The organism is Sedimentitalea xiamensis, from assembly GCF_030164465.1.
GTDB lineage: Bacteria > Pseudomonadota > Alphaproteobacteria > Rhodobacterales > Rhodobacteraceae > Sedimentitalea > Sedimentitalea xiamensis.
This window is the reverse complement of record NZ_JASNJE010000003.1, coordinates 54,925-110,397: the sequence shown is the minus strand read 5'-3', so window position 1 is coordinate 110,397 and position 55,473 is coordinate 54,925. Positions and strand designations below refer to the sequence as shown.

The following is a 55,473-nucleotide window of genomic DNA, read 5'->3' as shown; positions in this document are numbered from 1 at the left end:
TGGTCGGCGTGCCGCTTCCCATGGTCAGCTACGGCGGCTCCGCCATGCTCGTCCTGATGGTCGCCTTCGGGATCGTGCACAGCGCCCATATCCACCGCCCCCGCCAGCAAACGCGATAGGTTCCATGACGGCCAATATTCTCTTCGCCGCCCAGTCCGAAAGCTGGGACCGCTACCAGACCCCGCTGACGCGCGCCCTGGACCGCACCGGTCTCGCCTACGATCTGCGCCTGGATTTCGCCCCGGATCAGGTCGATTACATCGTCTATGCGCCCAACAGCAGCGTGCAGGATTTCTCTGCCTACAGCCGCCTGAAAGCGGTGCTGAACCTCTGGGCCGGGGTCGAAGACGTGGTCGGCAATCCGACGCTCAGGGTTCCGCTGGCCCGCATGGTCGATCACGGGCTGACCCGGGGCATGGTCGAATGGGTCGCGGGGCATGTCCTGCGCCATCATCTCGGGATGGATGCGCATATCACCGGCCAGGACGGGGTCTGGCGCACCCAAGTGCCGCCTCTGGCGCAGGACCGCCGCGTCACCGTTCTTGGCCTGGGCGAACTGGGCCGCGCCTGCGCCGCCAGTCTGGCCATACTGGGATTCGCCGTTTCCGGCTGGAGCCGCAGCCCGAAGACCATCGCGCAGGTCACGACCCATCACGGCGACGCGGGACTGGCCGCCGCCCTGGCGGCCGCCGAAATCCTCGTGCTGCTGCTGCCGGACACGCCGGCGACCGCAAACATCCTGAACGCCCGAAGGCTGGCCGGGCTGCCGCGCGGGGCGATCGTCATCAACCCCGGACGCGGCGCCCTGATCGACGACGCGGCGCTGCTTGCGGCGCTGGACAGCGGCCAGGTCAGTCATGCGACGCTCGACGTGTTCCGGACCGAACCGCTGCCCGCTGATCATCCGTTCTGGGCCCATCCCCGGGTGACGGTGACGCCGCATATCGCCTCCGCCACCCGCGAATCCTCCGCAAGCGAGGTGATCGCCGAAAACATCTGGCGCGGCGAAACCGGCGCGCCCTTCCTGCACCTGGTGGACCGGGCGCTTGGATACTGATCGCCCCCGGTCTTCCTCTTGCCTGAAATACTCCCGCCGGAGGCTTGCGCCAAAGGCGCAATCCCGTCACGCCGCCGCCAGGCCCCGGCCTTTCAGCAGCGCCTCCACGCCGGGCAGCCGTCCGCGGAACGCCTTGTAAAGAACCTCCGGTTCCCGCGACCCGCCCGCCGACAGGATATGCATCTCCAGGGCCTTCGCCCGCTCCGCATCGAACGCGCCGCCGTTCTCCTCGAAGGCGGCAAAGGCATCGGCGTCCATGACCTCGGACCACATGTAGCTGTAATAGCCGCTGGAATAGCCGTCGCCGGAAAAGACATGGGCGAATTGCGGCGTCGCATGGCGCATCCCGATCGCATGCGGCATCCCGAGCCCGGCCAGCACCTCGGCCTGCTTCGCCATCGGATCCTCCGGCGCCTCTCCCTCGTGAAACGCCAGGTCGACCAGTGCCGAGGCGACATATTCCACCGTCTGAAACCCCATGTCGAAATTCGCGGCCCTCAGAACCTTGTCCAGCATGGCGCTTGGCATCGGCTCGCCGGTCTCGGCATGGGTCGCGAATGCGCGCAGCACCTCGGGCACTTCCAGCCAGTGTTCGTAAAGCTGGCTCGGCAGTTCGACGAAGTCGCGCGCCACCGAGGTGCCCGATATGCTTTCATAGGTCACGTCGGACAGCATCTGGTGCAGCGCATGGCCGAATTCGTGAAACAGGGTGCGCGCGTCGTCCCAGGACAGAAGCGCCGGATCGCCCTTGGCGAAGTTGCACACGTTGATGGCCACCGGCGCCTGCACCTCAGGGAACTTCGCCTGGCTGCGCATCGCACTGCACCAGGCGCCCGACCGCTTGCTGCCGCGGGCGAAATAGTCGCCGATGAAGACCGCCACATGCGCGCCGTTGCGCGTGACCTCCCAGGCGCGGCAATCGGGATGGTAGAGCGGGATGTCCAGCGGCGCGAACTCCAGCCCGAACAGCCGCGTCGCGCAGGAAAAGGCCGCTTCAATCATCCGGTCCAGTTGCAGGTAGGGCTTGAGCGCCGCCTCATCCAGATCGTGTTCCGCCCGCCGCCGCTTTTCCGCGTAATACCGCCAGTCCCAGGGTTCCAGCGGCCCGTTGATCCCGTCCGCCTGCATCATCGCGGTCAGCACCTCCGCGTCGGCCTCCGCCCGCGCCCTGGCCGGACCCCAGACCGCCATCAGCAGATCGCGGACCTGCGCGGGCGCGCGTGCCATCTCGGTTTCCAGCTTGTAGGCGGCGAAACTGTCATAGCCCAGCAGGGCCGCGCGCTCCTGGCGCAGCTTCAGGGTTTCGGCGGCAATCGCGCGGTTGTCGGTCTCGCCGCCATTGGCGCCGCGGGCCGCCCAGGCGCGATAGGCGGTTTCGCGCAGGTCGCGCCGTGGTGAAAATTGCAGAAACGGCACGATGAGCGAGCGCGACAGCGTCACCGCCGGCCCGTCCAGCCCCTTTTCGCGCCCGGCCTCCCGCGCGGCATCGACCACGAAACCCGGCAGCCCGGCAAGATCGGCTTCGCTCAGGTCCAGATGCCAGTCCCGTTCATCCGCCAGGAGGTTCTGCGTGAACCGGGTGCCCAGCGTCGCAAGGCGCGACTTGATCTCCTTCATGCGCTCTTCCTCGGCCCCCTCCAGAGCGGCCCCGGCCCGGACGAAACCGCGATGGGTGAGCATCAGGACCCGCGCCTGTTCCTCTGTCAGGTCCAGGTCGTCCTTGCGCGCCCAAAGGTCGGCGAGCCGCCGGAACAGCGCCTTGTTCGCCGAAATCTCGGAATAATGCGCCGCCAGCCGCGGCGAGAAATCCCGCTGCAAGGCTTCCCGCGTCGGGTTGCTGTCGGCCCCCGCGACGGTGAAGAACACCGACAGGACCTTGTCCAGCGCCGCGCCCGCAGCCTCCAGCGCCTCGACCGTGTTGGCGAAACTCGCGGGGTCGGGATCGGCCGCGATGGCGTCGATCTCGGCCCGATGTTCCGCCAGCGCCCGGTCCAGCGCCGGCGCGAAATCGTCATCGGAAATCGAGTCAAACGGCGCAATCTCGAACGGCGTCGTCCAGTCAGACAGGATCGGGTTGGTCATGGGGATCTCCTTTGGTCCGCAAGCTAGGGGCGGCGCGGGTCCGGGTCCAGTGCCGGGACGCGGTTTTGCGCAATGATCCCTGAAAACCGGGTTGCAAGCGCTGGACCGCCCCGTCACGGTGCGCCGGACCGCAAGAGAGGGGAGCATACCGATGAACCGCCGCAATACGACATACGGGCCGATGACCACCGCCATCCATGCCGGCGAGGATCCGGATCCAACGACCGGCGCCTCTGCCCCCGCGATTCACATGTCGTCCACCTTCGTGTCGCAGGATGTTTCGGGGTTCTCGGCCCATGACCTGACCCCCGACAGCCCCTATGCCTATGCCCGCTGGGCCAACCCGACCACAACGATGCTCGAAGCCAAGATCGCCGCGATGCAGGGCACCGAGGATTGTCTCGCCACCGCCTCGGGGATGGCCGCAGCCAGCGCGATCTTCTTCACCTTCCTGTCGGCGGGCGACCACGCGGTGATTTCCGACGTGTCCTATGCCGGGGTCGGCGAACTGGCCCGCGACACGCTGCCCCGGCTCGGGATCGAGGTCAGCATGGTCAACATGTCCGATCTGAACGCCGTCGCCGCCGCGATCCGCCCCAACACCAGGCTGGTGCACAGCGAAAGCCCGGTGAACCCGATCATCCGCCTCACCGATCTGGCGGCGGTGTCGAAACTGGCCCATGACGGCGGCGCGATCCATTCGACCGACGCGACCTTTGCCTCGCCATTGGGCATGGACACCGGCGTGCTCGGCATCGACCTCGTGATGCACTCGACCACCAAATATGTCGGCGGGCATGGCGACGCGGTCGGCGGGGCCGTCGCCGGACGCTCCGACCTGATCCGCCGGATGCGGCTCGAAGCCTCGATCCATCACGGCGGCATCCTGTCGCCCTTCAACGCCTGGCTGATCGCGCGGGGCGCATCGACCCTGCCGCTGCGGATGAAGGCCCATGCCGCCGGCGCGCAGGCGGTGGCGGAATGGCTGGAAACCCACCCCGCCGTGACCCGCGTCATCTACCCCGGCCTGAAATCGCACCCGCAACACGACCTGGCCCAGCGCCAGATGACCAATTGCTCGGGCATGCTCAGCTTCCAGGTGGGCGACGCGGCGACCGGGCAGCGCATCGCGCAGCAGATGATCGACCGGTTCGAGGTCATCCACTACGCCGTGTCGCTCGGACATCACCGGAGCCTGATGTTCTGGATGGAAACCGAAGGGCTGATGCAAACCTCGTTCCGCCTGACCGGAGCCGCGGCCGAAGATTACCGCGCCTATGCCGGGGACGGCATTTTCCGCCTGTCCGTCGGGCTGGAAGACGCCGACGACCTGATCACCGATCTGGACCGCGCGCTGTAGCGCCGCACACCGGACAGTCGGCGCGCGCCTTCAGCCGGATGGTGCGGGTCTCGCCGTAGAGCGCGTCATAGATCAGCATCTGCCCGCGCAGCGGCGTCCCGGCGTCGGTCACGACCTTGATCGCCTCCACCGCCATCATCGCGCCGATGACGCCCGGCAGCGGGCCGATGACGCCGGCCTCGGCACAGGACGGCGCGAGCCCCGGCGCCGGCGCCTCGGGAAAGATGCACTGGTAGCAGGGGCCGGAACGGGCCGGGTCGAACACGCTCAGCTGGCCTTCCCACTGCGACAGCGCCCCTGAAATCAGCGGCTTGCCCGCCGCCACGGCGGTCGCGTTGGACAGGTAGCGGGTGGCGAAATTGTCGGTGCCATCGAGGATCACGTCATAGTCGGCGAACAGATCGGCGGCGATCTCGGCGGTCAGGCGGCGATGATAGGGCCGCACCGTCACCGCCGGGTTCTGCGCCTGCATCGCGGCCTGGGCGGAAAACACCTTGGGCATGCCGATGTCCCGGTCCCGGTGAATGACCTGCCGTTGCAGATTGGCGTTTTCCACCACGTCGTCGTCGATCACGCCGATGGTGCCCACGCCCGCCGCCGCCAGGTATTGCAGCGCCGGCGCGCCCAGCCCCCCGGCGCCAATGACCAGGACCCGCGCCTGCTTCAGGCGTTTCTGCCCCGGTCCGCCGATCTCGCGCAGCACGATATGGCGGGCATAGCGATCCAGTTCGCTATCGCTGAACGCTGCTTTCGGCGGCGCCTGCTCGGAGGACGCCTGCCGCACCCCGGCCCTTCGCCGCAATGCGCCGACCATGCGGCCATAGACCACCGCCAGCGCGGCCGCCGCCGCCAGCATCAGCCAGAGCGCCGGGGATTTGCCGGTCGCCTGCCGGATCGGATGGCCGTCCGGGAGCGCCAGTTGCGCCAGCAGCACGACGCCGAACAGAACGGCGATCAGGATGAAGCGCGGCCGGCGCGGCGTTCCCATCAGAACGCCCAGCCCCCAGATCAGGGCGGCGAGAAGCAGGACCAGACCCATCAGCCGCGCCCGGTGGACCCGAATCCGCCCGCGCCGCGCCGGGACTCCGTCAGGCGGTCCACCGGCTCGAACCGGGCCCGCACCACCGGCGCGATCACGATCTGCGCGATCCGGTCGCCATGGGCGATGACGAAGACGGTGTCGCCCGCGTTCATCAGGATCACCCCCAGGGGACCGCGATAATCGCTGTCGATGGTTCCGGGCGCGTTCGGCAGGGTGATCCCGTGTTTCAGCGCCAGACCCGAGCGAGGCCGGATCTGCGCCTCGAACCCTTCGGGGATCTCGATCCGCAGTCCGGTCGGCACCAGCGCCCGCGCCCCCGGCTCCAGGGTCAGGCTTCCCCGGTCCGGCAGGTTGGCCCGCAGGTCCGCCCCCGCCGCGCCCGCGGTCTCATAGCTCGGCAGGGCGACGCTCTCATCCGCCCCTTCTTCACGTGTCACCCGGATCGAAACCATGTCCTGAACCTGCTTCATCTTTGCGAAAATACTCTCGCCGAAGGCGACATCACCCGCTCAGGGCGCCCGCGATCCGCTCGGCCAACCGGCGCGCCACCGCGTCCTTGCCCATGCGCGGCCAGGTCTCCGCCCCCTCTGCCGAGATCAGCACGACAGCGTTCTCGGTCCCGCCCATGATTCCCGTGGCCGGGCTCACGTCGTTGGCCACGATCCAGTCGCATTGCTTGCGCGCGCGCTTGGCGGCCGCGTTCTCGATCACGTCATCGGTTTCCGCCGCGAAACCGACCACGAGGCCGGGCCGGCCTTCGGTCATATGCGCCACCCGCGCCAGGATATCCGGGTTCTCGGCGAATTCCAGCACCGGCAAACCGTCGCGGCTTTTCTTCAACTTCCGGTCCGACGCCTGCGCCATGCGCCAGTCCGCGACGGCGGCGGCGAACACCGCCGCATCGGCCGGCAGGGCGGCATCCACCGCATCCGACATCTGCTGCGCCGTCTGGACCCGCACGACCTGCACGCCATCGGGCGCGGGCACGTCGGCGGGGCCGGTCACGAACACCACCTCCGCCCCAAGCGCCGCCAGCGCCCGCGCAATCGCGGTGCCCTGCGCGCCGGAGGACCGGTTGGCGATGTAGCGCACGGGGTCTATCGGTTCGTGCGTCGGGCCGGAGGTGACGAGAATCCGCTTGCCGCGCAGCGGACCGTCCGTCAACGCCGCCTCTATCGCGGCCAGGATCTCCGCCGGCTCCGCCATGCGTCCGGGTCCGAACTCGCCGCAGGCCATGCTGCCGTCGTTCGGCCCGACGACACGAATGCCATCGGCCAGCAACCGCGCGTGATTGCGCCGGGTGGCCACATGCTCCCACATCCGCACGTTCATCGCCGGCGCGATCAGCACCGGCTTGTCGGTGGCCAGCAGCAGGGTCGAGGCGAGATCGTTCGCCAGCCCCTGCGCCATCCTGGCCATCAGGTCCGCCGTCGCCGGGGCGACCACGATCAGGTCGGCGCTGCGCGACAGCTGGATGTGGCCCATCTCCGTCTCGTCCCCGAGATCGAACAGGTCGCGATAGACCTTCTGCCCCGCCAGCCCGGCCAGGGACAGCGGCGTCACGAATTCCGCGCCGGCGCTTGTCAGGACCGGGGTGACGGTCGCCCCGCGGTCCTGAAGCCGCCGGATCAGTTCCAGCGACTTGTAGGCGGCGATGCCTCCCCCGACGATCAGCAATATGCGTTTGGAGGCCAGCATTCGACGCATCCTTCAGTCAGACCGTCCCGACCATAGGCGGGGCCTCGCGGTTCTGCCAGTGCCTATCGGCACAAAGTCAATCGCCCGCCCTGCTGAAAGCGTCGCAGGGATCGCCCCGATCCACCGGCGCGGCATCGATCACCGCATCGAACGCGCCGCCGATCTGCCCGCCTTCGGACTGCCCGAGCGCAAAGATGTCGAGCCCCGGCCTGACCCGGTCCAGGAAAACCGGCACACCCCAGTCCCGCCGCGCATGGCCATTTCCGGTAATCACGGCCACCGGCCCGCCCGTGTCATCCAGCGCCGCGATGACTTCACGGGCGAGAACCGCATCGCGCAACCGCTGGATATCGACCATCGCCGCCAGCCTGTCTTCCGGGATCGCATTGCAATGCGCCTCGCGCTGCAGGGATTCGCGCTCGGCGGATTCGGCGGCGGGCAGGTCGGCAGTCAATCCATAGAGCTCCGCATCCGCCCCGAACGCGACGGCGGGGCCGCTCTGGATCGCCGCCAGGGCCGCAGCGCGCGGAACCTCCCCGCCATAGATCCGGGCGTCCGGCGCCGCCTGGAATATCGGATGATACATCGCAAAGGGCGGCCAGCCCGATTCGGCCCATTCCAGGACCTCCTCCAGACGTTCCGGTTCCCGGATCAGCGCGGCATTGATCCGTCCCGCCTCGACGCCGGTCAGCATCTCCCAGACCACGGCCCTTGGCTGCAACGCCGACAGGGCCTGGGCCTGCGCCGCGTGGTGCGCCGGGTTGTCGTGAACTTCCCCGAGGATCACCACGTCGGCGGCCTTCATCCGGGCCAAGAGGTCCGGCGACGGATCGGCCGCCCCAAGAGGAGCGGCCAGCAAGGCGGTCACGCCGCAAATCAGCAAAGCAAGGTTTCTCATCAGAGAAAATGTTGCACTTCCCGCGACTGGGACTCAAGGCTCTTGCGCATTTTCTGGAACGCCACGGCTTCCAGTTGCCGCACCCGTTCCTTGGACAGGCCCAGTTCGCCGCCAAGGCTCTCCAGCGTCCTGGGCTGGTCGCGCAGCTTGCGTTCGCGCACGATGAACCGTTCGCGGTCGCTCAGACCCTGCATGGCGGCCAGAAGCCAGGCGCGCAATTGCTCGCGATCGTGGGTCTCTTCGACCAGGTCCGCCGCCTGCGCGGACTCGTCTTCCAGCGCATCGATCCATTCGCGCCCCTCGTCATCCACCGACTGCGTCGCGTTCAGCGAGAAATCGGACCCGGACAAACGCCCTTCCATCATCTCGACATCGCGCAGCGGCACACCGATCTCGGTCGAGATCAACTGGTGCAACTGGTGCCGGTCCAGCTTTTCGCCCTGCGCCGCCGCTTCCCGTTCCAGACGCGCCTGAACGCGGCGCATGTTGAAGAACAGCGATTTCTGCGAAGAGGTCGATCCGGTGCGCACCATCGACCAGTTGCGCATCACGTAGTCCTGGATGGACGCCTTGATCCACCACACCGCATAGGTGGAAAACCGCACCCCTCGGTCCGGATCGAACTTGTCAGCGGCCTTCATCAGGCCAAGCCCCGCCTCCTGCACCAGATCGTTCATCGGGGCGCCGTAGCGGCGGAACTTGGCGGCCATCGAAATGGCCAGCCGCATGTAGGCGGTAATCAGCCTGTGCAGGGCCGCTTCATCCCGATCGTCGCGCCACGCATAGGCGAGCTTCAGTTCGGTTTCCGCGTCCAGCAACTCCGCCTTCATCGCCGTGCGCGACAACGAAAACTCTCTAGAAGCGTCCAGTGCCATGATAACCCCCGCTTTGTCTGACATCGTCGGTTGCTTGTGCTACGTTATTGTGACGATTACGTGGGGTCACGGCAAACGGATCAATCACAGGTAAATTAAACGTGTATCCCAGATTCACTTTGGTGCTCGGCGGGGCGGCTTCGGGAAAATCCGATTTCGCCGAGGCATTCGCGGTCCGGAATGGCAAGGCAAGGGTCTATCTGGCGACCGCACAGGCGCTGGACGGCGAAATGCGCCGCAAGATCGACGAGCACATCGCCCGGCGCGGCGACGGCTGGACCACCGTCGAAGCGCCGGACGACCTGTCGCATCCCCTGGCTGCGCTGACCTCCGGGCAGGTCTGCCTGCTGGACTGCGCGACCATGTGGCTCAGCAACCGGATGCTGTCCGGGGACGGCGACACCGGCACGGCGCGTTCCGTGCTCCTGCGGGATCTTTCGCGCTGCGCCGCCGACCTTGTCGTCGTCTCCAACGAGACCGGCCAGGGGATCGTGCCGGACACCGCGCTTGCCCGCCGGTTCCGCGAGGCGCAGGGGCGGCTGAACATCGCGCTTGCCGCGCAGGCCGATCTCGTGATCCAGGTGATCGCGGGGCTGCCGCAGGTTCTGAAGGGACAGATGCCGTGACGCGGCTGCATCTCGTCCGCCACGGCCCCACCCATGCCAAGTCGATGGTCGGCTGGTCCGACCTGCCCGCGGATCTCAGCGACACGGCGCAGCTGGACCGGCTGTCGTTGCTCCTGCCACGGCCCGCGCTGGTCGTCTCATCGGACCTGCGCCGCGCCGCGGCCACCGCCGATGCGATCGCCGGAAACCGGAGGCGGCTGCCGAATGACCCGGCCCTGCGCGAGATCAACTTCGGGGCCTGGGAACTGCGCCGCTTCGCCGAGATCGAAGCCGAAGATCCCGAGCGCATCCGCGCCTACTGGGACACGCCCGGCGACGTTCGCCCGCCGGGCGGAGAAAGCTGGAACGAGGTCTGCGCCCGCGTCGATGCGGCGGTCGACCGGCTGATCGCCGCCCATGACGGTCAGGACATCGTCATCGTCGCCCATTTCGGCGCGATCCTGACACAGGTGCAGCGGGCGCTTCGCCTGCCTGCGGCCGACGCGTTCTCGCACCGCATCGACAACCTGTCCGTGACCGAACTGTCGCTGTATCCGGACGGATGGCGGGTGGCGGGGATCAATCGCCTTCCGTGATGGGCGGGCGCACAGAAGACCGGTTTACCGGCCCATCGGCATGGGAATAGTCTGCCTCCATGACATATGATCTCTTCATCGGCGACAGGATGTTTTCAAGCTGGTCCCTGCGGGGCTGGCTGCTGTTGCGGAAATTCGGCATCCCGCACCGCCTGCACATGATCGGTCTCTATTCCGGCACGATGGCCAGGGACATGGCCGCCCTCGCCCCGGCGCGGCTGGTGCCGGTCCTGCGCACGCCCGAAGGCACCGTGATCGGCGAAAGCCTGGCCATTGCCGAAACCCTGCATGAACGCCACCCCGCCGCCGGGCTCTGGCCCAGCGATCCCGCAGGCCGCGCCACGGCCCGCTGGCTCTGCGCCGAAATGGCCTCCGGATTCGCGGCGCTGCGGTCGGAATGCCCGATGCAGCTGCAATACCGCCACGTCGGATTTGCGGCCTCGGACGCGGTTCTGGCAGACCTCGGCCGGCTGCAGACCCTCTGGGATCATGCGCGGTCGGTCTCGGGATCGACGACGCAATGGCTGTTTGGCGACTATTGCGCGGCGGATGTCTTTTTCACGCCGGTCGCCGCGCGGATCGTCGGATACGGGCTGCCCGTGACCGAACGTGCGAACGCCTATTGCACGGCCCTTCTCGGCGATGGCGCGTTCCGGGACTGGCGCCGCGCCGCGTTCGACGTGAGCTACGATCCCGATCCCTATGCGCGCGACCTGCCCAACGAACCCTGGCCGGTTTTCACCTGAGCCGCGGCGAAGGACCGGCACCGGCGTTAACCATTCCTAAACCACGGTTCCGCTAGCCGTTAACCTGCGCAAGCGGGGGTTCGGGGTCTTATGGTCGCACATGCCTATACGGTCGCCTTTCAGGGGGTGGACGCCCGCCTGGTCGAGGTGCAATGCGCCGTCACCCCCGGCCTGCCCGCGTTCTCCGTCGTCGGCCTGCCCGACAAGGCCGTGTCCGAAGCCCGCGACCGGGTGCGCACCGCGCTGAATTCGATGGCCATCGCCCTGCCGTCCCGCCGGATCACCATCAACCTGTCCCCGGCGGACCTGCCCAAGGAAGGCAGCCATTTCGACCTTCCCATCGCGCTGGCGCTGCTGGCGGCGCTGGAGATCGTGCCCGCCGATGCGGTCGAAGGCGTCGTCGCCCTTGGCGAACTGTCGCTGGACGGATCACTGGTGCCGGTGCTGGGCGCCCTGCCCGCCGCGATGACCGCCGCCGAGGAAGACCGCGGCCTGCTGTGCCCCGCCGCCTCCGGCGCGGAAGCGGCCTGGGTCGGCGCGACCCAGGTCATCGGGGCCGCCAGCCTCAGCGACGTGGTGCGCCATTTCACCGGCCAGGCCCCGATCGCCCCCGCCGAGCCGGGCGAGATTTCCACCCGGCCGCCGGACCGGGACCTGCGCGACGTCAAGGGACAGGAACGGGCGAAACGCGCGCTGGAAATCGCCGCCGCCGGGCGGCATCACCTGATGCTCGTCGGCTCTCCCGGATCGGGCAAGTCCATGCTCGCGGCCCGCATCCCCGGCATCCTGCCGCAACTGACCGCCGCCGAAGCTCTGGAAACCTCGATGATCCAGTCGCTCTGCGGCCTGCTCGACGAAGGCGGCATCAACCGCACCCGCCCGTTCCGCGAACCGCATCATACCGCCTCCATGGCGGCCATCGTCGGCGGCGGGCGCAACGCCAAACCCGGAGAAATCAGCCTTGCGCACAACGGCGTGCTGTTCATGGACGAGTTCCCGGAATTCGCCCGCGCCGTGCTGGAAACCCTGCGCCAGCCCATCGAAACCGGCGAAATCATGATCGCGCGGGCCAATGCGCATGTGAAATACCCCTGCAGGTTCATGCTCGTCGCCGCCGCCAACCCCTGCAAATGCGGCTACATGGCCGATCCGGGCCGCGCCTGCGCGCGGGTGCCGGTATGCGGTGAAGACTACATGGGGCGCATTTCCGGGCCGCTGATGGACCGGTTCGACCTGCGGCTCGAAGTGCCGCCGGTCGCGTTCACCGACCTGGACCTGCCGGCTTCCGGGGACGATTCCGCCACGGTCGCCGCCCGCGTCGCGATGGCCCGGCGGGTGCAGGCCGACCGATTCGCCGGGCAGGAGGGGCTGCGCCAGAACGCGGATGCGGAAGGGGCCCGGCTCGAGGAGATCGCCACCCCGGACACCGAAGGCCGCGAGCTCCTGTCCCGCGTCGCCGAACGCTTCGGCCTGTCCGCGCGCGGCTACCACCGGGTCCTGCGCGTGGCCCGCACCATCGCCGACCTCGACCATTCCCCCGGCGTGCGCCGCCCGCATGTGGCCGAGGCGCTCAGCTTCCGGCTGTCGACCGCGGCGGCCTGACGGTCAGGCGAGCTTCGCTTCGATGGCCTGCCAGATCTTCTCTGCGACGTTCACGCCGTCGAACCGTTCCAGTTCCTGGATGCCCGTGGGCGAGGTCACGTTGATTTCCGTGAGATAGTCGCCGATCACGTCGATGCCGACGAAGACCTGCCCCTTTTCCTTCAGCAACGGGCCGATGGCGGCGCAGATTTCCAGGTCGCGCTCGCTCAGCCCGATCTTCTCGGGCCGGCCGCCCACATGCATGTTCGACCGGGTTTCGCCCGCCGCCGGCACCCGGTTGATCGCCCCGACCGCCTCGCCATCGACCAGGATCACCCGCTTGTCGCCATTGCTGACATCGGGCAGGAATTTCTGCACGATCAGCGGTTCGCGGGAAAACCCGGTGAACAGTTCGTGCAGCGAGGTCAGGTTGCGGTCGTTGGCGTCGAGCCGGAACACCCCGGCGCCGCCGTTGCCATAAAGCGGCTTCAGGATGATGTCGCCATGGCGGGCCTTGAACGCCTTGATCGTCTCCAGATCGCGGGCGACGGTCGTGGGCGGGGTCAGCTCCGGGAAATCCAGCACCAGCAGCTTCTCGGGGTAATTGCGCACCCAGAACGGATCGTTCACCACCAGAGTCCGCCCCCTCAGTCGGTCCAGCAGATGGGTCGAGGTGATGTAATGCATGTCGAACGGCGGATCCTGACGCAGCCAGACCACGTCGAATTCCGCCAGGTCGACCTCGCGCATGTCGCCGAGAATCGCCGGCGTCCCGGCGACGCGCTGCACCACCATGTCCCGCCCGCGCGCCGTGATCCGGCCTTCCTGGTAGGCCAGGTGGTCCGGGCCGTAGAAAAACAGCGAATGCCCCCGCGCCTGCGCCTCTTCGGCGAGGCGGAAACTGCTGTCGGCATCGATGTTGACGTTCCCGATCGGGTCCATCTGAAAGGCGATCTTCATGGCGGGTTCCTTGTTCTGCGCCAGATACATGGCGCAGCCCCGTCAGAGGATCAATGCCGATCAGCCCTGCCCGAAGGCGTTTTCGAGGATTTCGAACGCCCCGGCGGCGTCCATCAGCGCCACATCGAACCGGGACTCCGTCAACTGGCCCAGCGGTTCCTCATCCAGAAACCGTTCGGCGGAAAGCCGGATTCTCGCCATCTGGACCGGGCCGATCCGTTCGGCGGCGCCGGCGATCGTGGCGCTTTTCTTGACCTCGACAAAGACCACCTCGCCTCCGCGCCGCAGGATCAGGTCGATTTCCCCGCCCGGCCCGCGCCAGCGCGCCGCCGCCAGCGCATAGCCGAGCCGCTCGTAGTGCCGCGCGATGCGCCGTTCGGCGGCGTCGCCGCCGTGATGCGCCATCTGCCCGCGCGCCCTGTTGCCTGCCTGCGCCATCGCCTGTCCCCGGCCTGAAAGCCCCCGTTCACCCTTTCGCCAGTTTCAGCGCCATCTGGTAGACCTTGCGCCGTGGCATGTCGTGCATCCGCGACACCAGGTCGGCGGCATCCTTCACCGATCCCTGCTTCAGCGCCGCGATCAGGTCCTCTTCTACATCGGATTCCTTAACGATTTCCGCTCCCGCCCTGTCCACCACCAGCACGATCTCGCCCCGCGCCGGATCGGCAACGGCGCTTTCCGCCAGATCGCGAAGCGACCCGCGGCGCACTTCCTCGAATTTCTTGGTCAGTTCGCGGCACAGGGCGGCCGGCCGGTCCGGGCCGAGAACATCCGCCATGTCCGACAGGCTGGCCGCCACCCGCTTGGGCGATTCGTAAAACACCAGCGTGCCGGGCACCATGCGCAGCGTTTCCAGCCGCGACCGGCGCGCGGCCTTCGCGTTCGGCAGGAAGCCCGCGAAAAAGAACGCGTCGGTGGGCAGCCCCGCCAGGGTCAGCGCCGTCAGCACCGCCGAAGCGCCGGGGGCGGCCGTCACCAGATGGCCCGCCTCGCCCGCCGCACGGGACAGATCATAGCCCGGATCGGCGATCAGCGGCATCCCGGCCTCGGACGCATAGGCCACCGACTGCCCCTCGGCCAGCGCGTCCAGCAGCCGTTTGCGCGCCCCTTCCGCGCTGTAATCGTGGTAGGACACGATCCGCCGGCCCTCCAGCGGCACGCCGTGGATCTCCATCAGGTGCCGCAGGCTGCGCGTGTCCTCCGCCGCGATCACATCGGCGGAGGCCAGCACATCCAGCGCCCGCAACGTGATATCCCGCGCCGTGCCAATCGGCGTCGCGACAAAGTAGAGGCCGGCGGCCAATCTGACCTTTTGATGATTCAACGCTGGACCCGCCCCTGTTGACGTTTATGATCCCTTCTCGACAAAGCCGCGGTCCGATCCGCCAGATGAAGGAGTTTCCGTCGCATGTTTGCCGTTTTTACCCCGCCCCGCAAGCTGGCCATGCTCTGCATGGCGTTTCTGTCGATGGTGGTCCTTTCGGCTTGCGATACACTCCCGACAGGGGGGCCGACGATCGACACCAGCGCCCCGGTTCCGGTGGCGCTGCTGATCCCGCGCAGTTCGGCGCAATCCGGCGACGCGGTCCTGGCCCAAAGCCTGGAGAACGCCGCGCGGCTGGCGATGGCCGACCTCGGCGGGGTGCAGATCGACCTGCGGGTCTATGACACCGGCGGCAACGCCGCGACCGCGGCGGCGCAGGCGACCCAGGCGGTCAACGACGGCGCACAGATCATCCTCGGGCCGGTCTATGCCGAATCCGCCAACGCGGTGGGCCTGGCGGTGCGCGACCGCAACATCAACGTGCTGTCCTTTTCCAACAACGCGACGATTGCCGGCGGCAACGTGTTCGTGCTCGGCCAGACCTTCAACACCGCCGCCGACCGCCTGACGCGCTACGCGGTGCGGCAGGGCAAGGGCGATATCGTGGTCGTGCATGGCACGGACCTGTCGGGCCAGCTTGGCCGCGACGCGATCCAGCAGGCGATCCGCGGCAACGGCGCCCGGCTGGTCGGCTCCGTACCCTACGATCTGTCCCAGCAGGCCGTGGTCGCCGCCGTTCCGCAGGTGCGCGGCGCGGTGGAAAGCACCGGCGCCACCTCGATCTTCCTGACCTCGACCACGGCCGGGGCGCTGCCGCTGTTCACCCAGCTCCTGCCCGAGTCCGGCGTGTCGCCCGCGACGACGCAATATATCGGCCTGACCCGCTGGGACATCCCGTCCCAGACGCTGTCGCTGCCCGGCGTCCAGGGCGGGTGGTTCGCCCTGCCCGATCCCGGCAAGGCACAGCAGTTTGTCGCCCGCTACAGCGCCGCCTATGGCGCAGCACCACATCCGATCGGCGGCCTGGCCTATGACGGGATCGCCGCCATCGGCGCCCTGGTCGGCAACGGCCAGGCCAACGCGCTGACCGGCGCGGCCCTGACCCAGGGGGCCGGATTCCAGGGCGTCGGCGGGATATTCCGCCTGCGCCCGGATGGCACCAACGAACGCGGACTGGCGATTGCCACGATTCAGAACAGACAGGTGGTCGTGATTGACCCAGCCCCGACAAGCTTCTCCGGCGCCGGTTTCTGATCAGGTTGCGGCGGACCGGTTCCACCCGGTCGCGCCCGCGCCCCTGATCCGCGACGAGACCGTCATCTTTGACGCCGCGGATGTGCAGAACCGCATCAGGCGCGCCGCCGAAAGCGCGGCGGACAACGCAGCCCTGCGCAGCGAAACCGTGGCGATCCTGCGCGACGTCCAGAAGTCCGGCCGTGCCGCCATCGCCGAAGCCTTTGCCGCCGCGCCCTTCGATGCCCGCCCGCTGACCCGGTCCTACACCTACCTGACCGACGGGCTGGTGATGGCGGCGCTGGAAGTGGCCAGCACGATGCTGCACCCGCGCCCCAACCCGACGAAGGCGGAACATATCGCCGTCGTCGCGGTCGGCGGATACGGCCGGGGCGAAATGGCCCCCTATTCCGACGTCGACCTGCTGTTCCTGACACCCTACAAGATCACCGCCTGGGCCGAGAGCGTCATCGAATCGATGCTCTACATCCTGTGGGATCTCAAGCTCAAGGTCGGCCATGCCAGCCGCACCATCCGCGACTGCATCCGGCTCGGGCAGGAGGATTTCACGATCCGCACCGCGATGCTGGAACACCGGTTCCTCGCCGGGCACGCGCCGCTGGCGGACGATCTGGACCGGCGGCTGAAAGCCGAACTCTTCTCGGGCACCGGGCGCGATTTCATCGAGGCGAAGCTGGAAGAACGCGAGACCCGCCACCAGCGGCAGGGCGAACGCTACATGGTGGAACCCAACGTCAAGGAAGGCAAGGGCGGGTTGCGCGACCTGCAATCGCTGTTCTGGATCGCCAAATATATCCATGGCGTGCAGGACGCCGCCGAACTGGTGCCGCTGGGCGTGTTCCGGCCCGAGGAATTCGCCCGTTTCGTCAAGGCCGAGGAGTTTCTCTGGGCGGTGCGGGCGCATCTGCACCTGATCAACGGGCGGGCCACCGAAAAGCTGACCTTCGACATGCAGGTCGAAGTCGCCGAACGCATGGGCTACAAGGATCTCGCCGGGCGGCGGGGCGTCGAGATCTTCATGCAGGACTATTTCCGCCAGGCCACGGCGGTCGGCGATCTCACCCGCATCTTCCTCACCAAGCTCGAAGCGATCCACCTGAAATCCCAACCGCTCCTGGAACGGATCTTCCGGCGCAAACGGAAGGTCAAGCCGGGCTACGCGGTGATCAACAACCGCATCGCCGTGGCCGATCCCGACGCCTTCCTGTCCGACAAGCTGAACCTGCTGCGCCTGTTCGAGGAAGCCCTGCGCACCGGCATGCTCATCCACCCGGACGCAATGCGGCTGGTCACGGCGAACCTGGACCTGATCGACGAGGACATGCGCAACGACAAGGAAGCGCGCCGGATCTTTCTCGACCTGATGCTGAAGCACGGCAACCCGGAACGCGCGCTCCGGCGGATGAACGAACTCGGCGTGCTGTCGGCCTTCGTTCCGGAATTCGAACCGATCGTGGCGATGATGCAGTTCAACATGTATCACAGCTACACGGTGGACGAACACATCATCCAGTGCATCGCCAACCTCGCCCAGATCGAAAAGGGCGAACTGGTCGAGGAACTGCCGATCGCCTCGGGCATTCTCGAACACGGGATCAACCGCAAGGTGCTCTACGTGGCCCTGCTGCTGCATGACATCGGCAAGGGCCGGCCCGAGGATCATTCGATCCTCGGCGCCCAGATCGCCCGCAAGGTGGCGCCCCGGCTGGGACTGAGCAAGGCGGACAGCGAAACCGTGGAATGGCTGGTCCGCTACCATCTGCTGATGTCGGACATGGCGCAGAAACGCGACATCGCCGACCCGCGCACGGTGCGGGATTTCTCCAAGGCGGTGCAGACGGTCAGGCGGCTCGACCTCTTGACGGTGCTGACGGTCTGCGACATCCGCGGCGTCGGCCCCAATGTCTGGAACAACTGGAAGGCGGCGCTGATCCGCGCGCTCTACCGGCAGACACGGCGGGCGCTGGAAACCGGCATGGAGGACCTGAACCGCGAGAACCGTGGTGCGGAGGCCAAGAAGGCGCTGCGCGCGGCGCTGCCCGACTGGCCGAAATCGGCGCTCAAGGCCGAAACCACGCGGCATTACCCGCCCTACTGGCAGGGGCTGCACGTCACCGCCCATGTGGATTTCGCCCGCATGCTGCGGACGCTCGAAGAGTCCGGCGATCCCGGCGAAATCCTGATCCACCTGCATCCGGACGACGACCGCGACGCCACCCGCGCCTGTTTCGTGATGGCCGACCATCCCGGCATCTTCGCCCGTCTCGCCGGGGCGCTGGCGCTGGTCGGGGCCAATGTCGTCGATGCCCGCAGCTACACCACCAAGGACGGCTACATCACCGATGCCTTCTGGATTCAGGACAGCGAAGGCCGGCCCTTCGAAGTCGCGCGCCTGCCGCGCCTGACCCAGATGATCCACAAGACGCTCAAGGGCGAAGTTATCACCGGAGAGGCGCTGAAATCCCGCGACAGGATCAAGAAACGCGAAAAGGCGTTCAACGTCCCGACCCATATCAGCTTCGACAACGACGGTTCCGACATCTACACGATCATCGAGGTCGATACCCGCGACCGCCCCGGCCTGCTGTTCGACCTGGCCCGCGCGCTGGCGGGGGCCAATGTCTATATCGCCAATGCGGTGATCGCGACCTTTGGCGAACAGGTGGTCGACACCTTCTATGTCAAGGACATGTTCGGGCTGAAATACCACTCCGCCTCCAAGCAGCGCTTTCTCGAAAGCAAGCTCAGGGCGGCGATTTCCGAAGGGGCGCAACGCGCGGATGCCTGAATTCCGGGCGGTGGCCGCCCGTCGGTCGCGCGCGCAAGAGATTGGAATTGCGAAACCCTCCGCCAGACGCTAACCCCTCCGCAACCGGCCGCGCCGTCCTGAAAGGTTCCGCATTTGAAACCCATTCGCCTGATGTCCGGCTTCCTGACGGTTGGCGTCTGGACCCTGCTCAGCCGGGTTCTGGGCTTCGCGCGCGACGTGCTGATCGCCGGCTGGCTGGGCGCTGGCCCCGTCGCCGAAGCCTTTCTCGTCGCCTTCAGCCTGCCCAACATGTTCCGCCGCTTCTTTGCCGAAGGCGCGTTCAACACCGCCTTCATCCCGCTGTTCTCCAAGAAGCTCGAAACCGAGGACGCGCCGCAGGCATTCGCCAACGACGCCTTTTCCGCGCTCGGCACCCTGCTGATCGCCTTCACCCTCCTGGCGCAGGTCCTCATGCCCTGGCTGGTCTTCGCGATGGCCAGCGGATTCACCGGCGACGAAAGGTTCGGTCTCGCGGTCGTCTTCGGGCGGATCGCCTTTCCCTACATCCTGTTCATCTCGCTCGCGGCGCTTCTGTCGGGCGTGCTGAACGCCACCGGGCGCTTTGCCGCCGCCGCCGCCGCGCCGGTGCTGCTCAACATCATCCTGATCGGCGCGCTGATGCTGGCCGAATCCGGACTGCTCGGCGGCGTCATGGAAGTGGAAACCGGACGCGGCGCGAGCCGGACCGGCATGCACCACGCAACTCTGCTGGTCTGGGGCGTGCTGCTGGCCGGGGTCGCGCAGCTGGCCCTTCTGTGGGTCGCCGCCAGCCGCGCCGGGTTCCGGATCCGGCCGCACTGGCCACGCGTCACCCCCGACCTGAAGCGGCTGGCGATCATCGCCCTGCCGGCGATGCTAGCGGGCGGAGTCGTGCAGATCAACCTGCTGGTGGGACGGCAGGTCGCCAGTTTCTACGACGGCGCCATCGCCTGGCTCAGCTATGCGGACCGCCTCTATCAGTTGCCGCTCGGCGTCGTCGGCATCGCCGTGGGCGTCGTGCTGCTGCCCGACCTGTCCCGCCGGCTCGCCGCCGGCGACGACAGCGGATCGCGCCACGCGCTGAGCCGCGCCGGCGAGGTGTCGCTGGCGCTGACCATCCCCTCCGCGGTGGCGCTGGTCGCGATCCCGTCGCAACTGGTCTCGGTCCTGTTCCAGCGCGGCGCCTTCGGGGCGGAGGATACCGCCGCGACCGCGCTGATCGTCGCGATCTACGGCCTCGGCCTTCCCGCCTTCGTGATGCAGAAGGTGCTGCAACCGCTGTATTTCGCCCGCGAGGACACCCGCACCCCGTTCCGCTTCGCCGTGGTGTCGATGATCGTGAACATCGCGGTAGCCGTGTCCATGGCCTGGCTGCTGGGCTATGTCGGCGCGGCGATCGGCACCACCGTGGCCGCCTGGGCGATGGTCGCGCAACTGATGCGCGGACGCCGGGACATGGGCGATATCGCCCGGTTCGACGACCGGTTCCGCACCCGGCTGTGGCGGATCTGCGCCGCCGCCGCGATCATGGGGGTGACGCTCTGGCTCTCCGCCCTCGTCCTCGCCCCGGCGCTGGCCATGCCCGGCTGGCGCTACCTGGCGCTGCTCGTGCTGGTGATCGTCGGCATCGTCACCTATTTCGGGGCGGGACAGGCGATCGGCGCCTTCCGCCTGGCCGAATTCCGGGCCGCGATGCGCCGGAGCGGATGACCCCGCTCCAATTTGCCGCAGCGGCGCGGGTTGTTTCCGCCGCCAAACATATTCGCACTATGTTATATGAATGAGGATTCGAATCCTCACGGAAAGGAAATGCCATGACCCGCAACGAAGGCTCGCTCGACCGCGCCCTGCGCATCATCGTCGGACTGGTTCTGCTGTCCCTGATCTTTGTCGGCCCCAAGACGCTCTGGGGGCTCGTCGGCCTGGTACCGCTGCTGACCGGGCTTTTCGGCTTCTGCCCGGCCTACAGGCTGCTCGGGCTGAACACCTGCCCGATCCGGAAGAACTGACAGGCCCGGAAGCGGCCGGAACGCGGCGGTCGGTCGGGCGCGTCAGTCGTGCCTGATCCGGCCCCGTAGCCGCGCCCAGCCGCCCGGCGAGACCAGGAACGACAGGGCAAAGCCGGTGGCGAAGCCCGCTAGATCGGCCACCCAGTCGTTGTTCACCCCGAACAGCAGGCCGAACAGAAGCTGGATGCCCATCAGGAAACTGATCAGCGTGAACGCGCGCGCCTGGTTGGCCCCGACGGACGACAGCGATCGCCACAGCATGTAGGTGAACGCGCCGATCAGCCCGTAGACCGACGGAAAGCCCCCGATCAGCGGCACCGGATCGTTCAGCAGCACCGCATAGGCCAGCGCCCCGCCGATCCCCGAAACGAAGAACACAACGAGAAAGGCGGCGCTGCCGAACACCTCGGCCACCATCTTTCCCATCGCCAGCAGGAACACGCCCACGAACAGCGCATGGGTAAAGGACGTGTGCACGAAGGAATAGCTCACGAAACGGATCAGGTGCTCCGCCGGCCAGCGCCCGTTCTGCCACATCCAGTCGAAGATATCGCCGGAAAACGCATAGGTCTGGATCGCGTCGAGCCGCCACCCCACCGCGCCCGGTCCGCCCGCCAGCCCGCGGGTGCCGAGCTGGAACACCACCTCGATTCCCATGATCACGATGAACAGCGCCGCCACGACCGGCGGCAACGGATTCACGGCGGACAGGTTGCTCTGGTTGCTCACTGCTTCGGCCTCCCTGCGGCTTCTCTCTCTGGCGCCTGTTGACGATGCCCTGCCCCATGGGTAAGCGAGGCGGACCAGTTTTGCCAGACGAGAGTTCGCCCGCCATGACCGATACCGCATTCAAGCCCCGCGTGTTTTCCGGCATCCAGCCGTCGGGCGACCTGCATCTGGGCAATTATCTCGGCGCGCTGAAACGCTTTGCCGATGCTCAGAATCAGGGCATCCAGTCGATTTATTGCATGGTCGACCTGCACGCGATCACCGTCTGGCAGGACCCGGAGGCGCTGCGCCACAGCACCCGCGAGTTGTGCGCCGGTTTCATCGCCAGCGGCATCGACCCCGAGAAATCCATCCTGATCAACCAGAGCCAGGTGCCCGAACACGCGCAGCTGGCCTGGATCTTCAACTGCGTCGCCCGCATCGGCTGGATGAACCGGATGACCCAGTTCAAGGACAAGGCCGGCAAGAACGCCGAAAAGGCCAGCCTCGGCCTCTATGCCTATCCGTCGCTGATGGCCGCCGACATTCTGGTCTACCACGCCACCCACGTCCCCGTGGGCGAGGATCAGAAACAGCACCTGGAACTGACGCGGGACATCGCAACCAAGTTCAACCACGACTACGGCGTCGATTTCTTCCCGATCACCGAACCGGTGATCGAAGGCACCGCCACCCGCGTGATGAGCCTGCGCGACGGCAGCAAGAAGATGAGCAAATCGGACCCGTCCGACATGAGCCGGATCGCCCTGACCGACGATGCCGACACCATCGCCAAGAAGATCCGCAAGGCCAAGACCGACCCGGAACCGCTGCCCGACAGCGTCGAAGGGCTGGCCGACCGGCCCGAGGCGCGCAATCTCGTGAACATCTACGCCGCCCTCGCCGACATGACAGCGGAACAGGTTGTCGCGGATTATGCCGGCAAGCAGTTCGGCCAGTTCAAGCCGGCGCTCGCCGATCTCGCCGTGGCCCGCATGTCGCCGATCACCACCGAGATGGCCCGGCTGATGGCCGACCCGGCAGAGATCGACCGCATCCTGACCCGCGGCGCCACCCGCGCCCGCGAGATCACCGCCCCGATCCTGCGCAAGACCTACGACATCGTCGGCATGGTCGGCCCCGCCGCCTAACCCGGCAGGGTCCGGGGGCGGCTATGGCCCCGGAGGCCGGCCTTGCCGGAACGCAAGAATCCTGCGCATCAGGTCGATGAATGCGGCCCGCTCGCTGTCCGTCAACGCGGCCAGGGCCTCGGCATTCTCCGCCATGGCGGCCTTTGTCGCCGGGCCGCGCAGGCCGCGCGCATGGTCGGTCAGCCAGATCCGCTGAACCCGGCCATCGGTCTCGTCCCTCTCGCGCCGGATCAACCCGTCACGTTCCATCCGCGCCAGCGTGTTCGCCATGGTCGCCTGTTCGATGTCCAGCCGCGCGACAAGCTGCTTCTGCGTCAGCCCATCCTTTTCCCACAGCTCCAGAAGCGCCGGAAAGCTGCCGGTCGTCAGCCCCAGCGGCCTGATACGCGCCGACAGGCCACGCGCGAACAGGCGGGCCAGATGGTTCACGAGATATCCCGCAGAGCGGTCCTTGGCAAAGCTCATGCCTCGCATCTACCCCTTGCATAGCATGCTATGCAATATTATATAGCTTGCTATATTTTAATGGAAACGGAAAGGCCCCGGCAATGACCAAGCGCATCCACCCCATCGCGGGCGCCGCTGCCCTGCTCACGATCCTCTGCTTCTGGCTGTCCACCCTGCTCACCGAACTCTTCGCCGGCGCACCGACCGTCGCCACGGTCAAGACCCTGATCCCCTGGGGGTTCCTGATCCTGATCCCGGCCCTGATGGCGGCGGGCGGCTCGGGGCTCCGCCTCGCCAGGACGATGCGCGGCCCGCTGGTCGCGGCAAAGAAAAAGCGCATGCCCGTCATCGCCGCGAACGGCCTCCTGATCCTCGTCCCGTCGGCGCTCTACCTCTCGGCCAAGGCGCAGGCGGGCGCGTTCGATGCGGCATTCTACGCAGTGCAGGGGCTCGAACTCGTCGCCGGAGCCGTGAACATCCTGCTGCTCGGCCTCAACATGCGCGACGGGTTGCGGCTGACGGGCCGACGTCGTCCCGCCGCGCAGCCCTGAACCCCCGCCCGCACCAGTCGACCGGCGCGACGGGCGCGGGCCGGGATGTCAATACAACGGAAACGTCGGCCACGCCTGGAGATCCTTGAAATACTCCATGAGTTCCCCCAAGGGGATCAGGCTCAGAAAGACCAGGGCATCAAAGAAGTTCCGGCGCAATGTCGTGACGTCGAACGCAACGGCCTGCGGGGTCTGAAACTGGCCGAACCTTGGCAGGATGCGCGGCACCCGCGCGGCATAGGCTTCGTAGGCCGGGCCGAATTCGGATCTGAGGAACCGTTCCTCCTTGCCCGCGATGTCGTGCAGAACGTAGAAAATCAGCCCGGTCATGAGAAAGGTCAGCAACACGGAGCCAAGCATGAAGCCGAACCCCAGCACGGACAGGACCGAAAACAGATAAAGCGGGTGCCGGCACATCGAATAGGGCCCGTCCTGCATGACCATCGTGTTCTTGCGGCTGCCGATATAGAGAATCGACCAGAACCGCCCCAGAACGCCGCCGATCACCAGCAGGATGCCCGTGCTTTCGATCAGTTCGATCACGATCTCGGGCAAAGGCAGGCCGGGGCGCGTCAGGACGATCAGCGGCAGCATCATCGCCATGACGACCCGCAACGTATTGATGCGGCGTTTCTGGTTCGCCGGGGCGACGGTCGCGGTTTCCATGGTCTGTCCTGTCATTGCTCCCAGGCATCTATGCTCTGCCTCCCCCTGGGGCAAGACAGAGACCCCGCGTTTTGCGGCATCGGGTCCGGTCCCCGGCGGACAGGGCGCGCAGGGGCCAAAAAAAACGCCCCGGATCTCTCCGGGGCGTTTTGTCATTCGGGTCCGGGAACCGTTCAACCGCGCTCTTCGATGATCTCGACGAGATGCGGGATGCTGTTGACCATGCCGCGCACGCTGGGGGTGTCTTCCAGCTCGCGGGTCTTGTGCATCTTGTTCAGGCCCAGGCCGACCAGCGTTGCGCGCTGCTTGGCGGGACGGCGGATCGGGCTGCCGATCTGCTTGACGACGATGGTTTTTGCCATGGTTTAAGCCTCCTCGGCCACTTGCGCCGATGCGTCGGGCGCATCTTCACGCTTGGGCAGGATATCGGCCACCTTCTTGCCACGGCGCTGCGCGACAGAGCGGGGCGACTGCTCTTTCTTCAGACCGTCGATGGTGGCGCGGATCATGTTGTAGGGGTTCTGGCTGCCGATCGATTTCGACACCACGTCCTTGATGCCCAGCATCTCGAACACGGCGCGCATCGGACCACCGGCGATGATCCCGGTTCCTTCCGGCGCGGTGCGCATCACCACGCGGCCGGCGCCATGACGGCCTTCCATGTCATGGTGCAGGGTGCGGCCTTCGCGCAGCTGCACCCGGATCATGCCGCGCTTGGCGGCTTCGGTGGCCTTGCGGATGGCTTCGGGCACTTCCTTGGCCTTGCCCTTGCCAAAGCCGACGCGGCCCTTCTGGTCGCCCACGACGACGAGCGCCGCAAAGCCGAAACGCTTGCCGCCCTTGACGGTCTTGGACACACGGTTGATCGCAACCAGACGATCGGCGAATTCCGGCGTTTCGTCGCGGTCGCGACGGTTTCCCCGGCGGTTGTCTTCTCTGGCCATGGGGCCTCCTTCTTGACGGGCGTTCCGGCCCGGATGACTCAATCCAGGTGAGCGTCACGCTCCCGGATCATCGAGACGGCCGGTCCCGGCCGCCTTCACGCGCTGTGCCTGCCGCCGGACAGGGTCCGGCTTTCGGCGGTCCGGCCCGGTGGGGTCGCCCCCACCCGCGCCGTCAGATCTTCAGCCCACCTTCACGCGCGGCGTCGGCCAGGGCCTTCACCTTGCCGTGAAACAGGAAACCGCCGCGGTCGAAATAGGCTTCTTCCACGCCGGCCTTCCTGGCGCGCTCGGCAATCGCCGCGCCGACCTTGGCCGCCGCTTCGATATTGTTCTTGCCGACAACGCCCAGGTCCTTCTCCAGCGACGAGGCCGACGCGAGAGTCACGCCGTTCACGTCGTCGATCAGCTGGACGCTGATGTTCTTGTTGCTGCGGTGCACCGACAGACGCGGACGTCCGGCGTTGACCTTGCGCAGCTTGTTCCGAACGCGCAGGCGGCGCTTCAGAAACAGGGTTCTTTTGCTGTTTGCCATTTTTCGCGTCCTTACTTCTTCTTGCCTTCCTTGCGGAAGATGAACTCGCCCTTGTAGCGGATGCCCTTGCCCTTGTAGGGCTCGGGCTTGCGCCAGGCGCGGATGTTCGCGGCAACCTGACCAACGGCCTGTTCGTCAATGCCTTCCACAACGATTTCGGTCTGCTTGGGCGCGGTCACGGTGACGCCTTCGGGCGCCGTGTAATCCACGTCATGGGACAGGCCCAGGTTCAGCTTCAGCGTGTTGCCCTGCATCTGCGCGCGATAGCCCACACCCTGGATTTCAAGTTCCCGCTTGAAACCCGTGGTGACGCCGGTCACCAGGTTGGCGACCATCGTGCGCGACATGCCCCACTGCTGGCGCGCCCGCTTGGACGACCCGCGCGGGGTGACGGTGACGACATTGTCCTCGATCTTCAGGGTCACGTCGTCGGTCGCATTGAAGCTGCGGGTGCCCTTGGGACCCTTGACTTCGATGGTCTGGCCCGACAGCGTCGCGGTGACGCCGCTGGGCAGTTCGACCGGTTTCTTGCCAATACGAGACATCGGTTTCTCCCTAGAATACGGTGCAGAGCACTTCGCCGCCGACATTGGCGCTGCGTGCGGCTGCATCCGACATCACACCCTTGGGGGTGGAGACAATCGACACGCCCAGGCCCTGACGGACCGACGGGATGTCCTTGACGCCCATGTAGACGCGGCGGCCGGGCTTGGAGACCCGCTTCAACTCGCGAATGACGGGTTCGCCTTCGTAATACTTCAGGCTGATCTCGATGGCCGGGTGGCCGTCGGCGCCGGTGATTTTCTCGTAGCCGCGGATGTAGCCTTCGTCCGCCAGCACGTCCAGCACCCAGGCCCGCAGCTTGGACGCCGGGGTCACGACGGTGGACTTGCCGCGCATCGAAGAGTTGCGGATCCGGGTGAGCATGTCTGCGATAGGATCGTTCATATCTGTCTCTCCCTTACCAGCTCGATTTCACCATGCCCGGAATCTGACCGGCAGAGCCGAGATCCCTGAGCGCGATCCGCGAGATTTTCAGCTTGCGGTAATAGGCGTGCGGACGCCCCGTCAGCTGGCAGCGGTTGTGCAGCCGGGTCGCCGAGCTGTTGCGCGGCAGTTTCGCCAGCTTCAGGCGCGCCTTGAAACGCTCTTCCATCGGCTTGCTTTCGTCATTCGCGATCTCTTTCAGAGCGGCGCGCTTGGCGGCGTATTTCTTCACCAGCGCTTCCCGCTTCTTCTCGCGTTCGATCATTGCTTTCTTGGCCATGTCTAATCCTTCCCGCGCTTATGAATTGAAGGGCATGTTGAAATGCTTCAACAGCGCCTTGGCTTCAGCGTCGGTGTTCGCCGTGGTGGCGATGATGATGTCCATCCCCCAGGTTTCGTCGACCTTGTCGAAATCGATCTCCGGGAACACGATGTGTTCCTTCAGACCCATGGCATAGTTGCCGCGGCCATCGAAGGATTTGCCCGACACGCCGCGGAAGTCGCGGATGCGCGGCATCGCAATGGTGATCAGACGATCGAGGAATTCATACATCCGGTCGCCACGCAGCGTGACCTTGGCGCCCAGCGGCATCTCCTCGCGGACCCGGAAGCCGGCGATCGACTTCTTGGCGCGGGTGGTCACGGCCTTCTGGCCGGCGATGGTGCTCAGGTCTTCCTGCGCCGACTTGGCCTTCTTGCTGTCGCGGACAGCTTCAGCACCACAGCCGATGTTCAGGACGATCTTGTCCAGACGCGGGATCTGCATGTCGTTCTTGTAGCCGAACTCTTCCTTCAGGGCCGCCTTGATGCGGTCCTTGAACTCGACCTTCAGACGCGGGGTGTAGTTTGCGGTATCAAGCATCGATCACGTCCCCCGTGGTCTTGGCAAAACGCACTTTCTTGTCGCCGTCGATCCTGAAGCCCACGCGGGTGGGTTTGCCGTTGGCGTCGATCAGGGCGAGGTTGCTCAGCTGGATCGGCATCGCCTTCGGGATGCGGCCGCCCTGGCTGGTCTGGCTCTGACGGGTGGCGCGGATGGCGATGTTGATGCCGTCCACGACGGCCTTGCCGGCTTTCGGGTCGACGGAAGAAATCGTGCCTTCCTTGCCCTTGTCCTTGCCGGCCAGCACGACGACCTTGTCGCCTTTGCGGAGTTTCGCAGCCATGGTTACAGCACCTCCGGAGCGAGCGAGATGATCTTCATGAAGTTCTTCGCGCGCAGCTCGCGCACCACCGGTCCGAAGATCCGGGTGCCCACGGGCTCGCCCGCGTTGTTGAGGATCACGGCGGCGTTCCGGTCGAAGCGGATCGCGGTGCCGTCTTCGCGGCGAACTTCCTTTGCGGTGCGCACGACGACGGCCTTGCGCACGTCGCCCTTCTTCACGCGGCCGCGTGGGATGGCTTCCTTCACGGATACGACGATGATGTCACCGACACTCGCGTATTTCCGCTTGGACCCACCCAGGACCTTGATGCACTGAACTCGGCGTGCGCCGGAGTTGTCAGCGACATCCAGATTGGTCTGCATCTGGATCATGTGGTGTCTCCCGACCTTTGGGGACTGATGGTTTGCCCCAGGGTTTCGATTAAACGGTCAGTTCCGTCGGCTTACGCCTCCAGAACCTCCCAGCGTTTCGTTTTCGATTTCGGCGCGCATTCGATGATGCGGACAGTATCGCCGACCTTGAAAGCGTTCTTTTCGTCGTGGGCCCGGTATTTCTTGGACTTGCGGACGGTCTTGTGCAGCAACGGGTGCTTGAAACGGCGCTCGACCAGAACGGTGACGGTCTGTTCGTTGGCGTCGCTGGTCACGGTGCCTTGCAGGATACGCTTGGGCATCTGATTACTCCTCGGATGCCGCGGCAGCGGCCTTTTCGTTCAGGATGGTCTTGACCCGCGCCGCGTTGCGGCGGGCCGCCCGGATCTGGGCCGGGTTCTCGAGCTGGCCGGTGGCCTGCTGAAAGCGCAGGTTGAAGCTGGCCTTCTTCAGGTTGGCCAGTTCCTCGCGGAGCTGGTCCGGCGTCTTGTCTCGCAGTTCGCTGGCGTTCATCGCCCTGTTCCTTTCTCAAAACACCAGAAGGCCCCGGCGTCGGGTCACCTTTGACCTGGTGGATGAATGATAGACACGCGAATCCCCCGCCAACGGCAGGGGACACGCAGGATGCCGCTCTATAGGGGGTCGGCAACCAGAGGGCAAGGGAAAGTTTTCCGCCCCTCCGTCCTAGCGCAGCACCGCGCGCCGATAGGCCCGCCGCCGGACCCCGGCATAGGACACTGGCGTCAGCGGCATGCCGATCACGTCGATGAACAGCGACGCGTTTTCGGCCATGACCGGCATGGTCCCCTCGATCAGCTTGACGGTGTATATCAGGTTGCCCTCGGCCAGCCTGGGGTCGCGCAATTCGACGACCACCTGCCGCAATTCGCCGTTCACCATGATCGACAGATCCGCGTTGGGCGGGTCCGACAGGAAGCTGTCGCTGCCTTCGCTCCAGAAGGGCACGAAGGATTCGGTGCTCATATTGCCGGCGATCCGCTCGGGGCGGTCGGAAAAGAACAGCGTGGTCGGGCTGACATCCCGCAGGGTCAGCCGGTTGTCGTCGGCGGCATAGGCCATGCCGTCTGCGGTCTGAACGAACAGGAAATCCGCCTTTTGCCCCTCGTCGGCAGCTGCACGCCCCGCCACACCGGCGGTGGCGGCGGCGGCCGCCCCGGCCAGCACCGCGCGGCGCGTCAGGGCGCCCCCGCGCTCCTCCGCAGCAAGGGCCGAAAGCCCGGAATGAATCGTCTTGCCGTCTGCTGGAATGTCCATCGGTCCGCCCCGGTCGCTGTGTCTCGTTTGGCATCGGGTCCGGAGGCACCGTCTCGCCGGTCCGGCTCCCGCATCCGGATAGGAAGACGTTCGGCGCAGCAATGCAATAAAATTATCTGTAACATTCGTCCCCGACAAGGGGGCCGCCCGGACCGTTCCCGCCGACCGCCCGCCTGCCCACCCTTTCGGCTCTAACCCCTCTTGGCTCCGCCCGCGTTCCGGCCCATATGACGGTCCATGACAGACACCTCTCATGCCCCGACCGTCCACAGACGGATTGCCGCCGTTCTGGACGACGATCGCACCCGCAACGTCATCCTCGGCGTGATCCTGTTCAACGCCGTCCTGCTCGGGCTCGAAACCTGGGCGACGGCGATGGCCATCGCCGGTCCGCTGATCGAACTGCTCGACGGGCTGTGCCTCGCCATCTTCGTGGTCGAACTCGCCGCCAAGATCTACGTGCAGCGGCTGCGCTTCTTCCGCGACGGCTGGAACATCTTCGATTTCGTGATCGTGTCGATTTCGCTGATCCCGGCGGCGCAAAGCCTGTCGGTGCTGCGGGCGCTGCGCATTCTGCGGCTGTTCCGGGTGCTCTCCGTCGCCCCCTCCCTGCGCCGCGTGGTCGAGGGCCTTCTGATCGCCCTGCCCGGCATGGGTTCGGTGTTCCTGCTGACCGGCCTCATCTTCTATGTCGGCGCGGTGATGGCGACAAAGCTCTTCGGCGCCGCCTTCCCCGCCTGGTTCGGCTCGATCGGCCTGTCGGCCTATTCGCTGTTCCAGATCATGACGCTGGAAAGCTGGTCGATGGGCATCGTCCGCCCGGTGATGGAGATTTACCCCTATGCCTGGGCCTTCTTCGTGCCCTTCATCCTCGCCACCACCTTCGTCGTCGTGAACCTCGTGGTCGGCCTGATCGTGAATTCCATGCAGGACGCGCATCACGCCGAGGCCGACGCCGAAACCGGCAGCTACCGCGACGAGGTGCTCGACCGGCTGACCGCGATCGAGGCGATGCTGAGACGGCGCGACGGCGACAGGCAAGGCTAGGTCCGGCCGCGCCGGGTCCGGGATCGCGCAGTCCCCCGCGCACCGTCCACGGCCTTCACGGAACACCCCGGCGGGTGCGTCGGTTGATTGAAACTCCCAAAGGTGGTATTTTACCGTCACGGAAATTGATTCAAAAATGCATTTCAAAACCATGGAGGGTTCATCGTGAGACGGATTCTTTTCCTGCTGGTTTTCCTCGCAAGCCCGGTTGTCGTCCTTGCCCAGAATCTGAACGGCGCCTGGGTCACTCCGGACGGGCGGGAAGTCCAGGTCAATGGTCAGCAATGGGCTTACTACGAAAACGGTCAACTCTATGACCATGGCATCCTGCAATACGATGACCGTCAAATCGTGACCAGAAGCGCCGTGAATGGCATGCAGGTTCTGTACGGTTATTCCTTCATGCAGGGTTATCTGTTTCTCCAGGAGCAGAACGGCACCATCCATCGCTACCAGAGAAAATCCCAGGGCGGCGGCGGCGGCAATGACGCATACAACCGGGAAATCGAAGCCTGCAAACGGCTGGCATTCGAGGACGTGGCGCTCTGCATGGACAAGGTCGCTTCGAAATATGGCCGCCTCTGAATGACGTAAGCTTCAGGGCGCACGGCCATCGCGCGCCCCTGTGGCCGCCGTTCCCCGTTTCCCGCCGGATCGACCCCCGGTTCCACCGTGCGCCGCGTTAACCGGAGTCCTTGGCACCCCGCGTATGCACGCGGTATGTACGCGGTCTGCACGGGCGGCACAGGCCGTTCCGGGCCGCATCGCCCTTGTTAACCTGACGATTCGCGGCGCCGCGCTCAGAACCGGCACCCGCCGCTTAAGGTTTCGGTAACGCTGCCGGGCGCCGCGCCGCGCGCTAGCCCCAGCCGTAGTTGAAACTGACGCTGATCCGCTCGTCTTCAGCCATGTTCATCGGCACCTCGTGGCGCAGCCAGCTTTCCCAGAGCAGCACCTCGCCGACTTCCGGCTTCACATAGATGAACGGCTGCAAATCACGCCGCGCCTCTTTCTTCCGGGTCGGCGACGCCATCATCCGGGCCGAGCGCGGGTCTTCCAGTTTCAGCGCGCTCGCGCCGTCCGGCATCGCCACATAGGTGGTGCCGCTGATCACCGAATGGGGATGGATATGGGAGGCGTGCATCCCGCCTTCGGGCAGGATGTTGATCCAGATATCCTCCAGTTTCAGCGCCTTGCCGTCCAGGTCGAATTCCAGGTCCTCGACAAAGGCGGCCACATGGGCATCCAGCACCTTGACCAGGTCCGCAAAGATCGGAAACCGCCAGGGCAGATCGCTGAGCGACGCATAGGAGGTATAGCCGGGATAGCCGTTCGCCTCGCACCAGTCCTGCCCGGCCTCGTCGTCTTCTGCGATCACGAGACAGGAATTCTCGAGCTCGGCGGCGTCGATCGGCGACCCGGTCTCTGCCAGTCCGGCGCGGTAGAGACGGGTCACGAAAAGGGAGTCTATGGTCGGCATGTCGGGGCTTATCCTTCTGGCGGAAATGGAAAAAGCCCCCACCGGGTTGGCGGGGGCCCTGAAGTGTCATGGAGAACGCGGCGATCTCCCCTGCGGACAGGGGCGAGCGGCGCGTTCGGAAAGACCTACCAGTCTTCCCGGACCACCACGCGGGTCTTGATCGGCAATTTCATCGCCGCCAGACGCAGTGCCTCGCGGGCGACGGCATCGTCGACACCGTCGATCTCGAACATCACCCGGCCCGGCTTTATCTTGGCCGCCCAGTAATCCACCGACCCTTTACCCTTACCCATCCGGACTTCGGTGGGCTTGGAGGTGACGGGGGTGTCCGGGAAGATCCGGATCCAGACCCGGCCCTGACGTTTCATGTGGCGCGTCATCGCACGACGGGCCGCTTCGATCTGACGGGCCGTGACCCGCTCGGGCTGAAGCGCCTTGAGGCCATAGGTGCCGAAGTTCAGATCGCTACCGCCCTTGGCCAGACCGCTGATGCGACCCTTGTGCTGCTTGCGGAATTTGGTGCGCTTTGGTTGAAGCATTTTTTCGTCCCCTTAGCGACGACCGCCACCAGCACCACGAGGTGCCGGGCCGTCCTGGAGTTCCTGTGCCTTACGGTCACGCGCGCCCGGGTCATGTTCCATGATCTCGCCTTTGAAGATCCAGGTCTTGATCCCGATGATGCCATAAGCCGTCTTGGCTTCCACGTGAGCGTAATCGATGTCGGCGCGCAGCGTGTGCAGCGGCACACGGCCTTCGCGATACCATTCGGTCCGCGCGATTTCCGCACCACCCAGGCGTCCCGCCAGGTTGACCCGGATGCCGAGCGCGCCCATGCGCATCGCGTTCTGAACCGCACGCTTCATGGCGCGACGGAAGGACACGCGACGCTCAAGCTGCTGGGCGATGGATTCACCGACCAGGGCCGCGTCCAGTTCCGGCTTGCGGACCTCGACGATGTTCAGGTGCAGCTCGCTGTCGGTCATGTTGGCGATCTTCTTGCGCAGACCTTCGATGTCCGCACCTTTCTTGCCAATGATGACCCCCGGACGGGCCGTGTGGATCGTGACGCGGCACTTCTTGTGCGGACGTTCGATGATCACGCGGCTGATACCGGCCTGCTTGCACTCTTCCTTGACGAAATCGCGGATCGCGAGATCTTCCAGAAGAAGATTGCCGTAGTCCTTGGTGTCGGCATACCAGCGGCTGTCCCAGGTGCGGTTCACCTGCAGGCGCATGCCAATCGGATTGACTTTGTTACCCATTAGGCTTGCTCCTCAACTTGACGCACTTTGATGGTCAGTTCCGAAAACGGCTTCATGATCTTGCCGAACCGGCCACGGGCCCGGGGGCGTCCGCGCTTCAGAGTCATGTTCTTGCCCACATAGGCCTCGGCGACGATCAGTTCATCGACATCCAGGTTGTGGTTGTTCTCGGCGTTGGCAATCGCGGACTGAAGGCATTTCTTCACGTCCTCGGCGATCCGCTTGTTGGAGAAGGTCAGATCGGTCAGGGCGCGATCGACTTTCTTGCCACGGATCATCGCGGCGACCAGGTTCAGTTTCTGCGGCGACGTGCGAAGCATGCGCAGTTTCGCCATTGCTTCGTTGTCGGCCACGCGGCGGGGATTCTTATCCTTGCTCATGGCTTATTTCCGCTTCGCTTTTTTGTCGGCGGCATGGCCATAATAGGTCCGTGTCGGGCTGTATTCGCCGAACTTCTGACCGATCATGTCTTCGCTGACGTTGACGGGGATATGTTTCTTGCCGTTGTAGACGCCAAACGTCAGGCCCACGAACTGGGGCAGGATCGTCGAGCGGCGCGACCAGATCTTGATGACTTCGTTGCGACCGCTTTCGCGGGCCGCTTCGGCCTTTTTCAACACATAAGCGTCGACAAAAGGCCCTTTCCAGACAGAGCGAGACATCTATCAGCGTCCCTTCTTCTTGGCGTGCCGCGAGCGGATGATCAGCTTGCTGGACGCTTTGTTTCTGTTGCGGGTCTTTGCACCCTTCGTCGGCTTGCCCCATGGCGTCACCGGGTGACGACCACCCGAGGTGCGGCCTTCACCACCACCATGCGGGTGGTCGATCGGGTTCATCACCACGCCGCGCACGGACGGGCGGATGCCCTTGTGGCGCATGCGGCCGGCCTTGCCGAAGTTCTGGTTGCTGTTGTCCGGGTTGGACACGGCACCGACGGTGGCCATGCATTCCTGACGCACCAGGCGCAGTTCACCGCTGCTCAGACGGATCTGGGCATAGCCGCCATCGCGGCCGACAAACTGGGCATAGGTGCCTGCCGCGCGGGCGATCTGGCCGCCCTTGCCGGGCTTCATCTCGATGTTGTGCACGATCGTGCCGATCGGCATGCCCGAGAACGGCATCGCGTTGCCCGGCTTGATGTCGACCTTGGAGCCGGCCACGACCTTGTCGCCCACGGCCAGGCGCTGCGGCGCGAGGATATAGGCCTGCTCGCCGTCTTCATATTGGATCAGGGCGATGAAGGCGGTCCGGTTCGGGTCGTATTCGATCCGTTCGACGGTGGCCGTCACATCCATCTTGTTGCGCTTGAAATCCACGATGCGGTAGAGGCGCTTTGCCCCGCCGCCCGTGCGACGCATGGTGATCCGCCCGGTGTTGTTCCGTCCGCCCGACTTGGTCAGACCCTCTGTGAGGGCCTTGACGGGGCGTCCTTTCCAAAGCTCCGAACGGTCGATCAGAACCAGCCCACGCTGGCCCGGCGTCGTCGGCTTGTACGACTTGAGTGCCATGTTACTGTCTTCCGTTTGCTGAACGACGGAACCCCGACACGAAGATGGGGACCGCCTATGGTATGAAGGCCCCCGCAGGTGCCCGGTTGGTCTGTTCCCGGTGGCGGGACGACCCGCCAGAGAACAACAGCAAAGCCCCGGACGAATCCGGGGCCTTGCGGATGCGTTTCCTTATGAGAGTCCGCGACCGAGGTCAAGCGGGGCCTTGCGGCTTTTGTTGCCCAGACATTTGCAAGCCGGCCCGGTGTCCGGCATGGCAGCGAATGCCCCTGGCGGCGACCTCTGCCCAATAGCCGGGCATCTTGCCACCGGGGGGCGCATCTTTCAGCATTTTCGTGCTGACAACCGCCCCGGAACGATCCAGATCAAGGTCCGGCCCGTTCAGACGTGTTGAATATCCGGCAGAGTCCGCGCCTTGTCGCGCCGGGCGCCACCCAGCCAGAAGGAGAGGGAGTCATGACGAAATCGAAACCGAAGACCACACAGGACAACGGCGGCGCCGCCGAATTCGCCAGCGCAATGATGGCGATCAACCCGAAGGCGATGGAAGCCTGGGTCGAGATCATGAACGACAGCGCCAGCTTCGTCGCGGACCGGTTCCAGAAGGACCTGGCGACCCAGAAGGCGCTCCTCGCCTGCCGGGCCCCGTCCGAACTGATGCGCATTCAGTCCGAGTTCGTCAGGGACGCCGTTGAACAATACACCGCCCAGACCACGCGCATGTTCGAGAAGATCTCGAAAGCCGCCGGGAAGTCCATCAAGGACACAACTGCCGGTCAATCCCGCGACTACGACGATATCCCGCTCTAGGGCCGGACGGGGCTCATCCGCCCGCCGGTGACTCGCGGCACCTGCGAGGCGGAACGCCCAGGTTCCCTCGGAACATGTGAGTGAAGGCACTGGTGCTGGTGCAGCCCGGATCAAAGGCGGCAACCGGGGCGTTCGCACCCTGCGCCGGGCGGGTTCCGGCTGGTCTCCTGCAACCGCAAGTTGGTGCGCCACCGGACCGGCGTCACGCCGGTCTCGGAAAGGAACAGGCGCGCCAGTGCCCGCCACGCCGGCGAGGTCCCTTCTGCCGATCTCGGCCGGCAGGGACCCGTTCGGCCGCTGCATGTCCCGAGCCAGGCGAGGTTCGGCGGAAACCGGCGGGCGTTCGATCCGGCGAAGAACACAAGGCGCATCGCGTTGCTCCGGTTTCCCGCCGCCCCTTGCCACCGGGTCGGGAGACGCGACGAAAAAAGGCCCCCGCACACGCGGGGGCCTTGATCTGGCTCCGAAGACGTTTCAGCGGTCAGAGACCGGTGGTGACGTCGATCGTGTTGCCCTCTTCCAGGGTCACATAGGCCTTCTTGACATCTTTCCGCTTGCCCAACTGGCCGCGGAACCGCTTGGCCTTGCCCTTGGTGATGGTCGTGTTCACGGCCTTCACCTTGACGCCGAAGAGGGACTCGACGGCCTCCTTGATCTGCGGCTTGTTGCTGTCCATCGCCACTTCGAACACCACCGCGCCGTTCTCGGACGCCATTGTGGCCTTCTCGGTGATGACCGGCTTGCGGATCACGTCGTAATGTTCTGCTTTCGCGCTCATTTCAGACGAGCCTCCAGTGCTTGGACACCCGCCTTGGTGATCACCAGCGTGTCACGCTTGAGGATGTCGTATACGTTTGCGCCCATCGTCGGCAGGATATCCAGACCTTCGATGTTGCGGGCGGCCTTGGCGAAACCTTCGTGGACATCGGCGCCATCGATGATCAGCGCGCGCTTCCAGCCCAGGTTCTTGACCTGCTTGGCCAGGGCCGCGGTCTTGCCTTCCGCCGCCGCCTCGTCGAGGATGACCAGTTCGCCCGCTTTCGCCTTGGCGGACAGCGCGTGGCGCAGCCCCAGCTTGCGGAATTTCTTGGTCAGCTCGTGGCCGTGGCTGCGCGGGGTCGGCCCCTTGTAGATGCCGCCACCACGGAAGATCGGCGCGTTGCGGTCACCGTGACGTGCGCCGCCGGTGCCCTTCTGGCGATAGATCTTCTTGGTCGAATAGCTGGTTTCGCTGCGGGTCTTGACCTTGTGGGTGCCGGCCTGCGCGTTGTTGCGCTGCCAGCGGACCACGCGGTGCAGGATGTCCGCACGCGGCTCCAGACCGAACAGATCGGCATCCAGCTCGATGTCACCGGCCTTGCCGCCGTCGAGTTTGATTACATCAAGTTTCATGCTTCACCACCTTCCGCGGGCACTTCTTCCGCGGGTGCTTCGGTTACGGTCGCCGATTTCAGACCTGCCGGGAACGGAACTCCGTCGGGCAGCTTCTTCTTCACGGCATCCTTGACTGTGACCCAGCCGCCCTTGGACCCCGGAACCGCACCCTTGATCATGATCAGGCCGCGGTCGGCATCGGTCTTGACGACTTCGAGATTCTGCGTGGTCACGCGGGCGGCACCCATGTGACCTGCCATCTTCTTGCCCTTGAACACCTTGCCGGGGTCCTGACACTGGCCGGTGGAGCCATGCGAACGGTGGCTGATCGAAACACCGTGGCTGGCCCGCAGACCGCCGAAGTTGTGCCGTTTCATGGCACCGGCGAACCCCTTGCCGATGGACGTGCCGGACACGTCGACCTTCTGGCCTTCCAGGAAGTGCTCGGCAGAGATTTCCTCGCCGACACCGATCAGGTTGTCTTCGGAAACGCGGAATTCCGCGACCTTCCGCTTGGGTTCGACCTTTGCGGCGGCGAAATGGCCGCGCATGGCCTGGCTGGTCCGCTTGACCTTTGCCGCGCCCGCGCCGAGCTGAACGGCGGTATAACCATCCTTCTCAGCGGTGCGCTGCGCCACGACCTGCAGTCCGTCGAGTTGAAGAACGGTCACAGGGATCTGCCTGCCGTCTTCCAGGAACAGCCGAGTCATGCCGACTTTCTTTGCGATGATACCGGAACGCATATCCATACCCTCCGATTACGATTGCAGTTTGATCTCGACGTCCACGCCGGCCGCGAGGTCGAGCTTCATCAGCGCGTCCACGGTCTGCGGGGTCGGATCAACGATGTCGAGCAGGCGCTTGTGCGTCCGAATCTCGAACTGGTCACGGGACTTTTTGTCGACGTGAGGTCCCCGCAGAACGGTGAACTTCTCGATCTTGTTGGGCAACGGGATCGGGCCGCGCACATTGGCCCCGGTCCGCTTGGCCGTGTTCACGATTTCCTGGGTGCTGGCGTCCAGCACGCGGTAATCGAAAGCTTTCAGCCGAATGCGAATGTTTTGGCTTTGCATTTCATCAGCCTTTCAAGGCTTTGGAGTTGATAGGACGACCGGTGGCTCATTCCGCCGGCCCTCGTCGAACCCGAAGGGCGGGAATGACACCCGCCCAAAGGTCAAATCGGTTTTCGCGATCCGAGCCGCGCCTTAACGCGGCCCGGACCGATCATCAAGCGTTTACTCGATGATTTTGGAGACGACGCCGGCGCCGACGGTGCGGCCGCCTTCGCGGATGGCGAAGCGCAGGCCCTGTTCCATCGCGATCGGCGCGATCAGTTCGACGCCGAAGCTCACGTTGTCGCCCGGCATCACCATCTCGGTGCCCTCGGCCAGCTGAACCGTCCCGGTCACGTCCGTCGTGCGGAAGTAGAACTGCGGCCGGTAGTTGGCGAAGAACGGCGTGTGGCGGCCGCCCTCTTCCTTGGTCAGGATATAGGCTTCGGCCTCGAACTTGGTGTGCGGCTTCACCGAACCCGGCTTGCACAGCACCTGGCCGCGCTCGACGCCGTCACGGTCGACGCCGCGCAGCAGCGCGCCGATGTTGTCGCCCGCCTCGCCGCGGTCCAGCAGCTTGCGGAACATCTCGACGCCGGTGCAGGTGGTCTTCTTGGTGTCGCGGATGCCGACGATCTCGATCTCGTCGCCGACGTTGATCACGCCGCGCTCGACACGGCCGGTCACCACGGTGCCGCGGCCGGAGATCGAGAACACGTCCTCGATCGGCATCAGGAACGGCTGGTCCACGGCGCGCTCGGGCGTCGGGATCCATTCGTCCACCGCCTTCATCAGCGCGCGGATCGAGTTCTCGCCGATCTCCGGGTCGCGGCCTTCCATCGCCGCCAGGGCCGAACCGGGGATGACCGGGATGTCGTCGCCGGGATATTCGTAGGAGGACAGCAGCTCGCGGATCTCCATCTCCACCAGCTCCAGCAGTTCCTCGTCATCCACCTGATCGACCTTGTTCATGTAGACGACCATCGTCGGGATGCCGACCTGGCGGCCCAGCAGGATGTGCTCGCGGGTCTGCGGCATCGGGCCGTCCGCCGCGTTCACCACCAGGATCGCGCCGTCCATCTGGGCAGCGCCGGTGATCATGTTCTTCACATAGTCCGCGTGACCCGGGCAGTCCACGTGGGCATAGTGGCGCGCGTCGGTCTCGTATTCCACATGCGCGGTGGAAATCGTGATCCCGCGGGCCTTCTCTTCCGGCGCGCCGTCGATCTGGTCATACGCCTTGAAATCGCCGAAATACTTCGTGATCGCAGCCGTCAGCGTCGTCTTGCCGTGGTCAACATGCCCGATCGTCCCGATGTTCACATGCGGCTTGTTACGCTGAAATTTTTCCTTACCCATGACAGGTCTCCTTTTCCATTTTCGGATGGCGGGGCCAGCCCCGCCCTAAAGTTGATGGGTCGGGCGGGGGTCTCCCCGCCACCCTGTTAAGCGTACTTCGCCTGGATCTCGTCGCTGATGTTCTGCGGAACCGGGTCGTAGTGGTCGAACTGCATGGTGAAGTTCGCCCGGCCCGAGCTCATCGAACGCAGCGTGTTGATATAGCCGAACATGTTGGCCAGAGGCACCATCGCGTCGATGGCGATGGCGTTGCCGCGTGTCTCTTGCCCGGTCACCTGGCCGCGCCGGCTGGTGAGGTCGCCGATGATGCCGCCGGTATACTCTTCCGGGGTCACCACTTCGACCTTCATGATCGGTTCCAGCATCTTGGCGCCGGCCTTGCGCATCCCTTCACGCATGCACATCCGTGCCGCGATCTCGAAGGCGAGAACGCTGGAGTCCACGTCGTGGAACTTGCCGTCGATCAGGGCGACCTTGAAGTCGATGACGGGGAAACCCGCCAGCGGCCCGCTATCCATCACGGACTTGATGCCCTTTTCCACGCCCGGAATGTATTCCTTGGGCACGGCACCGCCTACGATGCGCGATTCAAAGGAATAGCCTTCGCCCGGCTCGGTCGGGCTGATGATCAGCTTGACCTCGGCGAACTGACCGGAACCACCCGACTGTTTCTTGTGGGTATAGGTATGTTCGACCTCGTGGCCGATGGTCTCGCGATACGCCACCTGCGGCGCACCGATGTTGGCTTCGACCTTGAATTCGCGCTTCAGGCGGTCGACCAGGATGTCAAGGTGAAGTTCGCCCATGCCCTTCATGATCGTCTGACCGGATTCCATGTCGGTTTCGACGCGGAAGGACGGGTCTTCGGCGGCCAGACGGGCCAGACCCTGGGACATCTTTTCCTGGTCCGCCTTGGTTTTCGGCTCGACAGCGATTTCGATGACCGGATCCGGGAAGGTCATGGTTTCCAGCACGACCGGGTCGTTGACCGCGCAGAGCGTGTCCCCGGTGGTGGTGTCCTTCAGACCGGCCAGCGCGATGATGTCTCCTGCGAAGGCTTCGGTGATTTCCTCGCGGTTGTTGGAGTGCATCATCATCATCCGGCCGACGCGCTCTTTCTTCCCCTTGGTGGAGTTCAGCAGCGTGTCGCCCTTGTTCAGCTTGCCCGAATAGATGCGGGTGAAGGTCAGCGACCCGACGAACGGGTCGTTCATGATCTTGAACGCAAGGCCCGAGAACGCCATGTCGTCATCCGCGCGGCGCGGGATGTTGCGCGTTTCGGTTTCGTCGCCCGGCTTGAAGCCCATGTAATCGACCACATCCAGCGGGCTGGGCAGATAGTCGATCACGGCATTCAGCAGCGGCTGCACACCCTTGTTCTTGAAGGCGGACCCGCAGAGAACCGGGATGAACTTGATGCCCAGCGTCCCCTTGCGGATCAGCTTGCGCAGCGTATCCACGTCGGGTTCCTGGCCTTCCAGGTAGGCTTCCATCGCGTCGTCGTCCATTTCGACGGCGGTCTCGATCAGCGTGGCGCGCCACTCGTCGGCCAGATCCCTGAGGCTGTCGCGGATCTCGCGCTGTTCCCAGGACGCACCCAAGTCTTCGCCTGCCCAGACCCATTCCTTCATGGTCACGAGATCGACCATGCCTTCCAACTCGTTCTCGGCGCCGATCGGAATCTGGATCGGAGCCGGGGTCGCGCCGGTGCGGTCCTTGATCATGCGCACGCAGTTGAAGAAGTCGGCGCCGATTTTGTCCATCTTGTTGACGAAGACGATGCGCGGCACCTTGTAGCGGTCGGCCTGACGCCAGACGGTCTCGGTCTGCGGCTCGACGCCGGCGTTGGCGTCCAGAACGGCAACCGCGCCGTCCAGAACCGCCAGTGAGCGTTCGACCTCAATGGTGAAGTCCACGTGGCCGGGGGTGTCGATGATGTTCATCCGGTACTTGGTGTCGGAGGTTGCATCGGCGGTCGGCTCTTCCTGGCGCTGCCAGAAGGTCGTGGTCGCGGCGGAGGTGATGGTGATGCCGCGTTCCTGTTCCTGCTCCATCCAGTCCATCGTGGCCGCACCGTCGTGCACCTCGCCGAGGTTGTGGGATTTGCCGGTATAGAACAGGATCCGTTCGCTGCAGGTGGTCTTGCCTGCATCGATATGGGCCATGATGCCGAAGTTGCGGTAGCGGTTTAGCGGATAATCGCGTGCCATGGGTTCTGTACCTCTAGGGTTTACCAGCGGTAATGGCTGAAGGCCTTGTTCGCCTCGGCCATCTTGTGGGTGTCTTCGCGTTTCTTGACGGCAGAGCCGCGGGACTGAACCGCGTCGAGCAATTCGCCGGCGAGGCGCTCTTCCATCGTGTGCTCGTTGCGGGCGCGGCTGGCCTTGATCAGCCAGCGGATCGCCAGCGCCTGACGACGCTCGGGACGGACCTCGACCGGCACCTGGTAGGTGGCGCCACCGACGCGGCGGGAACGGACCTCGACGGACGGCTGGATGTTTTCCAGCGCCTCGTGGAAGACTTCGATCGGGCTGCGCTTGATCTTGTTCTCGACCCGGTCCATCGCGTTGTAGACGATGCGTTCGGCGACAGATTTCTTGCCGTCGATCATCAGGTTGTTCATGAACTTGGTCAGAATGATATCGCCGAACTTGGCGTCGGGCAGGACTTCGCGTTTTTCAGCGGCGTGACGACGTGACATGTCGCTCTCTCCTTATTTAGGACGCTTGGCGCCGTATTTCGAACGGCGTTGCTTACGGTCTTTGACGCCCTGGGTATCCAGAACACCGCGCAGGACGTGGTAACGCACGCCGGGAAGGTCCTTGACACGACCGCCGCGGATCAGAACGACCGAGTGTTCCTGCAGGTTGTGGCTTTCGCCGGGGATGTAGGAAATCACCTCGAAGCCATTGGTCAGGCGCACCTTGGCGACTTTCCGCATGGCCGAGTTCGGCTTCTTCGGCGTGGTTGTATAGACGCGTGTGCAGACGCCGCGCTTTTGCGGGCACTCCTGCAGGTGCATGGATTTCGAGCGTTTGATTTTCGGCTGCCGCGGCTTGCGGATCAGCTGTTGGATCGTTGGCATTCCGGTTCTTTCCCCGTTTCGCAACACATGTGTCATGCACGCGGTTGCGTGCGGTTCAAATTCAGCGACTTACGCGTCCGCAAGCGCAAAAACCGCAAACGTTCCCATTCCGAGGTGAACGTCGCGGTGGGTATCCAGAGGATCGGAGCGTCAGGTGCCCGGATCGTGACCACTACAGTTTTGAATTCGACGGGCGGGGCGACCCCCACTGCCGAGATAGCGGGCGTATAGGCGGAGTCGCAACCGGTGTCAACAGCCGCTCACCCATGGCCAAACTGCCGTCCGGACAGCGACTTTACCCGACTCAAGCGACCGGATCCTTGTGCCGGCGCGGTCCCTGGCCGACAAGACCCTACCATGGGCTCGTCCGCATCCGCCGTCGTATGAGCCGGAGGAGGGAGCAAGGTTTTTCGGCGGCGGACAGGAATGCGGGCGCCGCCGAACTTGCATCCCCGCAACGGCGCTGCAAAGGTTTTCCGGACGTATCGATCCCCGGTCGCAACGCAAGTCAGCAGGAAGCCGCACATGCAGGTCATCGGAATTTGCCGTTTTTCCTATCCTGGCTTTGGCGGCTTCCAGATCCAGCATGACAGCCTTGAGGACCGTATCGCCTTTCTATACGCGCCCGAGCGTCTTGAAGAACGGTTCCGCTTTTTCGAAACCATCACCCTGCCGGGCATCCGGTCCCAGTTCGATCCGGATTTCACCTTCCTGATCGTGATCGGCGACAGCCTGCCAGAGGTGCACCGCCAAAGACTCCGGGCGCTGGTCGCGGACATCCCGCAGGCGGTGATCCAGGCGCATCCGCCGGGGCGTCACCGCGCGGCCATGCAGGCGGCGATCAATTCCGTCCGGGTTGCGGACGGCGAACCCTGCCTGCAGTTCAGGCTGGATGACGACGATGCTGTCGCCTTTCCCTTCGTGCACAGGCTGCGCGCCGCCGCCCGCGACGTGGCCGGGCTCCTGCACGACGCGCCCCAGATCGCGATCGATTTCAACCAGGGCTACATCGCCCGGCCCGGCCCGAAAGGAATCTCCGCGACCCCGATCCAGTCCCCCTACTGGACCGCCGGGCTGGGCCTGATGTTTCGCCCCGACAATGCGCTCAGCGTGATGAACTTCGGTCATCATTCCGTGCACAAGACGATGCCGACCGTGACCTTCACCGGCGAAGACATGATGCTGCGCGGCTTCAACGGCTACAACGATTCCCGCCAGGGGAAACGCGTGAAACCGGTGCCGCTGACTCCGCTGGACACGGATGGAGAGCTGTTGTTCCAGATGACTTACGGGATCGACTGCGATCAGGTCCGCCGGGTGTTCTCAAACCCGCTCTGACCCGCCCGGCTACCGGGATTTCCGCGCCAGCCTGCGTTCCCGGTAAAGCGTGAACACCCCCGTCGCCACAACGATCGCCGCGCCGATCAGCGTCAACTGGCTCGGCCAGTCGCCGAAAACGAAATACCCCAGGATCAGCGCCCAAAGCAGGCCGGTATAGCGGAACGGCGCGACAAATGACACATCCCCGACCCGCATCACCATGACGCTGAACAGATACCCGCCGAGGATGAAAAAGGACGACCCGGCCAGCAGCAGCGCCAGCCGCCCGTCGACCGGCTGCCAGTCCACCCCGGTCGAGGCGACGGCGGAAAACAGCAGGACCGAAAACGACGCGCAGAGCGTCACCGTCATCGACGGCGCCTCGGCCGACATCCGCCGCGTCGCCAGATCCCGCGCCGTCACGCAGCCCACCGCCGCCAGCGCATAGAGCGAATCGATGCTGAACCCGTCCGGACCCGGCCGCACGATCAGCAACATGCCCCCGAACCCGACCAGAATGGCCACCATCCGCCGCCAGCCCAGCGGGTCACGGAAGAACAGCGCCGCCCCCAGCGTCACCGTGAGCGGCAGAACCTGAAGGATCGCGGTCACATTCGCCAGCGGCATGTTCAGGAGCGCCGTCAGGAAAAAATAGGCCGCGCCGATCTCGCTCACCGACCGCAGCGCCACCAGCGCCCAGTCCCGCCGCGACAGGTCGAAGCGCAACGCGCCCAGATGGCGGGCAAGGACGAAGATCAGGAAGGTCGAAATCACGCCGCGAATCGTCAGCAACTGGAACAGCGGCAACGCCTTGTCGGTCGCCTTGATGCAGGCGTCGTTCAGGGTGAAGGCGGCCATGCTGGCCATCATCAGCAGCGCACCGCGCGTATTCGGCGACATCACGCCGCCCGCCGTCGACCCCGGTTCGCCCTGCCCCGCCATGTTCATCCGCTTCACCCTTCCGCGCGACCGGTCCTTGCCATGTTCACGATCTCTGCGCCCAAAACAGGCGGGCTGCAAGCGTTTTGCAGCGACCTCCCTTCGGCCCGGAGCCGAACCACCCGGACGGCGCCGACCCGGTGCGACCCGATACCCGGTCCCGCGCCTCACCGGCGGACCGGCGCGCGGGATTGCGGTGTGTTGTTGGACGGGGAAAATGGAAACCCCCGCAGGTTTCCGTGCGGGGGCTTCTTGTCAGTTCAGGATTGCAGTCCGGTTCAGTCGCGGCTTTCCTGCGAATCCACCAGATCGTCCATCATATCGGTGCCGATGATGTCCTCTTCGGTGGGCGCGGCAAGTGCTGCGGCGGCTTCGGCTTCCTCGCGGCGCGCCTCGATCACGACATTGTCGCGTTCGGCGGCGATGCGGCGCACGCGCTGCGTTGCCCCGCCCGTCCCCGCCGGGATCAGGCGCCCGACGATGACGTTTTCCTTCAGGCCGACCAGCTTGTCCTTCTTGCCCTGCACCGACGCCTCGGTCAGCACGCGGGTGGTCTCCTGGAAGGACGCCGCCGAGATGAAGCTGCGCGTTTGCAGGCTCGCCTTGGTAATCCCCAGCAGGATCGGTTCGCCCTGCGCCGGACGGCCGCCCTTGGCGATCGCCTTCTCGCAGGCCAGGTCGAATTCCTGCTTGTCCACATGCTCGCCCTTCAGCAGCGTGGTGTCACCGGAATCCTGGATCTCCCACTTCTGGAGCATCTGACGGACGATCACCTCGATGTGCTTGTCGTTGATCTTCACGCCCTGAAGACGATACACGTCCTGCACCTCGTCGATCATGTAATCGGCGAGCGCCTCGACGCCCATGATGGCGAGAATGTCATGCGGCGCGGGATTGCCGTCCATGATGTAGTCGCCCTTCTGGATGAAGTCGCCTTCCTGGACCGGAATATGCTTGCCCTTGGGCACCATGTATTCCGCCGGTTCCAGCGTATCGTCCGCGGGTTCGATGGTGATCCGCCGCTTGTTCTTGTAGTCGCGGCCAAAGCGCACGTAACCATCGATTTCCGCGATGATCGCGTGATCCTTGGGACGACGGGCTTCGAACAGTTCCGCCACCCGAGGCAGACCGCCGGTGATGTCCTTGGTCTTGGATCCTTCGCGCGGGATACGCGCCACCACGTCCCCGGCCTTGATCTCGGAACCTTCCTCGACCGAAAGGACCGCGTCCACCGACATCGGGTAAGTCACCGGGTTGCCCGCATCATTGCGCACCGGTTCGCCATCGGCATCGACCAGAATGATCTCCGGCTTCAACTCATTGCCCTTGGGCGCCGCCCGCCAGTCGATCACGATCTTCTGGGTCATGCCTGTGGCATCGTCGGTTTCATCGCGCACGGCAATGCCGCTGACAAGATCGACGAATTTCGCCGTGCCGGCCTTTTCCGCGATGATCGGCAGGGTGTAGGGGTCCCATTCGAACAGCTTGTCGCCGAACTTCACGTCCTGGCCTTCCCTGACGAACAGCTTGGAGCCATAGGCCAGCTTGTGGCTCGCCCGTTCCTCGCCGTTGCTGTCCTGGATCAGCAGTTTCATGTTCCGGCCAACCACCAGAACCTCGCCGCCGGCGTTTTCCAGCGTCTGCGGGTTCTCGAAGACGACCTTGCCTTCCTGGCTGGCTTCCATGAACGACTGCTGGCCACCCTGCGCGACACCACCGATATGGAAGGTCCGCATGGTCAGCTGGGTGCCGGGTTCGCCGATGGACTGCGCCGCAATGATGCCGACGGCTTCGCCTTGGTTCACCAGCGTACCGCGCGCGAGGTCGCGGCCATAGCACATCGCGCAGACGCCTTCCTCGGCCTCGCAGGTCAGCGGGCTGCGGATACGCGCCGAAGTGACGTTCGCGTCGTGGATGCTGTCCGCCATGCGTTCGTCGATCAGCGTGCCGTTGGCGACCAGCACCTCGTCGGTGCCCGGCCGCAGGATATCCTCGGCCGCGACGCGCCCCAGAACCCGTTCGCCCAGCGTCGCGACGACTTCGCCATCGTTTACCGCAGCTTCGGCGGTGATCGCGGCATCGGTTCCGCAATCCTTCATCCGCACGATACAGTCCTGGGCCACGTCCACGAGGCGGCGGGTCAGATAACCCGAGTTGGCGGTCTTCAGCGCGGTGTCGGACAGACCCTTGCGGGCGCCGTGGGTCGAGTTGAAGTATTCAAGAACGGTCAGACCTTCCTTGAAGTTCGAGATGATCGGCGTCTCGATGATGTCGCCGTTCGGCTTCGCCATCAGGCCGCGCATCCCGCCCAGCTGCTTCATCTGCGTGACCGAGCCGCGGGCGCCCGAATGGGCCATCATGTAGACGCTGTTCGGCTCCATCTCGGCGCCGGATTCGTCGCGGCGGCTGGCCGAAATCGACCCCATCATGGCTTCGGTGACGCGGTCGTTGCACTTGGACCATGCGTCGACGACCTTGTTGTACTTTTCGCCCTGGGTGATCAGGCCGTCCATGTACTGCTGTTCGAAATCCTTCACCTGTTCGCGGGTCTCGTCCACGATCGGCCACTTGGATTCGGGGATCAGCATGTCGTCCTTGCCAAAGGAAATCCCGGCCTTGAACGCCTCGCGGAAGCCCATGGTCATGATCTGGTCGCAGAAGATGACCGATTCCTTCTGGCCGCAATAGCGGTAGACGGTGTCGATCACCTGCTGCACTTCCTTCTTGCGCAGCAAGCGGTTGACCAGTTCGAACGGCGCCTTGGCATTGAGCGGCAGCAGCGCGCCCAGCCGAACCCGGCCCGGCGTGGTTTCATAGCGCTTCTGAACCTCGTTGCCTTCCTCGTCGATCTGGGTGATCCGCGCGGTGATCTTGGAATGCAGATGCACCTCGCCTGCGTCCAGCGCGTGCTGAACTTCCTCGATCGAGCCGAAGATCTTGCCTTCGCCCTTCATGCCTTCGCGTTCCAGCGTGACATAATAAAGGCCAAGGATCATGTCCTGCGACGGCACGATGATCGGCGCGCCGTTGGCCGGCGACAGGACGTTGTTCGTCGACATCATCAGAACCCGCGCTTCCAGCTGCGCCTCGAGGCTCAGCGGGACGTGCACGGCCATCTGGTCACCGTCAAAGTCGGCGTTGAAGGCCGAACAGACCAGCGGATGCAGCTGGATCGCCTTGCCTTCGATCAGCACCGGCTCGAAAGCCTGGATGCCCAGACGGTGCAGCGTCGGCGCCCGGTTCAACATGACCGGATGCTCGCGGATCACCTCGTCGAGAATGTCCCAGACCTCGGGGCGTTCCTTCTCGACCAGTTTCTTGGCCTGTTTTACCGTGCTCGACAGGCCCTTGGCCTCCAGCCGCGAATAGATGAAGGGCTTGAACAGTTCGAGCGCCATCTTCTTGGGCAACCCGCACTGGTGCAGCTTAAGTTCCGGACCGGTCACGATGACCGAGCGGCCCGAGAAGTCCACGCGCTTACCCAGCAGGTTCTGGCGGAACCGGCCCTGCTTGCCTTTCAGCATGTCCGACAGCGATTTCAGCGGGCGCTTGTTGGCGCCGGTGATCACGCGGCCACGACGGCCGTTGTCAAACAGTGCATCGACCGATTCCTGCAACATCCGCTTTTCGTTGCGGACGATGATGTCGGGCGCGCGCAGTTCGATCAGCCGCTTCAGGCGGTTGTTCCGGTTGATGACGCGGCGATACAGATCGTTGAGATCCGAGGTCGCAAAACGGCCGCCATCCAGCGGAACAAGCGGACGCAGTTCCGGCGGGATGACCGGGATCACCGTCAGCACCATCCACTCCGGACGGTTGCCGGATTCCAGGAAGGATTCCACGACCTTCAGACGCTTGATGATCTTCTTGGGCTTCAGTTCGCCTGTCGCCTCCTTCAGATCGGCGCGCAGGGTTTCCGCCTCGGCTTCCAGATCGATCGCTGCCAACATCTCGCGGATCGCCTCGGCGCCGATATTGGCGGTGAAGGCGTCCATGCCATAGGCGTCTTGGGCATCCATATATTCTTCTTCGGTCATCATCTGGCCATAGGTCAGATCGGTCAGACCGGGCTCGATCACCACGTAGTTCTCGAAATACAGAACCCGCTCCAGGTCACGCAGCGTCATGTCCAGCATCAGCCCGATGCGGGACGGCAGCGATTTCAGGAACCAGATATGCGCGACGGGGCTGGCCAGTTCGATATGGCCCATGCGCTCGCGGCGCACTTTCTGCAACGTGACCTCGACGCCGCATTTCTCGCAGACGACACCGCGATACTTCATGCGCTTGTATTTACCGCACAAGCATTCGTAATCCTTGATCGGGCCAAAGATGCGGGCGCAGAACAGACCGTCACGCTCCGGCTTGAACGTGCGGTAGTTGATGGTTTCCGGCTTCTTGATCTCGCCATAGGACCACGACAGGATCCTCTCGGGGCTTGCCAAGCTGACCTTGATCTCGTCAAAGACCTTCGGCGGGGTCAGCGGGTTGAACGGGTTGTTTATCAGTTCCTGGTTCATTTTGATGTCCTCAAATTCGTGCGGTCAGGCTGGGATTTGGCGGGAAGGCGTTTGCAAACGCCTTCCAAAGGGCTTTTCAAAGCCCTTTCACCTCATTCCTCGACCTCCGCATCCAGGAGTTCCATGTTCAGGCCGAGGCCGCGGACTTCCTTCACCAGAACGTTGAAGCTCTCGGGAACGCCCGCCTCGAAATTGTCCTCGCCCTTGACGATGCTTTCGTAGACCTTGGTCCGTCCGGCCACGTCATCCGACTTGACGGTCAGCATTTCCTGCAGGGTATAGGCCGCGCCATAGGCTTCCAGCGCCCAGACCTCCATTTCCCCGAAGCGCTGGCCACCGAACTGCGCCTTGCCGCCCAGCGGCTGCTGGGTGACGAGGCTGTAGGGCCCGGTCGAGCGCGCGTGGATCTTGTCGTCCACCAGGTGGTGCAGTTTCAGCAGGTACTTGACGCCCACCGTCACCGGGCGCGCAAACTGCTCACCGGTGCGGCCGTCGAACAGAACCGACTGTCCGCTTTCGCTGAAGCCCGCGCGTTTCAGCGCATCGTTCACGTCCGCTTCCTTCGCGCCGTCAAAGACCGGGGTCGCGATCGGCACACCACGGGTGACGTTGCCGGCGGCTTCGACCAGTCGGGTCTCGTCCATGTCCGCGATGCCTTCGTCGTAGACATCATCGCCATAGGCCAGGCGCATCGCCTCACGCACCGGCGTCAGGTCGCCCGAGCGGCGATAGTCCTGCAGCGCCTCGTCGATATTGACACCCAGGCCCCGCGCGGCCCAGCCCATGTGGGTCTCGAGGATCTGACCGACGTTCATCCGCGACGGAACACCCAGCGGGTTCAGGCAGAAATCGACCGGGGTGCCATCGGCGAGGAACGGCATGTCCTCCATCGGCACCACTTTCGAGATCACGCCCTTGTTGCCGTGACGCCCGGCCATCTTGTCGCCCGGCTGCAGCTTGCGCTTCACCGCCACGAAGACCTTGACCATCTTCATCACGCCCGGCGGCAGGTCGTCGCCCCGGCGCACCTTCTCGACCTTGTCCTCGAATCGGGCGTCCAGAGCGCGTTTCTGTGCCTCGTACTGCTCGTTCAGGGCCTCGACGATCTTGGCGTCGTCCTCATCCTCGAGCGCCAGTTGCCACCACTGGCCACGCGACAGCGTCTCCAGCAGTTCCTCGGTGATCTGGCTGCCCGCCTTGACCCCCTTGGGTCCCTTCACGGCGATCTTGTCCAGGATCATGTCCTTCAGGCGCGCATAGATGTTGCGGTCCAGAATCGCCAGCTCGTCGTCCCGGTCACGGGCCAGACGCTCGACTTCCTCGCGCTCGATCTGCAGCGCACGCTCGTCCTTCTCGACGCCATGCCGGTTGAACACGCGGACTTCGACGACGGTTCCGAAATCGCCCGGCTTGACGCGCAGGGACGTGTCGCGCACGTCGCTGGCCTTTTCCCCGAAGATCGCACGGAGCAGCTTTTCCTCCGGCGTCATAGGGCTCTCGCCCTTGGGGGTGATCTTGCCCACCAGAATGTCGCCCGGCTCCACATCGGCGCCGATATAGACGATGCCCGCCTCGTCGAGGTTGCGCAGGGCCTCCTCGCCGACGTTCGGAATGTCGCGGGTGATCTCTTCCGGCCCGAGCTTGGTGTCGCGGGCGGCGACTTCGAATTCCTCGATGTGGATCGAGGTGAACACGTCGTCCTGCGCGATCCGCTCGGAAATCAGGATCGAGTCTTCGTAGTTGTAACCGTTCCAGGGCATGAAGGCGACGACCACGTTCTTGCCGAGCGCCAGTTCCCCGATATCGGTGGACGGGCCGTCGGCGATCACCTGGCCCTTCTGAACCGTGTCGCCCACCTTCACCAGCGGACGCTGGTTGATGCAGGTGTTCTGGTTGGACCGCTGGAACTTGCGCATCCGGTAGATGTCCACGCCCGCGTCGCCCAGTTCCAGGTCCTCGGTGGCCCGGATCACGATCCGCTGCGCATCGACCTGGTCGATGATGCCCGTACGTTTCGCCATGATGGCGGCGCCGGAATCCCGCGCCACGACTTCCTCGATGCCGGTGCCGACCAGCGGCGCCTCGGCCCGCAGGAGCGGCACCGCCTGACGCTGCATGTTCGAACCCATCAGGGCGCGGTTGGCGTCGTCGTTTTCCAGGAACGGGATCAGCGAGGCGGCGACGGACACCAGCTGCTTGGGGCTGACGTCGATCAGGTCGACGTTTTCGCGCGGCGCGAGCGTGTAGTCGCCCGACTGGCGCGTGCTGACCAGATCGTTGATGAAATTGCCGTCGGCATCCAAGGTCGCGTTGGCCTGCGCCACGGTGTGACGCATTTCCTCGGTGGCCGACATGTAATGCACTTCGTCGGTCACGTGCCCGTCCTTGACCACCCGGTACGGCGTTTCGATGAAACCATACTTGTTCACCCGCGCAAAGGTCGCGAGGCTGTTGATCAGACCGATGTTCGGGCCTTCCGGAGTTTCGATCGGGCACATCCGGCCATAGTGGGTCGGGTGCACGTCGCGCACTTCGAAACCGGCACGTTCGCGGGTCAGACCACCCGGCCCGAGTGCCGACAGGCGCCGCTTGTGGGTGACTTCAGACAGCGGGTTGGTCTGGTCCATGAACTGCGACAACTGGCTGGACCCGAAGAATTCCCGCACCGCGGCCGCGGCCGGCTTGGCGTTGATCAGGTCCTGCGGCATCACGGTGTCGATCTCGACCGACGACATGCGCTCCTTGATCGCGCGCTCCATGCGCAGAAGGCCGACACGATACTGGTTCTCCATCAATTCGCCAACCGACCGCACACGGCGATTGCCGAGGTGGTCGATATCGTCGATGTCGCCCTTGCCGTCGCGCAATTCCACCAGCGCCTTGACGCAGGCGACGATGTCTTCGCGGCGCAGGGTGCGCTGAGTGTCGTCGGCATCCAGGTCCAGACGCATGTTCATCTTGACCCGGCCCACCGCGGACAGGTCATAGCGCTCGCTGTCGAAGAACAGCGTGTCAAACAGCGCGCTGGCCGCTTCCACGGTCGGCGGCTCGCCCGGTCGCATCACGCGATAGATGTCCATGAGCGCGGTGTCCCGGTTCATGTTCTTGTCCATCGCCATGGTGTTGCGCATGTAGGGACCGACATTGATGTTGTCGATGTCCAGCACCGGAATGTCGGTCACGCCCACGTCGATCAGTTCCTTCACGGTTCCGCCGATCAGGTCGCCGTCCTTGTCGTATTCCAGCGTCAGCTCGTCACCGGCCTCGACATAGATCGCGCCCGTGTCCTCGTCGATGATGTCACGCGCCACGAACTTGCCAACGATGTGTTCGAACGGCACCAGCAACGACTTGACCGCACCTTCCTCGATCAGTTTCTTCACCGCGCGCGGCGTCACTTTCTTGCCGGCTTCGGCGATGATCTCGCCGGTGGCGGCATCGATCAGATCGTAGGTCGGACGGGTGCCGCGCACCCGCTCGGGGAAGAACGGCGTGACCCAGCCTTTGCCCTTCTTCAGCGAATAGCTGACGGTGTCATAATAGGCATCCATGATGGATTCCTGGTCCAGACCCAGCGCATAGAGCAGCGTCGTGACCGGCAGCTTGCGGCGGCGGTCGATACGCGAATAGACGATGTCCTTGGCGTCGAATTCGAAATCCAGCCAGCTGCCGCGATACGGGATGATGCGGCAGGCAAAGAGCAGCTTGCCCGAGGAATGCGTCTTGCCCTTGTCGTGGTCGAAGAACACACCGGGGCTGCGGTGCATCTGGGACACGATCACCCGCTCGGTTCCGTTCACGACGAAGGTGCCGTTGGGAGTCATCAGGGGCATGTCGCCCATGAACACGTCCTGTTCCTTGATGTCCTTGACGGACTTGGCGCCGGTGTCCTCGTCCACATCGAACACGATCAGACGCAGCGTCACCTTGAGCGGCGCGCTGTAGGTCATGTCACGCTGCTGGCATTCCTCGACGTCATACTTCGGCTTTTCCAGTTCGTATTTCACGAACTCCAGCACGCTGGTCTCGTTGAAGTCCTTGATCGGGAACACCGACTGGAACACGCCCATGATGCCTTCGCCGTCGGTCGGCCGGGGCGCGTCGCCGGAGTTCAGGAACAGGTCGTAGGACGATTTCTGAACCTCGATGAGATTCGGCATCTCCAGCACTTCGCGGATCTTGCCATAATATTTACGCAGACGTTTCTGGCCAAGGAAGGATTGAGCCATGTCAGGTGTCACCTTTCGATTTTCTCACCGGTCAAGGATGCCGTCGGGCCCCGGCAGCTTGCCCATACGAGACAGCGTCTTCGGATCAATTCATGGCCACCGTCCCGACTGGCGGCCTCCCGATCCGTGAACACGCCTTGGAAAACGCCCGCGCGATGGGCCCTTGCCAAGACAGGTTCGGCTGGCCCCGGACATCTCCGGAGCCAGCCAAATTCAGACGGTGGGTGATCCCACCACCAGCAGGCTTATGCCAGCTCGACCTCGGCGCCGGCTGCTTCCAGCTTGCCCTTGATCTCTTCGGCTTCGTCCTTGGACACGCCTTCCTTGATCTTGCCGCCAGCTTCGACCAGGTCCTTGGCTTCCTTCAGGCCCAGACCGGTGATTCCGCGCACTTCCTTGATCACGTTGATCTTGGAGGCGCCGGCGTTCTTCAGAACGACGTCGAATTCGGTCTTTTCCTCTTCGGCTGCGCCGCCGGCGTCGCCGGCCGGGCCTGCCATCATGACAGCGCCGCCAGCTGCGGGTTCGATGCCATATTCATCCTTGAGGATGGTTTTCAGTTCTTGTGCTTCAAGCAGGGTCAGACCAACGATCTCTTCTGCCAGTTTCTTCAGATCAGCCATTTTATCAGCTCTTTCCGTTTTCAGTTCGTGTGTTCCAACGACGCGTGTTCATTCACGTGCCGAACTTACAGTGCTCAGGCGGCCGCCTTGTCCTCGATCGTGGACAAGATGGACGCGATATTGCTGGCAGGTGCGCCAATGGCCCCGGCGATGTTGGATGCAGGTGCGCCGATCATGCCGGCGATGGTAGCGATGAGCTCCTCGCGCGACGGCATCTTCGACACGGCCTCGACTCCGGCCCGGTCCAACGCGTTCTCACCCATTGCGCCGCCAAGAATTTCGAACTTCTTGTTTTCCTTGGCGAAATCCTCGGCCACCTTGGCTGCCGCCACGGGATCCTCGGAATAGGTCAGAACCGTCATGCCCGTCAGGAGCGACGTGATCGATTCACACGGCTTTCCCTCAAGGGCGATCTTGGCGAGCCTGTTCTTGGCAACACGCACAGATCCACCCGCGTCGCGTGCACGCGCGCGCAGATCCTGCATCTCAGCAACTGTCAGTCCGACGTAGTGGGCAACCACAACGACGCCAGAGCTTTCAAAGATCTGGCCGAGTTCCTCGACCACTTTCTCTTTCTGGGCTCTATCCACAGTTTCACTCCAAATTGGGAGGTGCGACCCTCCGGCTCAGTTCTGCCGGGACGACAAGCCCCGACAATCGGGTCCTTACGGGTCCTGCGCATCATCCCGGACGGCCGGTCGGCGGTCCAAAGAAACTTTGTCATTTCCCGTCTCGGGCAGGATTTATGGGCATGGCCCACCCACCGTCTCGGACGAACGCCAGAGCGCCCCCGAATCACGGGGGCGCCCGACAGGGGGTAGTTATGCCGCCAGCGCACAAATGTGAAGAGGTGAATGCGTCTTTTGCAGGGACGCATGCTCACGTCCCCGTCATCGAAGCCACGGGATATCTCCCGGTCCGGCCGTGCCGGGGCCGGGGTATCGCCTGAAAACCGCAGACTGGTAACGCCCAAAGCCGTTTCCGCCAGCCGGAAATGCTGCGGGAACGCCGCGTGCGAAACCGCCCGGACACCGGACCCGCGGCCGATTTCCGTTCAGGCGCCGGAAGCGAGAAGGCGCGCCGTTTTCACGACGCGCCTTTCCGAACAGATACCTGCAACCTGGATCAGTCGCCGGTGGCGCTGGCCACGTCGATCGTGACGCCCGGACCCATGGTCGAACTGATCGCGATC

At 64.7% G+C, this 55,473-nt stretch carries 61 protein-coding genes (2 of these 61 cut by a window edge); 17 read left to right on the top strand and 44 right to left on the bottom strand.

Translation table 11 applies throughout. From position 1 onward, the window contains the following. Both rodA and QO034_RS03590 read left to right on the top strand, forming a co-directional pair. Positions 1-119: the end of a rod shape-determining protein RodA gene (gene rodA, locus QO034_RS03595; RefSeq protein WP_284484130.1), read on the top strand. 1,033 nt of this gene lie to the left of the window's left edge; the window shows 119 of its 1,152 coding nt (coding positions 1,034-1,152); the start codon falls outside the window, past its left edge; it ends in the stop codon at positions 117-119. Between the two features lie 5 nt (positions 120-124). Beyond that, on the top strand, positions 125-1,057 hold the full coding sequence (locus QO034_RS03590) for a 2-hydroxyacid dehydrogenase (RefSeq protein ID WP_284484129.1): 933 nt from the start codon (positions 125-127) through the stop codon (positions 1,055-1,057). Between the two features lie 66 nt (positions 1,058-1,123). Here QO034_RS03590 and QO034_RS03585 read toward each other — a convergent pair whose 3' ends face one another. Continuing rightward, the gene (locus QO034_RS03585) at positions 1,124-3,139 is read right to left on the bottom strand and encodes a M3 family metallopeptidase (RefSeq protein ID WP_284484128.1); all 2,016 of its coding nucleotides are present in this window, start codon (positions 3,137-3,139) and stop codon (positions 1,124-1,126) included. Between the two features lie 151 nt (positions 3,140-3,290). On the opposite strand from QO034_RS03585, the gene QO034_RS03580 reads away from it, so the two are divergent. After that, positions 3,291-4,499, top strand: coding sequence for a trans-sulfuration enzyme family protein (locus tag QO034_RS03580; protein WP_284484127.1), 1,209 nt, complete (start codon positions 3,291-3,293; stop codon positions 4,497-4,499). Here the strand turns inward: QO034_RS03580 and QO034_RS03575 are convergent. The 5 genes from QO034_RS03575 to QO034_RS03555 all read right to left on the bottom strand — a co-directional run bounded on the left by QO034_RS03575 (position 4,474) and on the right by QO034_RS03555 (position 9,012). After that, a complete protein-coding gene (locus QO034_RS03575) occupies positions 4,474-5,538 on the bottom strand; it encodes a HesA/MoeB/ThiF family protein (RefSeq protein ID WP_284484126.1) in 1,065 nt (354 codons plus the stop codon). The genes QO034_RS03580 and QO034_RS03575 overlap by 26 nt on opposite strands. After that, positions 5,538-5,993, bottom strand: a complete 456-nt coding sequence (dut, locus tag QO034_RS03570) for a dUTP diphosphatase (protein WP_284484283.1) — start codon at positions 5,991-5,993, stop codon at positions 5,538-5,540. Before dut ends, QO034_RS03575 begins: the two co-directional genes overlap by 1 nt. 49 nt (positions 5,994-6,042) lie before the next feature. Then, complete coding sequence (coaBC, locus tag QO034_RS03565; RefSeq protein ID WP_284484125.1) at positions 6,043-7,239, bottom strand: bifunctional phosphopantothenoylcysteine decarboxylase/phosphopantothenate--cysteine ligase CoaBC; 1,197 nt, start codon at positions 7,237-7,239, stop codon at positions 6,043-6,045. A gap of 76 nt (positions 7,240-7,315) precedes the next feature. Continuing rightward, entirely contained in the window at positions 7,316-8,137 is an 822-nt protein-coding gene (locus QO034_RS03560) for a ChaN family lipoprotein (protein WP_284484124.1), read from the bottom strand. Continuing rightward, entirely contained in the window at positions 8,137-9,012 is an 876-nt protein-coding gene (locus QO034_RS03555; RefSeq protein ID WP_284484123.1) for an RNA polymerase factor sigma-32, read from the bottom strand. Before QO034_RS03555 ends, QO034_RS03560 begins: the two co-directional genes overlap by 1 nt. A 101-nt stretch (positions 9,013-9,113) precedes the next feature. Here QO034_RS03555 and cobU point away from each other — a divergent pair, with 101 nt between their 5' ends. The 4 genes from cobU to QO034_RS03535 all read left to right on the top strand — a co-directional run bounded on the left by cobU (position 9,114) and on the right by QO034_RS03535 (position 12,561). Continuing rightward, positions 9,114-9,638, top strand: coding sequence for a bifunctional adenosylcobinamide kinase/adenosylcobinamide-phosphate guanylyltransferase (gene cobU / locus QO034_RS03550; protein WP_284484122.1), 525 nt, complete (start codon positions 9,114-9,116; stop codon positions 9,636-9,638). Next, entirely contained in the window at positions 9,635-10,213 is a 579-nt protein-coding gene (locus QO034_RS03545) for a histidine phosphatase family protein (RefSeq protein WP_284484121.1), read from the top strand. Before cobU ends, QO034_RS03545 begins: the two co-directional genes overlap by 4 nt. Positions 10,214-10,272: 59 nt before the next feature. Then, on the top strand, positions 10,273-10,959 hold the full coding sequence (locus tag QO034_RS03540) for a glutathione S-transferase (protein ID WP_284484120.1): 687 nt from the start codon (positions 10,273-10,275) through the stop codon (positions 10,957-10,959). Positions 10,960-11,049: 90 nt separating this feature from the next. Continuing rightward, positions 11,050-12,561 carry a YifB family Mg chelatase-like AAA ATPase gene (locus QO034_RS03535; RefSeq protein WP_284484119.1) on the top strand — a complete coding sequence of 504 codons (1,512 nt, stop codon included), beginning with the start codon at positions 11,050-11,052 and terminating at the stop codon, positions 12,559-12,561. Positions 12,562-12,564: 3 nt separating this feature from the next. Here the strand turns inward: QO034_RS03535 and gshB are convergent, their stop codons facing one another. The 3 genes from gshB to rsmI are packed head-to-tail and all read right to left on the bottom strand — an operon-like array spanning position 12,565 to position 14,824. Continuing rightward, positions 12,565-13,500: a glutathione synthase gene (gshB, locus tag QO034_RS03530; protein WP_284484118.1), complete on the bottom strand. Its 936-nt coding sequence runs from the start codon at positions 13,498-13,500 to the stop codon at positions 12,565-12,567. Between the two features lie 60 nt (positions 13,501-13,560). Beyond that, positions 13,561-13,938, bottom strand: coding sequence for a YraN family protein (locus QO034_RS03525; RefSeq protein WP_284484117.1), 378 nt, complete (start codon positions 13,936-13,938; stop codon positions 13,561-13,563). Between the two features lie 28 nt (positions 13,939-13,966). Next, positions 13,967-14,824, bottom strand: coding sequence for a 16S rRNA (cytidine(1402)-2'-O)-methyltransferase (rsmI, locus tag QO034_RS03520; RefSeq protein WP_284484116.1), 858 nt, complete (start codon positions 14,822-14,824; stop codon positions 13,967-13,969). 84 nt (positions 14,825-14,908) lie between these two features. Here rsmI and QO034_RS03515 point away from each other — a divergent pair, with 84 nt between their 5' ends. From QO034_RS03515 to QO034_RS03500, 4 genes are all read left to right on the top strand, one after another. Beyond that, positions 14,909-16,078: a penicillin-binding protein activator gene (locus QO034_RS03515; RefSeq protein ID WP_284484115.1), complete on the top strand. Its 1,170-nt coding sequence runs from the start codon at positions 14,909-14,911 to the stop codon at positions 16,076-16,078. Beyond that, the gene (locus QO034_RS03510; protein WP_284484114.1) at positions 16,038-18,866 is read left to right on the top strand and encodes a [protein-PII] uridylyltransferase; all 2,829 of its coding nucleotides are present in this window, start codon (positions 16,038-16,040) and stop codon (positions 18,864-18,866) included. Before QO034_RS03515 ends, QO034_RS03510 begins: the two co-directional genes overlap by 41 nt. Before the next feature lie 114 nt (positions 18,867-18,980). Further along, on the top strand, positions 18,981-20,576 hold the full coding sequence (murJ, locus tag QO034_RS03505; protein ID WP_284484113.1) for a murein biosynthesis integral membrane protein MurJ: 1,596 nt from the start codon (positions 18,981-18,983) through the stop codon (positions 20,574-20,576). Positions 20,577-20,680: 104 nt separating this feature from the next. After that, positions 20,681-20,875 carry a YgaP family membrane protein gene (locus QO034_RS03500; protein ID WP_284484112.1) on the top strand — a complete coding sequence of 65 codons (195 nt, stop codon included), beginning with the start codon at positions 20,681-20,683 and terminating at the stop codon, positions 20,873-20,875. A 42-nt stretch (positions 20,876-20,917) separates the two neighbouring features. Here QO034_RS03500 and QO034_RS03495 read toward each other — a convergent pair whose 3' ends face one another. Next, positions 20,918-21,604, bottom strand: coding sequence for a rhomboid family intramembrane serine protease (locus QO034_RS03495; RefSeq protein WP_284484111.1), 687 nt, complete (start codon positions 21,602-21,604; stop codon positions 20,918-20,920). Between the two features lie 104 nt (positions 21,605-21,708). Between QO034_RS03495 and trpS the strand changes: the two genes are divergently transcribed. Then, positions 21,709-22,734 carry a tryptophan--tRNA ligase gene (gene trpS / locus QO034_RS03490; RefSeq protein WP_284484110.1) on the top strand — a complete coding sequence of 342 codons (1,026 nt, stop codon included), beginning with the start codon at positions 21,709-21,711 and terminating at the stop codon, positions 22,732-22,734. 21 nt (positions 22,735-22,755) lie between these two features. On the opposite strand, the gene QO034_RS03485 is transcribed toward trpS, so the two are convergent. Next, positions 22,756-23,199, bottom strand: coding sequence for a MarR family winged helix-turn-helix transcriptional regulator (locus tag QO034_RS03485; protein ID WP_284484109.1), 444 nt, complete (start codon positions 23,197-23,199; stop codon positions 22,756-22,758). An 83-nt stretch (positions 23,200-23,282) separates the two neighbouring features. On the opposite strand from QO034_RS03485, the gene QO034_RS03480 reads away from it, so the two are divergent. After that, a complete protein-coding gene (locus QO034_RS03480; RefSeq protein WP_284484108.1) occupies positions 23,283-23,732 on the top strand; it encodes a hypothetical protein in 450 nt (149 codons plus the stop codon). Between the two features lie 48 nt (positions 23,733-23,780). Here the strand turns inward: QO034_RS03480 and QO034_RS03475 are convergent, their stop codons facing one another. From QO034_RS03475 to QO034_RS03415, 13 genes are all read right to left on the bottom strand, one after another. After that, positions 23,781-24,398 (bottom strand): methyltransferase family protein, encoded by a 618-nt coding sequence (locus QO034_RS03475; RefSeq protein ID WP_284484107.1) that lies wholly within the window; start codon positions 24,396-24,398, stop codon positions 23,781-23,783. Positions 24,399-24,571: 173 nt separating this feature from the next. Continuing rightward, positions 24,572-24,760: a 50S ribosomal protein L30 gene (gene rpmD, locus QO034_RS03470; RefSeq protein ID WP_050931352.1), complete on the bottom strand. Its 189-nt coding sequence runs from the start codon at positions 24,758-24,760 to the stop codon at positions 24,572-24,574. Positions 24,761-24,763: 3 nt separating this feature from the next. Continuing rightward, entirely contained in the window at positions 24,764-25,342 is a 579-nt protein-coding gene (gene rpsE, locus QO034_RS03465) for a 30S ribosomal protein S5 (protein WP_284484106.1), read from the bottom strand. 172 nt (positions 25,343-25,514) lie between these two features. Further along, entirely contained in the window at positions 25,515-25,874 is a 360-nt protein-coding gene (gene rplR, locus QO034_RS03460) for a 50S ribosomal protein L18 (protein WP_284484105.1), read from the bottom strand. 11 nt (positions 25,875-25,885) lie between these two features. Next, positions 25,886-26,419, bottom strand: coding sequence for a 50S ribosomal protein L6 (gene rplF / locus QO034_RS03455; RefSeq protein ID WP_284484104.1), 534 nt, complete (start codon positions 26,417-26,419; stop codon positions 25,886-25,888). A gap of 10 nt (positions 26,420-26,429) precedes the next feature. Further along, positions 26,430-26,822, bottom strand: a complete 393-nt coding sequence (rpsH, locus tag QO034_RS03450; RefSeq protein ID WP_284484103.1) for a 30S ribosomal protein S8 — start codon at positions 26,820-26,822, stop codon at positions 26,430-26,432. Between the two features lie 13 nt (positions 26,823-26,835). Beyond that, positions 26,836-27,141, bottom strand: coding sequence for a 30S ribosomal protein S14 (rpsN, locus tag QO034_RS03445; protein ID WP_199024039.1), 306 nt, complete (start codon positions 27,139-27,141; stop codon positions 26,836-26,838). An 18-nt stretch (positions 27,142-27,159) separates the two neighbouring features. After that, a complete protein-coding gene (gene rplE / locus QO034_RS03440) occupies positions 27,160-27,723 on the bottom strand; it encodes a 50S ribosomal protein L5 (RefSeq protein WP_284484102.1) in 564 nt (187 codons plus the stop codon). After that, entirely contained in the window at positions 27,716-28,027 is a 312-nt protein-coding gene (rplX, locus tag QO034_RS03435) for a 50S ribosomal protein L24 (RefSeq protein WP_284484101.1), read from the bottom strand. Before rplX ends, rplE begins: the two co-directional genes overlap by 8 nt. A 2-nt stretch (positions 28,028-28,029) precedes the next feature. Continuing rightward, the gene (gene rplN, locus QO034_RS03430; protein ID WP_007427594.1) at positions 28,030-28,398 is read right to left on the bottom strand and encodes a 50S ribosomal protein L14; all 369 of its coding nucleotides are present in this window, start codon (positions 28,396-28,398) and stop codon (positions 28,030-28,032) included. A gap of 71 nt (positions 28,399-28,469) precedes the next feature. Next, the gene (gene rpsQ, locus QO034_RS03425; protein ID WP_171179753.1) at positions 28,470-28,700 is read right to left on the bottom strand and encodes a 30S ribosomal protein S17; all 231 of its coding nucleotides are present in this window, start codon (positions 28,698-28,700) and stop codon (positions 28,470-28,472) included. Positions 28,701-28,704: 4 nt separating this feature from the next. Beyond that, positions 28,705-28,911 carry a 50S ribosomal protein L29 gene (gene rpmC / locus QO034_RS03420; protein ID WP_284484100.1) on the bottom strand — a complete coding sequence of 69 codons (207 nt, stop codon included), beginning with the start codon at positions 28,909-28,911 and terminating at the stop codon, positions 28,705-28,707. A 171-nt stretch (positions 28,912-29,082) separates the two neighbouring features. Then, positions 29,083-29,673 (bottom strand): hypothetical protein, encoded by a 591-nt coding sequence (locus QO034_RS03415; RefSeq protein WP_284484099.1) that lies wholly within the window; start codon positions 29,671-29,673, stop codon positions 29,083-29,085. Positions 29,674-29,910: 237 nt separating this feature from the next. On the opposite strand from QO034_RS03415, the gene QO034_RS03410 reads away from it, so the two are divergent. Next, complete coding sequence (locus QO034_RS03410; RefSeq protein WP_284484098.1) at positions 29,911-30,720, top strand: ion transporter; 810 nt, start codon at positions 29,911-29,913, stop codon at positions 30,718-30,720. Positions 30,721-30,885: 165 nt separating this feature from the next. Continuing rightward, positions 30,886-31,305, top strand: a complete 420-nt coding sequence (locus QO034_RS03405) for a hypothetical protein (RefSeq protein ID WP_284484097.1) — start codon at positions 30,886-30,888, stop codon at positions 31,303-31,305. 274 nt (positions 31,306-31,579) lie between these two features. Here QO034_RS03405 and QO034_RS03400 read toward each other — a convergent pair whose 3' ends face one another. The 6 genes from QO034_RS03400 to rplB all read right to left on the bottom strand — a co-directional run bounded on the left by QO034_RS03400 (position 31,580) and on the right by rplB (position 34,970). Beyond that, a complete protein-coding gene (locus tag QO034_RS03400; protein ID WP_284484096.1) occupies positions 31,580-32,200 on the bottom strand; it encodes a 2OG-Fe(II) oxygenase family protein in 621 nt (206 codons plus the stop codon). Positions 32,201-32,325: 125 nt separating this feature from the next. Further along, complete coding sequence (rplP, locus tag QO034_RS03395; protein ID WP_284484095.1) at positions 32,326-32,739, bottom strand: 50S ribosomal protein L16; 414 nt, start codon at positions 32,737-32,739, stop codon at positions 32,326-32,328. A gap of 12 nt (positions 32,740-32,751) precedes the next feature. Continuing rightward, the gene (rpsC, locus tag QO034_RS03390) at positions 32,752-33,462 is read right to left on the bottom strand and encodes a 30S ribosomal protein S3 (protein WP_284484094.1); all 711 of its coding nucleotides are present in this window, start codon (positions 33,460-33,462) and stop codon (positions 32,752-32,754) included. Next, positions 33,462-33,842 carry a 50S ribosomal protein L22 gene (gene rplV, locus QO034_RS03385; protein ID WP_284484093.1) on the bottom strand — a complete coding sequence of 127 codons (381 nt, stop codon included), beginning with the start codon at positions 33,840-33,842 and terminating at the stop codon, positions 33,462-33,464. The genes rpsC and rplV overlap by 1 nt, the downstream gene beginning before the upstream one ends. A gap of 3 nt (positions 33,843-33,845) precedes the next feature. Further along, positions 33,846-34,124, bottom strand: a complete 279-nt coding sequence (rpsS, locus tag QO034_RS03380; protein ID WP_106609258.1) for a 30S ribosomal protein S19 — start codon at positions 34,122-34,124, stop codon at positions 33,846-33,848. A gap of 3 nt (positions 34,125-34,127) precedes the next feature. After that, positions 34,128-34,970, bottom strand: coding sequence for a 50S ribosomal protein L2 (gene rplB, locus QO034_RS03375; RefSeq protein WP_284484092.1), 843 nt, complete (start codon positions 34,968-34,970; stop codon positions 34,128-34,130). Between the two features lie 456 nt (positions 34,971-35,426). Here rplB and QO034_RS03370 point away from each other — a divergent pair, with 456 nt between their 5' ends. Then, positions 35,427-35,780 (top strand): phasin family protein, encoded by a 354-nt coding sequence (locus QO034_RS03370; RefSeq protein WP_284484091.1) that lies wholly within the window; start codon positions 35,427-35,429, stop codon positions 35,778-35,780. A gap of 481 nt (positions 35,781-36,261) precedes the next feature. Here the strand turns inward: QO034_RS03370 and QO034_RS03365 are convergent, their stop codons facing one another. From QO034_RS03365 to rpsL, 8 genes are all read right to left on the bottom strand, one after another. Further along, positions 36,262-36,558, bottom strand: coding sequence for a 50S ribosomal protein L23 (locus tag QO034_RS03365; RefSeq protein WP_284484090.1), 297 nt, complete (start codon positions 36,556-36,558; stop codon positions 36,262-36,264). Next, positions 36,555-37,172, bottom strand: a complete 618-nt coding sequence (rplD, locus tag QO034_RS03360) for a 50S ribosomal protein L4 (protein WP_284484089.1) — start codon at positions 37,170-37,172, stop codon at positions 36,555-36,557. Before rplD ends, QO034_RS03365 begins: the two co-directional genes overlap by 4 nt. Next, a complete protein-coding gene (rplC, locus tag QO034_RS03355) occupies positions 37,169-37,897 on the bottom strand; it encodes a 50S ribosomal protein L3 (RefSeq protein WP_284484282.1) in 729 nt (242 codons plus the stop codon). The genes rplD and rplC overlap by 4 nt, the downstream gene beginning before the upstream one ends. A gap of 15 nt (positions 37,898-37,912) precedes the next feature. Then, positions 37,913-38,227 carry a 30S ribosomal protein S10 gene (gene rpsJ, locus QO034_RS03350; protein ID WP_008756422.1) on the bottom strand — a complete coding sequence of 105 codons (315 nt, stop codon included), beginning with the start codon at positions 38,225-38,227 and terminating at the stop codon, positions 37,913-37,915. A gap of 162 nt (positions 38,228-38,389) precedes the next feature. Then, positions 38,390-39,565, bottom strand: coding sequence for an elongation factor Tu (gene tuf, locus QO034_RS03345; RefSeq protein WP_284484074.1), 1,176 nt, complete (start codon positions 39,563-39,565; stop codon positions 38,390-38,392). A gap of 86 nt (positions 39,566-39,651) precedes the next feature. Further along, positions 39,652-41,775: an elongation factor G gene (gene fusA / locus QO034_RS03340; RefSeq protein ID WP_284484088.1), complete on the bottom strand. Its 2,124-nt coding sequence runs from the start codon at positions 41,773-41,775 to the stop codon at positions 39,652-39,654. A gap of 20 nt (positions 41,776-41,795) precedes the next feature. Further along, a complete protein-coding gene (rpsG, locus tag QO034_RS03335; RefSeq protein ID WP_284484087.1) occupies positions 41,796-42,266 on the bottom strand; it encodes a 30S ribosomal protein S7 in 471 nt (156 codons plus the stop codon). Positions 42,267-42,278: 12 nt separating this feature from the next. Continuing rightward, positions 42,279-42,650: a 30S ribosomal protein S12 gene (gene rpsL / locus QO034_RS03330; protein WP_284484086.1), complete on the bottom strand. Its 372-nt coding sequence runs from the start codon at positions 42,648-42,650 to the stop codon at positions 42,279-42,281. 525 nt (positions 42,651-43,175) lie between these two features. Between rpsL and QO034_RS03325 the strand changes: the two genes are divergently transcribed. Beyond that, on the top strand, positions 43,176-43,988 hold the full coding sequence (locus tag QO034_RS03325; protein WP_284484085.1) for a putative rhamnosyl transferase: 813 nt from the start codon (positions 43,176-43,178) through the stop codon (positions 43,986-43,988). 9 nt (positions 43,989-43,997) lie between these two features. On the opposite strand, the gene QO034_RS03320 is transcribed toward QO034_RS03325, so the two are convergent. From QO034_RS03320 to rplA, 6 genes are all read right to left on the bottom strand, one after another. Next, a complete protein-coding gene (locus tag QO034_RS03320) occupies positions 43,998-44,870 on the bottom strand; it encodes a DMT family transporter (protein ID WP_284484281.1) in 873 nt (290 codons plus the stop codon). 317 nt (positions 44,871-45,187) lie between these two features. Further along, positions 45,188-49,429, bottom strand: coding sequence for a DNA-directed RNA polymerase subunit beta' (rpoC, locus tag QO034_RS03315; protein WP_284484084.1), 4,242 nt, complete (start codon positions 49,427-49,429; stop codon positions 45,188-45,190). 92 nt (positions 49,430-49,521) lie between these two features. Beyond that, entirely contained in the window at positions 49,522-53,658 is a 4,137-nt protein-coding gene (gene rpoB / locus QO034_RS03310) for a DNA-directed RNA polymerase subunit beta (RefSeq protein ID WP_284484083.1), read from the bottom strand. 245 nt (positions 53,659-53,903) lie between these two features. Then, positions 53,904-54,281, bottom strand: a complete 378-nt coding sequence (gene rplL / locus QO034_RS03305; protein ID WP_284484082.1) for a 50S ribosomal protein L7/L12 — start codon at positions 54,279-54,281, stop codon at positions 53,904-53,906. Between the two features lie 74 nt (positions 54,282-54,355). Then, a complete protein-coding gene (gene rplJ / locus QO034_RS03300) occupies positions 54,356-54,871 on the bottom strand; it encodes a 50S ribosomal protein L10 (RefSeq protein WP_284484081.1) in 516 nt (171 codons plus the stop codon). Positions 54,872-55,406: 535 nt separating this feature from the next. Continuing rightward, on the bottom strand, positions 55,407-55,473 hold the final stretch of the coding sequence (gene rplA / locus QO034_RS03295) for a 50S ribosomal protein L1 (RefSeq protein ID WP_284484080.1). 632 nt of this gene lie beyond the right edge of the window; only the last 67 of its 699 coding nucleotides appear in the window; its start codon lies beyond the right edge, outside the window — the gene reads right to left on this strand; its stop codon occupies positions 55,407-55,409.

Bases quoted from the DNA above. Each gene is read 5' to 3' on its own strand.
- QO034_RS03590 (WP_284484129.1), top strand. From the start codon at position 125: ATGACGGCCAATATTCTCTTCGCCGCCCAGTCCGAAAGCTGGGACCGC.
- QO034_RS03585 (WP_284484128.1), bottom strand. From the start codon at position 3,139: ATGACCAACCCGATCCTGTCTGACTGGACGACGCCGTTCGAGATTGCG.
- QO034_RS03580 (WP_284484127.1), top strand. From the start codon at position 3,291: ATGAACCGCCGCAATACGACATACGGGCCGATGACCACCGCCATCCAT.
- QO034_RS03575 (WP_284484126.1), bottom strand. From the start codon at position 5,538: ATGGGTCTGGTCCTGCTTCTCGCCGCCCTGATCTGGGGGCTGGGCGTT.
- dut (WP_284484283.1), bottom strand. From the start codon at position 5,993: ATGGTTTCGATCCGGGTGACACGTGAAGAAGGGGCGGATGAGAGCGTC.
- coaBC (WP_284484125.1), bottom strand. From the start codon at position 7,239: ATGCTGGCCTCCAAACGCATATTGCTGATCGTCGGGGGAGGCATCGCC.
- QO034_RS03560 (WP_284484124.1), bottom strand. From the start codon at position 8,137: ATGAGAAACCTTGCTTTGCTGATTTGCGGCGTGACCGCCTTGCTGGCC.
- QO034_RS03555 (WP_284484123.1), bottom strand. From the start codon at position 9,012: ATGGCACTGGACGCTTCTAGAGAGTTTTCGTTGTCGCGCACGGCGATG.
- QO034_RS03540 (WP_284484120.1), top strand. From the start codon at position 10,273: ATGACATATGATCTCTTCATCGGCGACAGGATGTTTTCAAGCTGGTCC.
- QO034_RS03535 (WP_284484119.1), top strand. From the start codon at position 11,050: ATGGTCGCACATGCCTATACGGTCGCCTTTCAGGGGGTGGACGCCCGC.
- gshB (WP_284484118.1), bottom strand. From the start codon at position 13,500: ATGAAGATCGCCTTTCAGATGGACCCGATCGGGAACGTCAACATCGAT.
- QO034_RS03525 (WP_284484117.1), bottom strand. From the start codon at position 13,938: ATGGCGCAGGCAGGCAACAGGGCGCGCGGGCAGATGGCGCATCACGGC.
- QO034_RS03515 (WP_284484115.1), top strand. From the start codon at position 14,909: ATGTTTGCCGTTTTTACCCCGCCCCGCAAGCTGGCCATGCTCTGCATG.
- QO034_RS03500 (WP_284484112.1), top strand. From the start codon at position 20,681: ATGACCCGCAACGAAGGCTCGCTCGACCGCGCCCTGCGCATCATCGTC.
- trpS (WP_284484110.1), top strand. From the start codon at position 21,709: ATGACCGATACCGCATTCAAGCCCCGCGTGTTTTCCGGCATCCAGCCG.
- QO034_RS03485 (WP_284484109.1), bottom strand. From the start codon at position 23,199: ATGAGCTTTGCCAAGGACCGCTCTGCGGGATATCTCGTGAACCATCTG.
- QO034_RS03480 (WP_284484108.1), top strand. From the start codon at position 23,283: ATGACCAAGCGCATCCACCCCATCGCGGGCGCCGCTGCCCTGCTCACG.
- QO034_RS03475 (WP_284484107.1), bottom strand. From the start codon at position 24,398: ATGGAAACCGCGACCGTCGCCCCGGCGAACCAGAAACGCCGCATCAAT.
- rpmD (WP_050931352.1), bottom strand. From the start codon at position 24,760: ATGGCAAAAACCATCGTCGTCAAGCAGATCGGCAGCCCGATCCGCCGT.
- rpsE (WP_284484106.1), bottom strand. From the start codon at position 25,342: ATGGCCAGAGAAGACAACCGCCGGGGAAACCGTCGCGACCGCGACGAA.
- rplR (WP_284484105.1), bottom strand. From the start codon at position 25,874: ATGGCAAACAGCAAAAGAACCCTGTTTCTGAAGCGCCGCCTGCGCGTT.
- rplF (WP_284484104.1), bottom strand. From the start codon at position 26,419: ATGTCTCGTATTGGCAAGAAACCGGTCGAACTGCCCAGCGGCGTCACC.
- rpsH (WP_284484103.1), bottom strand. From the start codon at position 26,822: ATGAACGATCCTATCGCAGACATGCTCACCCGGATCCGCAACTCTTCG.
- rpsN (WP_199024039.1), bottom strand. From the start codon at position 27,141: ATGGCCAAGAAAGCAATGATCGAACGCGAGAAGAAGCGGGAAGCGCTG.
- rplE (WP_284484102.1), bottom strand. From the start codon at position 27,723: ATGCTTGATACCGCAAACTACACCCCGCGTCTGAAGGTCGAGTTCAAG.
- rplX (WP_284484101.1), bottom strand. From the start codon at position 28,027: ATGGCTGCGAAACTCCGCAAAGGCGACAAGGTCGTCGTGCTGGCCGGC.
- rplN (WP_007427594.1), bottom strand. From the start codon at position 28,398: ATGATCCAGATGCAGACCAATCTGGATGTCGCTGACAACTCCGGCGCA.
- rpsQ (WP_171179753.1), bottom strand. From the start codon at position 28,700: ATGCCCAAGCGTATCCTGCAAGGCACCGTGACCAGCGACGCCAACGAA.
- rpmC (WP_284484100.1), bottom strand. From the start codon at position 28,911: ATGAACGCCAGCGAACTGCGAGACAAGACGCCGGACCAGCTCCGCGAG.
- QO034_RS03415 (WP_284484099.1), bottom strand. From the start codon at position 29,673: ATGGACATTCCAGCAGACGGCAAGACGATTCATTCCGGGCTTTCGGCC.
- QO034_RS03410 (WP_284484098.1), top strand. From the start codon at position 29,911: ATGACAGACACCTCTCATGCCCCGACCGTCCACAGACGGATTGCCGCC.
- QO034_RS03400 (WP_284484096.1), bottom strand. From the start codon at position 32,200: ATGCCGACCATAGACTCCCTTTTCGTGACCCGTCTCTACCGCGCCGGA.
- rplP (WP_284484095.1), bottom strand. From the start codon at position 32,739: ATGCTTCAACCAAAGCGCACCAAATTCCGCAAGCAGCACAAGGGTCGC.
- rpsC (WP_284484094.1), bottom strand. From the start codon at position 33,462: ATGGGTAACAAAGTCAATCCGATTGGCATGCGCCTGCAGGTGAACCGC.
- rplV (WP_284484093.1), bottom strand. From the start codon at position 33,842: ATGAGCAAGGATAAGAATCCCCGCCGCGTGGCCGACAACGAAGCAATG.
- rpsS (WP_106609258.1), bottom strand. From the start codon at position 34,124: ATGTCTCGCTCTGTCTGGAAAGGGCCTTTTGTCGACGCTTATGTGTTG.
- rplB (WP_284484092.1), bottom strand. From the start codon at position 34,970: ATGGCACTCAAGTCGTACAAGCCGACGACGCCGGGCCAGCGTGGGCTG.
- QO034_RS03370 (WP_284484091.1), top strand. From the start codon at position 35,427: ATGACGAAATCGAAACCGAAGACCACACAGGACAACGGCGGCGCCGCC.
- QO034_RS03365 (WP_284484090.1), bottom strand. From the start codon at position 36,558: ATGAGCGCGAAAGCAGAACATTACGACGTGATCCGCAAGCCGGTCATC.
- rplD (WP_284484089.1), bottom strand. From the start codon at position 37,172: ATGAAACTTGATGTAATCAAACTCGACGGCGGCAAGGCCGGTGACATC.
- rplC (WP_284484282.1), bottom strand. From the start codon at position 37,897: ATGCGTTCCGGTATCATCGCAAAGAAAGTCGGCATGACTCGGCTGTTC.
- rpsJ (WP_008756422.1), bottom strand. From the start codon at position 38,227: ATGCAAAGCCAAAACATTCGCATTCGGCTGAAAGCTTTCGATTACCGC.
- tuf (WP_284484074.1), bottom strand. From the start codon at position 39,565: ATGGGTAAGGAAAAATTTCAGCGTAACAAGCCGCATGTGAACATCGGG.
- fusA (WP_284484088.1), bottom strand. From the start codon at position 41,775: ATGGCACGCGATTATCCGCTAAACCGCTACCGCAACTTCGGCATCATG.
- rpsG (WP_284484087.1), bottom strand. From the start codon at position 42,266: ATGTCACGTCGTCACGCCGCTGAAAAACGCGAAGTCCTGCCCGACGCC.
- rpsL (WP_284484086.1), bottom strand. From the start codon at position 42,650: ATGCCAACGATCCAACAGCTGATCCGCAAGCCGCGGCAGCCGAAAATC.
- QO034_RS03325 (WP_284484085.1), top strand. From the start codon at position 43,176: ATGCAGGTCATCGGAATTTGCCGTTTTTCCTATCCTGGCTTTGGCGGC.
- QO034_RS03320 (WP_284484281.1), bottom strand. From the start codon at position 44,870: ATGTCGCCGAATACGCGCGGTGCGCTGCTGATGATGGCCAGCATGGCC.
- rpoC (WP_284484084.1), bottom strand. From the start codon at position 49,429: ATGAACCAGGAACTGATAAACAACCCGTTCAACCCGCTGACCCCGCCG.
- rpoB (WP_284484083.1), bottom strand. From the start codon at position 53,658: ATGGCTCAATCCTTCCTTGGCCAGAAACGTCTGCGTAAATATTATGGC.
- rplL (WP_284484082.1), bottom strand. From the start codon at position 54,281: ATGGCTGATCTGAAGAAACTGGCAGAAGAGATCGTTGGTCTGACCCTG.